Annotated in this window: 60 protein-coding genes and 1 riboswitch (2 of these 61 cut by a window edge); of the genes, 37 read left to right on the top strand and 23 right to left on the bottom strand. The window is 38.3% G+C overall.

Annotated elements, in window-relative coordinates:
* The 8 genes in view from ACZ5R4_RS11470 to gvpU are tightly spaced (at most 30 nt apart) and all read left to right on the top strand, a layout consistent with a single transcriptional unit that may run on beyond the window.
* Nucleotides 1-296 carry the 3' end of a GvpL/GvpF family gas vesicle protein gene (locus tag ACZ5R4_RS11470; protein WP_464367326.1) on the top strand. The gene continues 472 nt to the left of window position 1, outside the view, so the window shows 296 of its 768 coding nt (coding positions 473-768); its start codon lies off the left edge, out of view; its stop codon occupies nt 294-296.
* 4 nt (nt 297-300) lie between these two features.
* A complete protein-coding gene (locus tag ACZ5R4_RS11465) occupies nt 301-558 on the top strand; it encodes a gas vesicle protein GvpG (RefSeq protein ID WP_054860104.1) in 258 nt (85 codons plus the stop codon).
* Nucleotides 559-569: 11 nt separating this feature from the next.
* Complete coding sequence (locus ACZ5R4_RS11460) at nt 570-1373, top strand: GvpL/GvpF family gas vesicle protein (protein WP_109983192.1); 804 nt, start codon at nt 570-572, stop codon at nt 1371-1373.
* Nucleotides 1374-1388: 15 nt separating this feature from the next.
* Nucleotides 1389-1643: a gas vesicle protein gene (locus tag ACZ5R4_RS11455; RefSeq protein WP_054788112.1), complete on the top strand. Its 255-nt coding sequence runs from the start codon at nt 1389-1391 to the stop codon at nt 1641-1643.
* Nucleotides 1630-1914 carry a gas vesicle protein GvpK gene (locus ACZ5R4_RS11450; protein WP_054860106.1) on the top strand — a complete coding sequence of 95 codons (285 nt, stop codon included), beginning with the start codon at nt 1630-1632 and terminating at the stop codon, nt 1912-1914. Before ACZ5R4_RS11455 ends, ACZ5R4_RS11450 begins: the two co-directional genes overlap by 14 nt.
* Nucleotides 1915-1931: 17 nt before the next feature.
* Nucleotides 1932-2228 (top strand): gas vesicle protein, encoded by a 297-nt coding sequence (locus ACZ5R4_RS11445; RefSeq protein ID WP_054788111.1) that lies wholly within the window; start codon nt 1932-1934, stop codon nt 2226-2228.
* A gap of 30 nt (nt 2229-2258) precedes the next feature.
* Nucleotides 2259-2801 (top strand): YtxH domain-containing protein, encoded by a 543-nt coding sequence (gene gvpT, locus ACZ5R4_RS11440; RefSeq protein WP_109983190.1) that lies wholly within the window; start codon nt 2259-2261, stop codon nt 2799-2801.
* 5 nt (nt 2802-2806) lie between these two features.
* Nucleotides 2807-3217, top strand: coding sequence for a gas vesicle accessory protein GvpU (gvpU, locus tag ACZ5R4_RS11435; protein WP_109983189.1), 411 nt, complete (start codon nt 2807-2809; stop codon nt 3215-3217).
* A 41-nt stretch (nt 3218-3258) separates the two neighbouring features.
* On the opposite strand, the gene ACZ5R4_RS11430 is transcribed toward gvpU, so the two are convergent.
* Complete coding sequence (locus ACZ5R4_RS11430) at nt 3259-3690, bottom strand: MarR family winged helix-turn-helix transcriptional regulator (RefSeq protein ID WP_109983188.1); 432 nt, start codon at nt 3688-3690, stop codon at nt 3259-3261.
* Between the two features lie 140 nt (nt 3691-3830).
* On the opposite strand from ACZ5R4_RS11430, the gene ACZ5R4_RS11425 reads away from it, so the two are divergent.
* On the top strand, nt 3831-5054 hold the full coding sequence (locus ACZ5R4_RS11425) for an MFS transporter (RefSeq protein WP_464367325.1): 1224 nt from the start codon (nt 3831-3833) through the stop codon (nt 5052-5054).
* Between the two features lie 43 nt (nt 5055-5097).
* Here ACZ5R4_RS11425 and ACZ5R4_RS11420 read toward each other — a convergent pair whose 3' ends face one another.
* Nucleotides 5098-5397 carry a phospholipase gene (locus tag ACZ5R4_RS11420; protein WP_054788109.1) on the bottom strand — a complete coding sequence of 100 codons (300 nt, stop codon included), beginning with the start codon at nt 5395-5397 and terminating at the stop codon, nt 5098-5100.
* Between the two features lie 158 nt (nt 5398-5555).
* Between ACZ5R4_RS11420 and ACZ5R4_RS11415 the strand changes: the two genes are divergently transcribed.
* Both ACZ5R4_RS11415 and ACZ5R4_RS11410 read left to right on the top strand, forming a co-directional pair.
* Nucleotides 5556-7607: a catalase gene (locus ACZ5R4_RS11415; protein ID WP_464367324.1), complete on the top strand. Its 2052-nt coding sequence runs from the start codon at nt 5556-5558 to the stop codon at nt 7605-7607.
* A gap of 116 nt (nt 7608-7723) precedes the next feature.
* Complete coding sequence (locus tag ACZ5R4_RS11410; RefSeq protein ID WP_109983185.1) at nt 7724-8740, top strand: DUF3231 family protein; 1017 nt, start codon at nt 7724-7726, stop codon at nt 8738-8740.
* Between the two features lie 87 nt (nt 8741-8827).
* Here ACZ5R4_RS11410 and ACZ5R4_RS11405 read toward each other — a convergent pair whose 3' ends face one another.
* The 5 genes from ACZ5R4_RS11405 to ACZ5R4_RS11385 all read right to left on the bottom strand — a co-directional run bounded on the left by ACZ5R4_RS11405 (nt 8828) and on the right by ACZ5R4_RS11385 (nt 12600).
* On the bottom strand, nt 8828-9007 hold the full coding sequence (locus tag ACZ5R4_RS11405) for a hypothetical protein (RefSeq protein ID WP_109983184.1): 180 nt from the start codon (nt 9005-9007) through the stop codon (nt 8828-8830).
* A 192-nt stretch (nt 9008-9199) separates the two neighbouring features.
* On the bottom strand, nt 9200-10066 hold the full coding sequence (locus tag ACZ5R4_RS11400; RefSeq protein WP_464367323.1) for an SDR family oxidoreductase: 867 nt from the start codon (nt 10064-10066) through the stop codon (nt 9200-9202).
* Between the two features lie 10 nt (nt 10067-10076).
* Nucleotides 10077-10259 carry a small, acid-soluble spore protein, H family gene (locus ACZ5R4_RS11395; RefSeq protein WP_054788108.1) on the bottom strand — a complete coding sequence of 61 codons (183 nt, stop codon included), beginning with the start codon at nt 10257-10259 and terminating at the stop codon, nt 10077-10079.
* Between the two features lie 128 nt (nt 10260-10387).
* Nucleotides 10388-11035 (bottom strand): SIMPL domain-containing protein, encoded by a 648-nt coding sequence (locus tag ACZ5R4_RS11390; RefSeq protein WP_464367322.1) that lies wholly within the window; start codon nt 11033-11035, stop codon nt 10388-10390.
* A 92-nt stretch (nt 11036-11127) separates the two neighbouring features.
* Nucleotides 11128-12600, bottom strand: coding sequence for a phospholipase D family protein (locus ACZ5R4_RS11385; RefSeq protein ID WP_464367321.1), 1473 nt, complete (start codon nt 12598-12600; stop codon nt 11128-11130).
* A gap of 163 nt (nt 12601-12763) precedes the next feature.
* Between ACZ5R4_RS11385 and ACZ5R4_RS11380 the strand changes: the two genes are divergently transcribed.
* Complete coding sequence (locus ACZ5R4_RS11380) at nt 12764-13717, top strand: D-2-hydroxyacid dehydrogenase (RefSeq protein ID WP_054860113.1); 954 nt, start codon at nt 12764-12766, stop codon at nt 13715-13717.
* A gap of 38 nt (nt 13718-13755) precedes the next feature.
* Here the strand turns inward: ACZ5R4_RS11380 and ACZ5R4_RS11375 are convergent, their stop codons facing one another.
* Nucleotides 13756-14439, bottom strand: a complete 684-nt coding sequence (locus tag ACZ5R4_RS11375) for a DUF421 domain-containing protein (protein ID WP_464367320.1) — start codon at nt 14437-14439, stop codon at nt 13756-13758.
* A 125-nt stretch (nt 14440-14564) separates the two neighbouring features.
* On the opposite strand from ACZ5R4_RS11375, the gene ACZ5R4_RS11370 reads away from it, so the two are divergent.
* Nucleotides 14565-15275 (top strand): EcsC family protein, encoded by a 711-nt coding sequence (locus ACZ5R4_RS11370; RefSeq protein WP_054860114.1) that lies wholly within the window; start codon nt 14565-14567, stop codon nt 15273-15275.
* A 54-nt stretch (nt 15276-15329) separates the two neighbouring features.
* Here the strand turns inward: ACZ5R4_RS11370 and ACZ5R4_RS11365 are convergent, their stop codons facing one another.
* On the bottom strand, nt 15330-16475 hold the full coding sequence (locus ACZ5R4_RS11365) for an MFS transporter (RefSeq protein WP_464367319.1): 1146 nt from the start codon (nt 16473-16475) through the stop codon (nt 15330-15332).
* A 33-nt stretch (nt 16476-16508) separates the two neighbouring features.
* Nucleotides 16509-17207: an HAD family hydrolase gene (locus tag ACZ5R4_RS11360; RefSeq protein ID WP_109983177.1), complete on the bottom strand. Its 699-nt coding sequence runs from the start codon at nt 17205-17207 to the stop codon at nt 16509-16511.
* Between the two features lie 180 nt (nt 17208-17387).
* A riboswitch (ZMP/ZTP riboswitch) is annotated at nt 17388-17467 on the top strand.
* Between the two features lie 54 nt (nt 17468-17521).
* On the opposite strand from ACZ5R4_RS11360, the gene serC reads away from it, so the two are divergent.
* The 8 genes from serC to ACZ5R4_RS11320 all read left to right on the top strand — a co-directional run bounded on the left by serC (nt 17522) and on the right by ACZ5R4_RS11320 (nt 26371).
* Nucleotides 17522-18601, top strand: coding sequence for a 3-phosphoserine/phosphohydroxythreonine transaminase (gene serC, locus ACZ5R4_RS11355; RefSeq protein ID WP_464367318.1), 1080 nt, complete (start codon nt 17522-17524; stop codon nt 18599-18601).
* Nucleotides 18602-18748: 147 nt separating this feature from the next.
* The gene (locus ACZ5R4_RS11350) at nt 18749-18904 is read left to right on the top strand and encodes a hypothetical protein (RefSeq protein ID WP_277678406.1); all 156 of its coding nucleotides are present in this window, start codon (nt 18749-18751) and stop codon (nt 18902-18904) included.
* Nucleotides 18876-20609 carry a sensor histidine kinase gene (locus ACZ5R4_RS11345; protein WP_109983175.1) on the top strand — a complete coding sequence of 578 codons (1734 nt, stop codon included), beginning with the start codon at nt 18876-18878 and terminating at the stop codon, nt 20607-20609. Before ACZ5R4_RS11350 ends, ACZ5R4_RS11345 begins: the two co-directional genes overlap by 29 nt.
* Nucleotides 20606-22051 carry a response regulator transcription factor gene (locus tag ACZ5R4_RS11340; protein ID WP_109983174.1) on the top strand — a complete coding sequence of 482 codons (1446 nt, stop codon included), beginning with the start codon at nt 20606-20608 and terminating at the stop codon, nt 22049-22051. The genes ACZ5R4_RS11345 and ACZ5R4_RS11340 overlap by 4 nt, the downstream gene beginning before the upstream one ends.
* A gap of 105 nt (nt 22052-22156) precedes the next feature.
* Nucleotides 22157-23851 carry an extracellular solute-binding protein gene (locus ACZ5R4_RS11335; protein WP_054788313.1) on the top strand — a complete coding sequence of 565 codons (1695 nt, stop codon included), beginning with the start codon at nt 22157-22159 and terminating at the stop codon, nt 23849-23851.
* A gap of 75 nt (nt 23852-23926) precedes the next feature.
* Nucleotides 23927-24817: an ABC transporter permease gene (locus ACZ5R4_RS11330; protein ID WP_109983173.1), complete on the top strand. Its 891-nt coding sequence runs from the start codon at nt 23927-23929 to the stop codon at nt 24815-24817.
* Between the two features lie 15 nt (nt 24818-24832).
* Nucleotides 24833-25723, top strand: a complete 891-nt coding sequence (locus ACZ5R4_RS11325; RefSeq protein ID WP_109983172.1) for a carbohydrate ABC transporter permease — start codon at nt 24833-24835, stop codon at nt 25721-25723.
* Nucleotides 25724-25735: 12 nt separating this feature from the next.
* A complete protein-coding gene (locus ACZ5R4_RS11320; protein ID WP_109983171.1) occupies nt 25736-26371 on the top strand; it encodes a YesL family protein in 636 nt (211 codons plus the stop codon).
* 96 nt (nt 26372-26467) lie between these two features.
* Here the strand turns inward: ACZ5R4_RS11320 and ACZ5R4_RS11315 are convergent, their stop codons facing one another.
* On the bottom strand, nt 26468-27283 hold the full coding sequence (locus ACZ5R4_RS11315) for an SDR family NAD(P)-dependent oxidoreductase (protein WP_054860122.1): 816 nt from the start codon (nt 27281-27283) through the stop codon (nt 26468-26470).
* A 145-nt stretch (nt 27284-27428) separates the two neighbouring features.
* Between ACZ5R4_RS11315 and ACZ5R4_RS11310 the strand changes: the two genes are divergently transcribed.
* Nucleotides 27429-28064, top strand: coding sequence for a TetR family transcriptional regulator (locus ACZ5R4_RS11310; protein ID WP_054860123.1), 636 nt, complete (start codon nt 27429-27431; stop codon nt 28062-28064).
* A gap of 71 nt (nt 28065-28135) precedes the next feature.
* Here ACZ5R4_RS11310 and ACZ5R4_RS11305 read toward each other — a convergent pair whose 3' ends face one another.
* From ACZ5R4_RS11305 to ACZ5R4_RS11285, 5 genes are all read right to left on the bottom strand, one after another.
* A complete protein-coding gene (locus tag ACZ5R4_RS11305; protein ID WP_109983168.1) occupies nt 28136-29098 on the bottom strand; it encodes a sugar phosphate isomerase/epimerase family protein in 963 nt (320 codons plus the stop codon).
* 18 nt (nt 29099-29116) lie between these two features.
* Entirely contained in the window at nt 29117-29950 is an 834-nt protein-coding gene (locus ACZ5R4_RS11300; RefSeq protein WP_109983167.1) for a carbohydrate ABC transporter permease, read from the bottom strand.
* The gene (locus ACZ5R4_RS11295; protein WP_109983166.1) at nt 29947-30834 is read right to left on the bottom strand and encodes a carbohydrate ABC transporter permease; all 888 of its coding nucleotides are present in this window, start codon (nt 30832-30834) and stop codon (nt 29947-29949) included. Before ACZ5R4_RS11295 ends, ACZ5R4_RS11300 begins: the two co-directional genes overlap by 4 nt.
* 73 nt (nt 30835-30907) lie before the next feature.
* On the bottom strand, nt 30908-32167 hold the full coding sequence (locus ACZ5R4_RS11290) for an ABC transporter substrate-binding protein (protein ID WP_181397412.1): 1260 nt from the start codon (nt 32165-32167) through the stop codon (nt 30908-30910).
* The gene (locus tag ACZ5R4_RS11285) at nt 32167-33159 is read right to left on the bottom strand and encodes a Gfo/Idh/MocA family protein (RefSeq protein WP_464367317.1); all 993 of its coding nucleotides are present in this window, start codon (nt 33157-33159) and stop codon (nt 32167-32169) included. Before ACZ5R4_RS11285 ends, ACZ5R4_RS11290 begins: the two co-directional genes overlap by 1 nt.
* Nucleotides 33160-33648: 489 nt before the next feature.
* On the opposite strand from ACZ5R4_RS11285, the gene ACZ5R4_RS11280 reads away from it, so the two are divergent.
* Nucleotides 33649-34254, top strand: coding sequence for a TetR/AcrR family transcriptional regulator (locus ACZ5R4_RS11280; RefSeq protein WP_109983163.1), 606 nt, complete (start codon nt 33649-33651; stop codon nt 34252-34254).
* 68 nt (nt 34255-34322) lie between these two features.
* On the top strand, nt 34323-34919 hold the full coding sequence (locus tag ACZ5R4_RS11275; RefSeq protein WP_054860130.1) for a GNAT family N-acetyltransferase: 597 nt from the start codon (nt 34323-34325) through the stop codon (nt 34917-34919).
* Nucleotides 34920-35320: 401 nt separating this feature from the next.
* On the opposite strand, the gene ACZ5R4_RS11270 is transcribed toward ACZ5R4_RS11275, so the two are convergent.
* Both ACZ5R4_RS11270 and ACZ5R4_RS11265 read right to left on the bottom strand, forming a co-directional pair.
* A complete protein-coding gene (locus ACZ5R4_RS11270; protein WP_109983162.1) occupies nt 35321-36373 on the bottom strand; it encodes a LacI family DNA-binding transcriptional regulator in 1053 nt (350 codons plus the stop codon).
* Between the two features lie 82 nt (nt 36374-36455).
* A complete protein-coding gene (locus ACZ5R4_RS11265; protein WP_109983161.1) occupies nt 36456-37811 on the bottom strand; it encodes a hypothetical protein in 1356 nt (451 codons plus the stop codon).
* 185 nt (nt 37812-37996) lie between these two features.
* Here ACZ5R4_RS11265 and ACZ5R4_RS11260 point away from each other — a divergent pair, with 185 nt between their 5' ends.
* The 8 genes from ACZ5R4_RS11260 to ACZ5R4_RS11225 all read left to right on the top strand — a co-directional run bounded on the left by ACZ5R4_RS11260 (nt 37997) and on the right by ACZ5R4_RS11225 (nt 47415).
* Entirely contained in the window at nt 37997-39559 is a 1563-nt protein-coding gene (locus ACZ5R4_RS11260; protein WP_464367316.1) for an AraC family transcriptional regulator, read from the top strand.
* 128 nt (nt 39560-39687) lie between these two features.
* A complete protein-coding gene (locus ACZ5R4_RS11255) occupies nt 39688-40656 on the top strand; it encodes an ABC transporter substrate-binding protein (RefSeq protein WP_054860135.1) in 969 nt (322 codons plus the stop codon).
* A 15-nt stretch (nt 40657-40671) separates the two neighbouring features.
* Nucleotides 40672-41694, top strand: coding sequence for a FecCD family ABC transporter permease (locus ACZ5R4_RS11250; protein ID WP_464367315.1), 1023 nt, complete (start codon nt 40672-40674; stop codon nt 41692-41694).
* On the top strand, nt 41675-42706 hold the full coding sequence (locus tag ACZ5R4_RS11245) for a FecCD family ABC transporter permease (protein WP_109983157.1): 1032 nt from the start codon (nt 41675-41677) through the stop codon (nt 42704-42706). Before ACZ5R4_RS11250 ends, ACZ5R4_RS11245 begins: the two co-directional genes overlap by 20 nt.
* 5 nt (nt 42707-42711) lie before the next feature.
* A complete protein-coding gene (locus ACZ5R4_RS11240) occupies nt 42712-43512 on the top strand; it encodes an alpha/beta hydrolase (protein WP_464367314.1) in 801 nt (266 codons plus the stop codon).
* 328 nt (nt 43513-43840) lie between these two features.
* Nucleotides 43841-44596 carry a DeoR family transcriptional regulator gene (locus ACZ5R4_RS11235; protein ID WP_054860136.1) on the top strand — a complete coding sequence of 252 codons (756 nt, stop codon included), beginning with the start codon at nt 43841-43843 and terminating at the stop codon, nt 44594-44596.
* The gene (pfkB, locus tag ACZ5R4_RS11230; RefSeq protein ID WP_054860137.1) at nt 44593-45510 is read left to right on the top strand and encodes a 1-phosphofructokinase; all 918 of its coding nucleotides are present in this window, start codon (nt 44593-44595) and stop codon (nt 45508-45510) included. Before ACZ5R4_RS11235 ends, pfkB begins: the two co-directional genes overlap by 4 nt.
* A gap of 36 nt (nt 45511-45546) precedes the next feature.
* Nucleotides 45547-47415: a PTS fructose transporter subunit IIABC gene (locus ACZ5R4_RS11225; protein ID WP_464367313.1), complete on the top strand. Its 1869-nt coding sequence runs from the start codon at nt 45547-45549 to the stop codon at nt 47413-47415.
* Nucleotides 47416-47490: 75 nt separating this feature from the next.
* On the opposite strand, the gene ACZ5R4_RS11220 is transcribed toward ACZ5R4_RS11225, so the two are convergent.
* Nucleotides 47491-48030 carry an NAD(P)H-dependent oxidoreductase gene (locus ACZ5R4_RS11220; RefSeq protein ID WP_464367312.1) on the bottom strand — a complete coding sequence of 180 codons (540 nt, stop codon included), beginning with the start codon at nt 48028-48030 and terminating at the stop codon, nt 47491-47493.
* Between the two features lie 222 nt (nt 48031-48252).
* Here ACZ5R4_RS11220 and ACZ5R4_RS11215 point away from each other — a divergent pair, with 222 nt between their 5' ends.
* Nucleotides 48253-48633 carry a winged helix-turn-helix transcriptional regulator gene (locus ACZ5R4_RS11215; RefSeq protein WP_109983152.1) on the top strand — a complete coding sequence of 127 codons (381 nt, stop codon included), beginning with the start codon at nt 48253-48255 and terminating at the stop codon, nt 48631-48633.
* A gap of 192 nt (nt 48634-48825) precedes the next feature.
* Here the strand turns inward: ACZ5R4_RS11215 and ACZ5R4_RS11210 are convergent, their stop codons facing one another.
* From ACZ5R4_RS11210 to ACZ5R4_RS11200, 3 genes are read right to left on the bottom strand one after another with little or no spacing between them, the layout of a single operon-like run.
* Nucleotides 48826-49806, bottom strand: coding sequence for a substrate-binding domain-containing protein (locus ACZ5R4_RS11210; protein WP_464367311.1), 981 nt, complete (start codon nt 49804-49806; stop codon nt 48826-48828).
* Nucleotides 49807-49821: 15 nt separating this feature from the next.
* Nucleotides 49822-50802: an ABC transporter permease gene (locus tag ACZ5R4_RS11205; RefSeq protein ID WP_181397411.1), complete on the bottom strand. Its 981-nt coding sequence runs from the start codon at nt 50800-50802 to the stop codon at nt 49822-49824.
* Nucleotides 50803-50813: 11 nt separating this feature from the next.
* Nucleotides 50814-52304, bottom strand: a complete 1491-nt coding sequence (locus tag ACZ5R4_RS11200; protein WP_464367310.1) for a sugar ABC transporter ATP-binding protein — start codon at nt 52302-52304, stop codon at nt 50814-50816.
* A 395-nt stretch (nt 52305-52699) separates the two neighbouring features.
* On the opposite strand from ACZ5R4_RS11200, the gene ACZ5R4_RS11195 reads away from it, so the two are divergent.
* A complete protein-coding gene (locus tag ACZ5R4_RS11195; protein ID WP_109983148.1) occupies nt 52700-53278 on the top strand; it encodes a Maf family protein in 579 nt (192 codons plus the stop codon).
* A 229-nt stretch (nt 53279-53507) separates the two neighbouring features.
* Here the strand turns inward: ACZ5R4_RS11195 and ACZ5R4_RS11190 are convergent, their stop codons facing one another.
* Nucleotides 53508-54416, bottom strand: coding sequence for a LysR family transcriptional regulator (locus ACZ5R4_RS11190; RefSeq protein ID WP_054860139.1), 909 nt, complete (start codon nt 54414-54416; stop codon nt 53508-53510).
* A gap of 147 nt (nt 54417-54563) precedes the next feature.
* Between ACZ5R4_RS11190 and ACZ5R4_RS11185 the strand changes: the two genes are divergently transcribed.
* The 3 genes from ACZ5R4_RS11185 to ACZ5R4_RS11175 all read left to right on the top strand — a co-directional run.
* Nucleotides 54564-55583 carry an alpha/beta fold hydrolase gene (locus ACZ5R4_RS11185; RefSeq protein ID WP_464367309.1) on the top strand — a complete coding sequence of 340 codons (1020 nt, stop codon included), beginning with the start codon at nt 54564-54566 and terminating at the stop codon, nt 55581-55583.
* Nucleotides 55584-55850: 267 nt separating this feature from the next.
* Nucleotides 55851-57251: a PTS mannitol transporter subunit IICB gene (locus ACZ5R4_RS11180; RefSeq protein ID WP_109983146.1), complete on the top strand. Its 1401-nt coding sequence runs from the start codon at nt 55851-55853 to the stop codon at nt 57249-57251.
* Nucleotides 57252-57561: 310 nt separating this feature from the next.
* Nucleotides 57562-57671, top strand: partial view of a PadR family transcriptional regulator gene (locus ACZ5R4_RS11175; RefSeq protein ID WP_054788294.1) — the 5' end (the start) only. 235 nt of this gene lie beyond the right edge of the window; only the first 110 of its 345 coding nucleotides appear in the window; its start codon is at nt 57562-57564; the stop codon falls past the right edge of the window.

The following is a 57671-nucleotide window of genomic DNA, read 5'->3' as shown; positions in this document are numbered from 1 at the left end:
GAATTCAATTAGGTGGAGCAACCCAAGAAGTCGTCTCCTCTCTTATTCGAGACATAGAAGCCGACATTTATGCCCCATTAAAAACAAAGGCAGAGGCAGCGAAGCTCAATGACCCGATCGGTGATAGGATGCTATTAAATGCTTCCTTCTTAGTAGATCGGGATAAGGAAGAGACCTTCGATCAGTTAGTGAATGAAGCCCATGAAAAATGGCAGGATAAAGTTGAATTTAAGTACAGTGGTCCGTGGCCTGCTTATAATTTTGTCCAAATTCACCTAGCAGTTGAGGAAAGTTGAGATCATGCTACACAAATTAGTAACAGCCCCTATGCGTCTTGTCCAAACAATCGGTGAAAAGGTACAGGAAGAGGTAGATCAAGAATTATATGACCTTCCAACCATTCAACAAAAACTCATTCATTTACAAGCCATATATGAGCAAGGAGATCTTCCAGAAGTAGAATTTAAGGTAAGAGAGGCTGACTTGCTAACAAAATATGAGAATGCGAAACAAAGAGAGTTAGAGCAATGGGAAGAGATGACAAAGAGAAGAGATTAAGGAGAAATACGATGGAACCATTCATTTATTTATATGCTTTTATTCCAGAGGAGGAAGTTGAGAGCAAACCATTAGCTAACATGGAAGGTTTTGATAGGCAGAACAACATTTATACGGTCACTATTGATGGGATTAAGGCAGTAGTATGTCGCCTCCATAGTGAGGAATATTCTGAAGAAGTCATCCAAGAAAAAATAGAAAATGATATGGAATGGCTTCAACAAAAGGCCTATTATCATCACCAAACTTTGATGAAGCTATACGAGGAGTACACGTTAATTCCATTAAAATTTTGTACGATTTACCAAAATGAGGAGAGCTTGCGTCAGAAAGTAGAAGAGAAATTAGACGATATGAGAGAAATCCTCACCCAATTGAAGGAAAAGGAAGAATGGAATCTAAAAATCTACTGTAATGAGGAGAGCTTAAAGAAGATAGTAAGCCAGGATAATCCCACGATTGCGGCAAAAAAGGAAGAAATAAATCAATTGCCGCCAGGAAGGCAGTTTTTTGAAAGGAAAAAAATCGACCAACTAATCATGGACGAACTAGATTTGGAAAAGGATCGGATATGTGAGGTGGCTCATGAGCAGTTAAATCAATACGCCGAGGATGCCGTCATTAAAAAGAATTGGAGCAAAGAAATGACAGGGCGAAAGGAAAATATGGCTTGGAATAGTGTTTTTTTATTAAAAAAGGATCAAGTGGAGCCATGCTTAGAAGAGTTAGAGCAAGCCGAAAAGGAATTAGAAACAAAAGGCTTCACTCTGGAGATAACTGGTCCATGGCCAGCCTACCACTTTGCAAGCTTTTAAGAGAGGGATGCCAACATGCCAAGAAAAGAATCCATAGAGAACAAGGAGATTGCCCTAATTGATATTTTGGATGTGATCTTAGACAAGGGGATAGCGATTAAAGGGGATTTAATCATTTCGATCGCAGGCGTCGATCTTGTTTATCTAGATTTACGTGTCTTGATTTCGTCCGTAGAGAAGCTTGTACAGTCCTATGAGGGAAATGGCGCAGTCGTTTCCTCACAGCAATTGGATAAGCAAAGGAGGGAACTAACCGATGCAACCGAGTAATCAAGCAAATGGCCGTATTAATTTAGACCCAGACAATGCAGAAGAAGGTCTTGCACAGCTTGTGATGACGGTCATTGAATTGCTTAGGCAAATAGTTGAGCGACATGCCATTAGAAGAGTTGAGGGTGGTCACTTAACAGAGGAACAGATCGAAAATCTAGGTGTTGCGCTCATGAATCTAGAGGAAAAAATGAAAGAATTAAAAGATATTTTCGGATTAGATGCAGAGGATTTAAATATTGATCTTGGGCCATTAGGAAGATTGATGTGATAAGGAGGTGCTAATCTATGCCAGTAGAGAACCCAGTACAATCGAACACGATCGTCGATGTATTAGACAAAATCTTAGATAAAGGTGTCGTTATTGCTGGGGATATATCTGTTGGAATTGCAGATGTAGAGCTATTAACGATCAAGATTCGGTTAATTGTTGCCTCAGTAGATAAAGCCAAGGAAATAGGAATGGATTGGTGGGAGACAGATTCTTATCTCACTTCACAAGCGAATGATTCCAGTAAAGTATTGAGGGAAGAAAATAAAAGGCTTCAAGAGAGATTAGATCAGCTCGAGGAAAAGATAAAGTAAGTCTTAACAACCATCAAGGAGGGAAAATGAATGACTAAACTATCGACAAAAAAGCTACCAATTAAACGTACGATCACAGGTGGTGTAGTGGGAGCGACGATAGGCTATCTTGCGACACCAGAGAATGGCAAGAAGCTGTTAACACGGATAAAGGATACAGAATGGAAGGACAAAGGCAGACAAATAGGAAAAGCAACAAAAGGAAAGGTAGTCGATTTAAAGGAAGCAGGGATGCAGAAATCCAAAGAAACAATCCAAAAGGTGAAGGACGCCAATGTTTTTACAAATAGCCATGAGAATCAAGAAGAAGAAACAGAATTAGTGAATGAGGATAGCTTTATCGAACTAAAGGAAGAGAATAAAAGACTTCAAGAACGATTAAAGGGACTGGAAGAAAAAATAAATAATCTCACAGTGACAGAAGAGGACGAGACCAACACAAAGGAGCAAGCGAATAAAAATAATAAAACAACCAAAAAAACAACCTCCACAAAAAGAAAATCCACAAGCAATAAAAAGGCGAATACTTCCGTTACCAATAATGATGATACTAAATCCGAGTCAGGGGAGTGAAAGAAATGAGTGCAAAAGAAATAGATAGTATTCTAGCCTTTTTGGTTGAGGCTACGAATAAGCATCGCTTTTCTTTAGACATTACCTTAAATGTGAATGGATCTATCGTATCTGGAACGACAGTATCTGCAAAAGGATATTTTGAGGGTTTAAGTGATGCCTTTGAGGATGGAAATGATATTTCTAAAAAAATTAGTGAACAGCTCTCGCAAGCAAGTGAAGCAGTAGATGATGGTGGGAGTGAGATGGCTCAATTTATCCATTTGAAAAATGCCAAGGTCTATTGTGGAGATAGTAAACCAACCCCGTCAAGCGGTAAAATTCTTTGGCGAGGAAAATTACAGGAAATTGATGGTTTTTTTCTAGGTAAAATATCAGAGGCTAGGTCAAGCACTTCTTCTAAAACAAAATCATGACCAAAAGGAGATGGTTCCTTAAAGGAGGCATCTCCTTTAGATTATGGTTTCAAACGTTCCACCACATGTTGATTATATTTTTGAAGAAGCTTCCCAAATGCTAGTTGTTCTTCTTCCGACCAATCCTCTAATATCTTACCTAATCTTTCAAAACGTCTTTGTTTATTTTTATCAAGCTCCTCTTCTCCTAATGTGGTGATTTGATAAAAATAGGCTCTTTTATCCTGTGGATTAGGTATTCGTTGAACATAGCTTTTCGATTCAAGTGCTGCTGCTTGTCTACTAATGGTAGAGATATCTAATTGCAAGGCTTCTGCCAAGCTCTTCACCCCTGATGGTCCATTGGATGATAAGATTCGTAAGATAATATAAGCAGAGCGCTCAAGCTGATCATTTCTTTTCTCAGAAATAACGATCCTTCGAATAAAATCGGTAATTTCCTTTTCAATTAATTCAAGTGATGGTTGACTCACAGACCGATGCCTCCTTTCATTTATTAGGAGCTTATTTCTATTATATCAAACTTGACAAAAAATGATATTTAGTTGTATTATACAATAATATTAGTTGTAATGCGCAACTAAAATGGAAAGTTTAGATGAGGAGTTTTTAGATGTCCATTCATACCGCAACAGAGTCTTCCTTGGAAACAAAACCTAGTATTCTTACTCAGCCTAAAGCAGTGTGGGCTGTTTTTTTCGCTTGTATTATTGCTTTCATGGGCTTAGGACTTGTTGACCCCATTTTACCAGCCATTGCGAGTCAACTCCACGCATCACCAAGTGAGGTAACCTTATTATTTACGAGCTATAATGCGATTATGGCGATTGCTATGCTCGTTACAGGTACGATTACTTCGCGAATCGGGATGAAAGGTAGCTTGCTTGCCGGGATTATTATTATTGCTTTATTTTCTGCCTTGGGTGGCTTATCTAATGGAATTTGGGAACTAGTTCTACTACGAGGGGGATGGGGCTTAGGAAATGCGCTCTTTGTCGCAACGGCATTAAGTGCTATCGTCACACTTTCTCCAAGTGGGAATGCGAAAGCAATTATTTTATACGAAGCAGCGATTGGTCTTGGGATTTCCGTCGGGCCACTGATTGGCGGAGCATTAGGGGCGATTTCTTGGCGTGGCCCATTTTTAGGTGTAGCGTCCTTAATGATTATCGCCTTTTTAGCGTTGAGTCTGCTGATGCCAAGCACAAAACCTCGACAATCTTTAGCACGAAAAAAAGTCTCTCTATTGGATCCCTTTCGTGCATTGAAGCACCGCTCACTCTTTGTACTTGGCATGACGGCCGCATTATATAATTTTGGCTTTTTTACATTACTGGCTTATGCTCCATTTGTTTTACATTTAGATGAGCATGGCTTAGGTTATGTATTTTTAGGTTGGGGGCTATTACTAGCGATTACCTCCGTATTTATGGCACCTAAACTACAAAAAAGGTTTGGCACGATAAGGTCTATGTGTATGATGTTAATTTTATTCGCTATGGTGCTTTTATCGATGGGTATATGGAACTCTACCCAGTCACTACTTATTGTGGCAGTGATACTTGCAGGCGGTCTACTAGGAAATAACAATACATTGATTACAACAGCGGTCATGAATGCAAGTCCTGTAGAACGTCCAACTGCATCGGCCGCGTATAGCTTCTTGCGTTTTCTAGGTGGCGCCATTGCTCCATTTACGGCTGGGAAATTAGCAGAGATCTACAATTCAAGTGTTCCTTTTTATGTAGGTGCAGGCTTTGTATTTTTATCGGTCCTATTTATATGGATGAATCGAAGCCATGTCCAACATGTAGATGAGGTAGAAAGTTCTCATTAAGAAGCAGGCTGTCCTTCAGAGGACAGCCTTTTATGTTTACAGATTAACTCTGCCTATCCTTGCCCATTCCACAACGGAAAAAGGTTTGTAGCTGCATATAGCGATAAAGTAGGTGGGCGTGTCTCCCCTTTTCTGTACGATGGTTCACCATGGAACGAATTTGATGTAGAAAAGCTTTGTCACAAGCACATCGATTGGGATTTCGCTGATAGCATTCATCATGCCGCTTACAAGCTGCATCTACCTCATTAATAGGTGCACCAGGACCACTACAGCCGGGCCCACACCAATTGTACCCTTTTGGTATACATAGACGAGGCTTACTTTTTCTTTCGGAAAACAAAGGAATCACTTCCTTTCTGTTCTTAATGTAGTTTATTACATTGGATAATTGCTTGTATATGCTCCTATCTCCATCAAAATTATATTGGTCATGTTTGCTTCTGCTATCGTCAGGGAATAGGATTTATGGCAATATTTTAAGGAGGAGGAAGAAACAACATGAGTAATGAACGAAATGTGAATGGGGCAGACAATAAGAAGGAACAATTAGAACAGTTTACAACCGATGACCGTCATAAGAAAATGACAACAAATCAAGGGTTGAAGGTTTCTGAAGATGAGTTTTCCTTAAAAGCAGGGGAACGTGGTCCAACGATCATGGAGGATTTTCATTTCCGCGAAAAAATGACACACTTTGACCATGAAAGAATTCCTGAAAGAATCGTACATGCTCGTGGTTATGCTGCTCATGGTGAATTTCAAGTATATCATTCAATGAAGGAATATACGAAAGCAGGTTTCCTCCAAGATCCAGATAAGACAACACCAGTTTTTGTACGTTTTTCTACCGTTGCGGGTAGTAAAGGTTCTGGTGAATTAGCTAGAGACGCAAGAGGTTTTGCAACAAAATTTTATACTGAGGAAGGCAATTACGATTTAGTCGGTAATAATATACCAGTATTTTTTATTCAGGATGCAATCAAATTTCCAGACTTAGTGCATGCGTTAAAGCCTGAGCCACATAATGAAATGCCGCAAGCTGCCACGGCCCATGATACATTTTGGGATTTCGTTGCTAATAATCAGGAATCGGCGCACATGGTGATGTGGGCAATGTCTGATCGAGCCATTCCTAGAAGCTTTCGAATGATGGAAGGCTTCGGAGTTCATACCTTTCGTTTTGTGAATGAAGAAGGAAAGTCCCATTTTGTTAAATTCCATTGGAAGCCCATTCTAGGTACGCATTCGGTTGTATGGGACGAGGCCCAAAAGCTCAATGGTAAGGATCCGGACTTTCATCGAAGAGATTTATGGGAAGCGATTGAAGCAGGAGATTATCCTGAATATGAATTAGGGGTACAGATGATTCCAGAGGAAGATGAATTTACATTTGATTTCGATATTTTAGATCCAACCAAGCTCTGGCCAGAGGAGGATGTTCCTGTTCAATTGATTGGGAAAATGACATTGAATCGCAATGTGGATAATGTCTTTGCAGAAACAGAACAGGTCGCCTTTCATCCTGGACATGTCGTCCCTGGGATTGACTTTACCAACGATCCATTGTTACAAGGTCGATTATTTTCTTATACAGATACACAGCTGATCCGTTTAGGAGGACCGAATTTCCATGAGCTTCCGATAAATCGTCCGGTATGCCCATTTCATAATAATCAGCGGGATGGTTATGGCAGACAAACGATTAATCGTGGACCAGTAAGCTATCATAACAATTCACTGGCACAGAACACGCCAGAAACATCGACAGAAGAAGAAGGTGGCTATAAGCATTATGATGAGAAAGTCGATGGTCATAAGATCAGGGCAAGAAGTGGAAGTTTTAAAGATCATTTTTCTCAAGCTACCCTATTCTGGAATAGTATGAGCAAGGCGGAGAAGGAGCATATGATCAACGCCTTCAGTTTTGAGCTTGGGAAGGTAGAGAATACCTCTGTAAGGGAGCAGGTTGTGGAGATGTTTTCCCATGTAAGTACTGAGCTCGCACATGGATTTGCGAAGGCAATAGGGGTAGAACCACCTAAGGAAAAAGAGATCACCGTGACAAAGTCCTCCCCAGCTCTAAGCCAGGAGAATACAGCAAAAAGACCAGAAACACGGAAAGTTGCTGTGATAGTCGGAAAAGGCTTTAATGGTGTAGAGCTTCAAACGGTTGTTAACACATTAAAGCGAGAGGGGATTCATGCTGAAATTCTAAGTAATACTTTAGGTACAGTCAAAGGTTCAGATGGCGTGGAATTAGCAGTAGATCAAACCTTTTTAACAGCAGACTCTGTCCTGTTTGACGCAGTCTATGCAGTGACTGGAAGTGAGGAGGATAAAAGCTTTTATAAGAAGGCTGTCTTATTTGTTTATGAGGCATTCTCGCACTTTAAACCAATTGGGGCAACACAAGAAGGCCAAAAGCTTTTAGAGGTAGATGAAATGAAGCATAGTCCTGGTGTGATCATTGAAGATGAGCCACAGGAATTTGCGAATCAATTTATCGATGCAATAGCATCACATAGGTTTTGGAATCGAAAGGTTTTGTAATAAATGAGGAAGCCAGGGGGTTTAAAGCCTCTGGTTTTTTTTGTGATTATTTCTCATATTTTTTCTGCTAATGGGAAAAGCTATTCCTTGACGTATTTCATTTGGGGGGTAGTGTAATGAGCAATAATCATCATAATACGAATAGATTAACTTCAGCAGAAATGGGGAAGCTTTGGGTGGCTTATACAGGGAATACGATGGCGACATGTGTGCTTAGTTACTATCTTCAGCATGTCGAAGATCGAGATATTAAAAAGGTTGTGGCAAAAGCATTAAAGCTAAGCGAAAAGCTGGTAAATAATATTAGAGATATATTCATGCAAGAAAAATTCCCTGTACCAATTGGTTTTACTAGTGAAGATGTGAACTTAGGCGCACCTCGGTTATTTGCGGATGAGTTTTATCTCCATTACTTGAAGTATACAAGTAAGGCTGGTATGAGTATTTATGCTATTGCTATCCCCATTATGACGAGAAAAGATACGAGAAACTTGTTTATTGAAACGTTTCATGAAACAGAAAAATTGATCAATGAGGTAAATGATACATTAATGAAGAAAGGCTTCTATACACCGCCGCCTCAAATCCCAATACCAGAAAAGGTGGACTTTATCAGCAAGCAAAATTATTTAAATGGGTTTTTTGGAGATATTCGATCCCTTCATGCACTAGAAATTGCCCATCTGTATGATGATAATGAAAATAACACAGCTAGTAAGGCTTTATTAATTGGTTTCAGCCAAGTAGCAAAAAATGAAAAAGTGAAAAAATTTATGTTAAAAGGAAAGGAAATAACGGCTAACCATATTGAGGCGTGTTCACAAATGCTGAATAAGGAACATTTGCCAACCCAACCTTTACTAGATGACTTAGTAACGACTTCTAATTTTGCTCCTTTTTCCGATAAGCTAATGCTTTGGCATAAAATAGACATGTTCTCCATGAAGATTCGATCCTACGCTAATGCTGCATCACTCAATGGAAGGCGTGACCTGGGTGTGATGCACGGTCGGTTTATGGTGGATATAGGGAAATATGTGCAGTCTGGTGCCAATATTATGATTGACCATGGTTGGATGGAACAGCCACCAAAAGCAACGAATCGTAAAGAACTAACAGATAATAAGGAATAGTTTTGGTGTTCCATCAAAATGCGGACATCTAAAGACAAAGGAACACATTCGCGAGAGAAGCGAATGTGTTCCTTTGGAAAACAATGTTTAGACTTTTGATTTAATCTTATCCAATAATCGTACTTTCCCAGTGCCTTCACATGTAGAGCAAGCAAGCTCCCCTTCGCCTCCACAATTCTCACATTTGTGAATGCCATAATCAATACCTTCTCCTGAGCATTTGCGGCAGCGGACTAACCCTTCACCATTACAACTGTTACATCTCATTGTCAATTCCTCCTTTTGAATTTTAAAACAAATGAGACAACGACTTGTTGTATAACAGGTATTGCTAGTTAATAAATACCCCGTTTATCTCTTGTTAATCCTAAAAATTGGATCTGTTTATAAAATGTAACATTGTTGTAATAATAACGAAAAAGCTAAAATGAAAATTCCATTCTGGCTTCCTTCTTTCGCTTAAGAGGAAGTCCATGATCCTCCATTAATATGAATAGCCTGTCCTGTCATATAAGAGGACTCGTCGGAAGCTAGCATCACATACGGCCATGCATGCTCTGATGGTTGACCAGGTCGTCCCATTAAACCATCCTGACCAAATTCCTCTACCGCATCTCCATCAAACGATGCAGGGATAAGTGGTGTCCATACAGGTCCTGGTGCAACGGAATTTGCTCGGATCCCTTTTTTGGCTAAGCTCTGAGCAATACTACGGGTAAATGCTGTGATGGCTCCTTTTGTTGCGGAATAATCCATGAGTATTCCATTCCCTTTATAGGCATTTATTGACGAAGTACTAATGATGGAATCACCAGCTCTCATATGTTTTACTGCAGCTTTCGTTAAATAGAACTGTGAGAAGAAATTTGTACGGAATACCTCTTCCATTTGTTCATTCGAAATGTCTAATACATCTTCTTTGATATATTGAATGGCGGCATTATTCACAAGAATATTTAGTTGTCCAAATTCGTCTACCGTCTTCTCGACAAGATGTACACAGTGTTCGGGATCTTTAATATCCCCAGGCAAGAGTAAGCACTTCACACCCTCTCTTTCGACTAGCTTTTTGGTCTCTTCGGCATCATTATCTTCATCAAAATAAGAGATGGCAAGATTGGCTCCTTCCTTTGCATAAACAATCGCAACTGCACGACCAATTCCACTGTCCCCACCAGTAATGAGAGCCGTTTTGCCCTTCAATCTACCGACACCTTTATAATCCAATGGCTTATGAGGCAATGGATTCATCTGTGATTCGATTCCTGGCTGTCTCTCTTGCTTCTGTCTCGGTGTAGATCCGTTTTGCATATCTCTTGGATTCATTGTTTACCTCCTATTCTTCTTCGTATAGCTCTGTCACGTCTACTTCAAATACTTCATCCGATTGTTTCGTATATCTTACTAAGACATTTTGGGTATCGTCATCTACATCGATAATATAAACATATTGCCCATTATGAAGAACATCCTTCATCACTGGATCGTCCTTAATCTCTTTTGCGCGCATTACATTCATGTTCATTACCTCCTTTGATCGGTTTGTTCTTCCTGTTCATCTCATTACCGTGATTGGAAGAATTTAAACATTTCCTCGGTAATTGCAATATAAATGTAAAAAAGCTCGTCAAAGAGACGAGCTGAATGCTAGTAATAGTAGGTGAATTTCATTTCTATATTTGCTTCTATTTCTATTTGTCCAGGCTCGATTGGGGCAGCAGCATTGCTTGCTTTCAAACTATAGGCTTGAAAGGGCTGTGGTCTACTAGGCATGAGCTCGGTAATGTGGAAGGGGACAGGAAAGAGTTGCACACGAATAGTTTGGGTCATAGTTTGTGCTTTTTGATAAGCGTTTTGTATAGCGAGTTGGAGTGCTTGTCGATAGTAGCGATGATCATCACTTAATGTAAAAACGATATTAGAAATATGATTTGCGCCATTTTGAACGGCTGTGTCGATTATTAGTCCGGTCTGAGCTAAATCTGTCACTCTTATCGATAGCCTATTAGTTACCTGATAACCTTTAAGGACAGGATTCCCATCCTGATAATCGTATTGGGGATAAATCGAATACTCAATTGTTTGGATATTTTCTTGAGTAATAGGAATAGACAGCAGTGCCTGATAGAGCCGATTCATGATAATAGCATTCTCTTCCTGTGCAGTTAACGCATCTGCTGCCTCTGTTACCACTCCTAATTCCAATTCGGCTACATCTGGTCGTACTTGTAACATGCCCGTACCAAAAACCTTTAGAGAAGGTTGATTCCATTCTTTATGAAAATGATTGGACATTCTCTCCCTCCATTCTTTTTCGATAATTTAGTCTATTCGTAGAGGGGGGAAAAATATGTGAATCTGAGAAAAAGTAGCTTAGGAAATTAGCTCTAATAAGTAGTAAACATCGTAAATTTTTGCAAGGTATAGCCTATTTTTCGTACGATGTTTATCGAATCGGCATATTCCTTATACGCTAAAGTATAGACAGCATCCTCATTATTCCAAATTCTGCGAAAATATTGATCGACCTCCTGTACTACTTTCTGGTGATTAGCCGAAGAGATCGAGAGGTTACTCTCTAAATTATAATTATTGAGATTTCTCGCAGTGAAATTACTAGAGCCGACTACTATCTCACTCGTGGCCTGACCATGAACATAAAAAATCTTAGAATGATACTGCTCCTTGTTGATGTTATACCACCTAATCGTAATATTTTCTGAATGATCATTCTGTAATTCACTAGCAACAGGGATATTCGGTAATCCTACCTTTTCATGGCCAAAAGCATTTTGATTCGGATCAAGAATGATTCTAATCGATGCTCCACGGTCAGCAGCGTCTTTTAGTGAGTCAATAATCGTTCGGTCTGCTAAATAAAACATGCCAATCCAAATTTCATCTTCGGCTGTTGTGTCCTTTATCGCTTGAATCACCCTTTTCTCTGTTTGTTTCTCTGTAACAATTTGTGCTTGAATAGTATCTTTTTTTGATGGGGTAGTTGTTTCAAGCAATGGGTCTAATTCCTTTTCGGTTGGAAATAAGGAGGTATCCCCTCCAGAGAATGCGGCAACTGCCTGCTCAGACTCAATGAGGTCTTTTAGGATAGCCCCTTTTACTTTAAAGCCAACATTAGAATGAAAGCCACTCGCATCATGAGGATTACCTGATAATATCAATCCATTGTCCTCCGAAATAACGACTTTACGATGGTTTGCTTTAATATTTAATAGCTTTAAGTAAGAACGTGCGGTAACATTTGGAGACTTATTACCAAATGGATTGGTGATCCAGCCAGTACCTTCTTGACCAAACCACTTGACAAACATTCGCCAAAAACCAGAATAAAGCGGGTTGGGATCTCTTAATCTATTTAAATCCGTATAGATGACTTCTGCACCTATTTGACTTAATGGCTCTATATGCTGAGCCTTATGAGATCCGTAGGTTGTATTAATTGGATCTGTAATAAAGATAATTTCTAGATCAGGGTATTTTTCCTTCTGTTTCATTATTTTTTGCCGAATGGTGCGACTAATAGGAGGGAAGTCTCTTCCTATAGCCGACGTTTCATTCATCATGAAAAAATCAAGGATTAAAAATTCCTCCGCATTTTCGATCGTTTGATAAACTTGTTCAAATATTTCTTGTTCGTGTATTTCCTTTCCATTCTTTTGATAGGTTAAATCATACAAAAATTCTATCTCACTATCGGTCAAATGGTGAATATTGCCTTTGTAGTTGATTCCCTTAGGTAGAGGCTTCTGTTGATGGTAGAAAATAGTACTAATATAGATAATCGATAACACAAAGAGGACCCGAAGTGATCTTTTTTGATACCATTTATGACGTTTCTTCATCGCTGCTTGCTCCTTCAAAAAAATTAAAGTCTATTATCTATACCCTCTTTTTATACTTCTATCACCTTGATTTTTCATCATGAAAAATGAATCTATTTTAATAATCATCTATAATATAAGGTGGGAAGAATATTCAAATGACTAACTAAAAATAGGAGGATCTATGACGATTCGAACGATTGCAGTAAACCTCGATTTGAAGGAGAAGGAGCTAGAATGGATACAGAATCATGCCCAAGATTGGAATGTCATAGCTGGTGCTGATTTGTCAGCAGAAGAGTTATTACAAGCAGAGATTATGTTGAATTGGAAAAAAGGAGTAAGAGATATTTTATCAGAGAGTAATAGGTTAAGGTGGGTGCAAACATGGAGTGCAGGTGTCAACCGTCTTCCGTTAGAACAATTAAAAGCAAAGGGAATCCATCTAACGAGTGCGAATGGTGTCCATGCCTATCCTATTTCTGAGACGATTTTTGCCATGTTATTAGGCTTTACTCGAAGAATAGATACCTATGTCCGTCAACAGCAGCTGAAGAAATGGGAGCATGCGAATTTAAGAAAAGAGATTCATGAAAAAACAATAGGAATTCTTGGTATTGGTGCGATTGGATTAGAGACGGCAAGAATAGCGAAGGCATTCGGAATGAAGGTGCTAGGAATGCGTTATTCTGGAAGGTCAGCAGAATATGTTGATCAAATGTATAAACCAAAGGAGTTGGATAAATTATTACCACAGTGTGACTATGTGGTGATCACCCTTCCCTTAACAGAACAAACGAAGGATATGTTTACCACTAAGGAATTCAAACTAATGAAAGAGAACGCATTCCTTGTTAATATTGGTCGAGGGCCGATTATAAAAGAAGCTGATTTAATACAAGCATTAGAAAAAAACGAAATAGCAGGAGCAGGCCTTGATGTTTTTGTCGAAGAACCATTAGCTGTCGATAGTCCACTTTGGGAAATGGAAAATGTGATTATTACACCACATACAGCAGGTTCAACAGAATATTATACGGAACGTGTGATCAGGGATATTTTTCTGCCTAATTTCAAGGCCTATCTCCAAACAGGTAAGCCGACGACCAACCTTGTAAATTACAGTAGAGGATATTAGATCCCTTCATTCTCCATCAATGGGGTGAAGGGACCCCCTTATTTAATTGGTGGTACAAATAAGGGGTCTTGATTGAATTTTGAAATATGTAAATCCTTCTGGCGGTTAATCGAAGCAAAGAATACATCCTCTAGCTGTTCAATATTAGACTCATGCAATTTCTTTATTAACCATTCCTTATCCACATGTAGTGCAGGAAGAACATCCTCCATGATTTTTCCTTCCAATACAACAGGAAAGGAAATAGGTAATGGGGAAGACTTTGCCTTTAAGACACTCAATTCACCGTTTGCTTCAATTATGGCTGTCTCCACTTCTCTTATGTCGAATATTTCATTATTTCGTAGCATTTCCAATATGTTAGAAACCGTGTAACCTATTTTCTTTAAGTTTTGATTTAAAAATATTCCATCTTGGATGACAATCGTTGCTTCAAATGTTACTACTTGATCTACCTTTTGACTTGCTATTTTTAGATGGGCAACCGTTTTTTGCAATAGGGCGATTACTATAATTGCAAAAATAGTTGGTAAATGGTTAATATTAGGATCGGCGATATCTGCTCCAACTACAGATGCTAAGGTTATAATAACTAAGAAATCGAAAACGGGTAATTCCCCTACTGCTCGTTTACCCATGAATAGTGTGATCACGAGTAATAAAGGCAAAATGGTTAGGACTCTCCATCCAACGAGTAATAGGTCTTTCAGTAAATCCTCCATCTGTTTTCACCTCAAATAATTGTGTATTGCTATTTTTTCCACCTCCTTAGGATCCATGCATAATTAGGAAACCTTTTTCAAATTCCTTCGTATAAGAAGTAAACAAAGAATGGAGCGATTGATTCATGAATAACTATGAAGAAAAAGTATATCAAGAAATGATGGAATGGGAGCTAAAAATACTTAGAAACAAAAGTATGGTCCAGAGGCTTTCTAAAAAGGCTCAGAACAAGATAAATAGTTATATACCAGAGAAAGCCCACACCGTCATAACAGAAGCTATCAAACATATGGTGAAGGCAACCCTTGTTGGATCTGACTTTACCACTTCAAAAAAGCCTAGCAGCTTATACTCATTGGAAGAAAAGGAAAAATTAGTCGAAGAAAAAATCACTTCTTATCGAAAAACAGCAGCAATTGAAGGAGCGGGTACTGGTGCAGGAGGTATCCTTCTAGGACTTGCTGATTTCCCCTTACTGCTATCGATTAAAATGAAGCTTTTGTTTGAATTAGCCTCTATCTATGGATATGATACCAAAAATTATGAAGAGCGATTATTTTTGCTACACATTTTTCAACTTGCCTTTGCAAACGATGATCGTAAAAGAGAGGTATATTATTTTATCAAACATTGGGAGGAAGAAAAGGAGAAGCTAGTCGATGTGGATTGGCGCGTTTTCCAACAGGAATATCGTGATTATATTGATTTAGTAAAATTATTTCAGATGATTCCAGGTATTGGGGCGGTCGTAGGTGCATATGCCAATTATAATCTTGTCGACCAGCTCGGAGAAACGGCAAAAAATTGCTATCGACTTCGGATTTTTGGTGAATAGCATAAATTAACCCTTCCGTCGATAGAAATTTTATTCAGAATAGACAGTTTTCTTTTAAAGCTTCACATAATAGTAGTAAATACCTAATGCTAATATCGATAGGATAATTCCAGAAACATAAGGCAAATAAATAGCTAGTCCGTATAGCATTCCGCCCAGGGAGGGCCCGATAATTCGACCTAATGAATCAAAGGAAGACAGCATACCTGTTACCTGTCCATAGCCTGATTTTGCCTTTTTCGTTAGTAAGGAAGAAACGGCAGGGCGAATCAAGCCATTTCCAATTCCGAAAATCGTTAAAAAGATAGCAGCCGTTAAGAAGCTGTTCACTAACAGAATTGTCGCAAAGCCAATGGTGGAAACGATAATACCGATTTGAATAACATTGCCTTCCCCGAATTTTTTCGTCATTTTACCGACAAGTCCGCCTTGTACAACGGCTCCAGCTAAGCCCATGATCATAAAAATATAGCCAAGCTCCGTTGTTCCTAATCCTGCTTTGTCATCGGCAAAATAGGCAAAAGTAGCCTCAAGACCAGCAAGAGAAATCGACACAAACCATTGTAGTATAAATAACGGTGCTGTTGGATCCTTGATTGCCTTTAAGAAGGAAGGTCGATTTCTTTGTTGCTCGACTGCTTGATCTTTATCCAGTGACTCCTTCAACACAAGCATAACGAGTATTAAGGTAATAAGGGAAGAGCCTCCCGCTAACAAAAATGGGGTCGAAAGATTATTTTCTGAAAAAATACCACCAATCGCTGGTCCAAAAATAAACCCTAATCCAACAGAGGCCCCGATAATCCCCATCCCTTTACTGCGGTTCTCTTCTGTTGTGATATCTGCCACATATGCCATGACAGTAGGCATATTCGCAGCCGAAAGAAATCCACCGATAATTCTAGCAGCAAATAGCATCCATAAATGGGAAGCAAAGGCCATTAGAAAAAAGGATAAAGCAAGACCTGAGATCCCTAATAATAAAACAGGCTTTCTCCCTATGCGATCAGAGATTCTCCCCCACATTGGTGAGAATAGAAATTGCATTAAAGAATAAACAGACATCAATAAGCCTAATTCCAGCGGAGATGCCCCTAACTCCTCTGCATAAAAAGGTAGAACCGGAATAATAATCCCAAATCCGACCATAACTAGAAACATTACAGCAAATAATATCGCTAAAACTTTTTTAGATTTCACAGATGTTCACTCCAACTGAATAGAATATACCTCTCACTTAAGAAACCATGATACTAATTCTTTTGGATGATAAGCCGTGTAATTAGGCTGCCACTTAGGAAGATCGATCGTCCGCTTTCGGTGGTTCATCCAAATTGCCTGCCATCCCATTTGCTTCGCCCCGACAATATCATTTTCATAGGAATCCCCAATATACACTGTTTTTTCTTTATTGAGCTTTAATTGGTCTTCCATATATCGAAAGACTTCCCTACTAGGCTTTGAATGACCAATTGCACCTGAGACAAAAATATGGGTTGCTGGAATCCAATGAGATAAGCCTAGCTGTTTTACCTTCATCATTTGATGGGCTTCTTCTCCATTTGTGAGAATCGCTAGCTGTTTTTTTTGTGAAAGAAGGTGATCTAATAATTGTTTTAATTCCTCAAATAAAGTAATTTGTTTTTGCTCTTGCAAGTATTTTTGTTGAAAACTGACAGCGTCTTGATAGCTTATAGCTAATCCAAACTCTTCACATGCCTTTGTTATACGATAGGTTTGTAGCTCTAAAGCAGTGATTTCCCCATTCATGTGTTTTTCAAAGACTTCATCACTATATTTTCTACTAGTGATATAAAGAGCCTCCAACTCTGCATCAATGAAATCCTGCTGGAATTGTTGTTTTACTGTATTCTTAAATGGTAGTAATTGATCATATAATGTATCATCTACATCGAAAATAATCGTATCCATTTGCGTCATCCTCATGATAAAAATGTCCTCATAAATTTTATCATAGTTTGATGGGTGGAAGGAATGTATTTACATGAAACGAGTCAATATTTCGTCAAAATATCTCGAAATTGTTAACAAACTTTGCGAATTTAGGATTGAAAAGTTATCAAAATATTGTTAAAATTATCACAAAGTATGAAGGCTATGTGTAACTGGCGAGATGCGGAAAACCGTAAGGGAGCACATAGTATCGATAGCCGCTCGCCTGGGCAAGGGTAAGGAGTTATTCCTTACCTCTTTCTATTTATAATCATTTCAAGGAGTGTGGTTAGATGAAAAGAGTATATAACTTCTCTGCTGGTCCATCAATGCTACCATTAGAAGTATTAGAAAAGGCACAAGCGGAATTACCAAGCTATAACGATTCAGGTATGTCTGTGATGGAGCTTAGCCATCGTTCTGGTTTGTTCACAGAAATCATAACAGAGGCAGAAGCACTACTACGTGAATTATTGAATATTCCAAGCCATTATAAAGTATTATTTATTCAAGGTGGTGCGTCACAGCAATTCGCCATGGTGCCACTTAACCTGATGAAAAATGGCAAAGCGGATTTCGTGCATACAGGATCCTGGTCCAAAAAGGCGATGAAGGAAGCAGAAAAATACGGTAAAGTGAATGTCATTGCTTCTTCTGAAGATGATAACTTTACCTATATTCCAAATATAGATCCAACAACATTAGACCCAGATGCGGATTATGTTCACATTACAACGAACAATACGATTGAAGGAACAGCCTTCCAAGAGATTCCTGATACAGGAAAAGTCCCACTCGTTGCGGATATGTCTTCAAATATATTATCAGAAGAAATCGATGTATCGCAATTTGGTATAATTTACGCTGGGGCACAAAAAAATATTGGTCCAGCGGGATTAACGGTGGTTATAATCCGAGAAGATCTAATAGGAAATGCGAAGGACATTTGCCCAACAATGCTAGACTATAAAACACATAGTGAAAGTGGTTCTTTATATAATACACCACCAACATTTGCTATTTATATGGCAAAGCTAGTTTTCGAATGGGTGAAGGAGCTTGGTGGACTGAAAGCAATGCAAGAGCGAAATGAGAAAAAGGCAGCTATACTCTATGACTATATTAGTCAATCCGATTTTTATCAATCTCCAGTAGCAGAGGATAGTCGTTCTATTATGAACATTCCTTTTGTTATTCCGAATCACGATTTAGATGCTAAGTTTATCAAAGAGGCACAAGCAGAAGGACTAGAAACATTAAAGGGTCACCGCTCTGTTGGTGGAATGCGTGCAAGTATCTATAACGCAATGCCAGTGGAAGGTGTAGAAGCATTCGTTGCATTTATGAAAAAATTCGAAGCAGAAAATAAATGATGAACCAGTAATCCCAGAGGTAACTATCTACTTCTGGGATTCTTAATTATGGAGGGAAAAGGCCAAGATAAAAGGATAAGCCAACCACCACGTTAAGATTCATCCACGAAACAAAAATTCAGAGGGCTAGCCCGCACTTTTTCTATATTGAAAAGAACCATGTTCCGTGCTAAAGTAACAATAGCTTTTTTTATCACAGTTACTAGTGGGGAAGAAGAAACCCCACAGCTTGGTGTCTTCTTTAATGAAAACGCTTTCCTAAGAGGTGGAATAAATGAAGAGATTAAACAAATTACGCAATGATTTACAATCCTTAAGCTTGAAAAGTAGAATTGCCATTCTATTTGCCATTAGTACATTTATACCCTTAATGTTTACAGTGCTATTTTCTTATCACACGATGTCAACCATTTTAACGAATAAACTTCATACAAACTTCAACAGTAACTTACACCAAATTAGTCTTACTATCGAAAATACGATCAATGATATGAACTATGTATCGCAACAGATTGATTTCTCTGAAAATATCCAATTTCGATTAAAAACCTACCTCAAAATGGAGGATTCTCTTGAGAAAACAAGACTCTATGAAGATATTAAAAATGAGTTGAATTTGATCACCTTTAGTAATCCAAATATTGGACTTTCCCTTATTTATGTAGAGAAAGAGAACAAGTACTTATTTAATAGTCACGGGGTCAAGGATGAATTTCATTTGCGCAATCAACCTTTATTTATTAAAGGATATAAAATTGATAATTTCGGTCCACATGTAAGCATGGAAAGATACAATGACAAGTATGTATTATCGACAGTAAGGCAGTTAGATATGGATTATGAAAATCATGTTTATTTATATATGGAGTCAAATTTAGATTTAACGAGAAATATAGTAGAAAAAGACAATGTCCTCAATCATACAAGCTATTTACTTCTCAACAAGCAAAATGAAGTCATTTACAGTGAGGAGCAAGAGGAATTTCCACTACAAACACCATTTTTCCGTGAAGAGCATTTGGACGAGGATGGGACACGAAACGGCTATTATTGGTTCAAACAAACAACCGATCGTGGCTGGAGTGTGGTATCCCTTATTTCTATTGCTCAGTATAAACAGGAGATTAACGAGTGGATGATCCTAATGCTCTATATGGCTATTCTATTCGTATTGGTTAGCTTAATTGTTGGGTTGTTGCTATGGAAGACTTTTTACCGACCACTTCATCAACTAAACAGTGAGATCAAGCTGATGAGTAACCATAATTTTGCCTCAGAAGTAGTTAGCACAAAAATCCCCGAATTTGTCGATTTGCTCAGTCATTTTCGTAAAATGAAAAAACAAATAACGAATTTGATCCAAGCGATTGAACAAAAGGAAAGAAACCGTGCTGATTTAGAAGTCGAGAAGCTATTGCATCAAATAAATCCACATTTTCTCATGAACACATTAGACACAGCAAGATGGTTGGCTGTAGCCGGTAACAAAGAAGAGGTGACCCATTTATTAACAGCATTAAATAAATTACTTTATTATAACATGGGGAAGCTAGGGAACTCCTCCACCTTAAATCAAGAGATTGATTCAGTGAAGCAATACCTAGAGCTCCAACAAATTAGATATGATTTTGATTATAAAATAGAGCTATTCATAGCTGATAGCTTGCTAGAATCATCCGTTCCTAGATTTATCCTACAGCCAATTGTCGAAAATTCTATCTATCATGGGTTAGAGGATGATGGTTCTATTCGAATTGCCATAACGAATGACCCTCATAATATGATGATAAAGGTGAGTGATAATGGTCGAGGAATGAGTGAGGAGGATATTCAAAGGATTTGGCAGAAGGACCAGCAGAAAGAAAAGGGAATGGGCATTGGACTACATTATGTTAAACAAATATTGGACCGGACATATGAAGGGCGTGCAAGTATCGATATTTTCAGTAGTACTAACAATGGGACAGATGTTGTGCTGACTATACCAATAGGGGAGGAATTTTCATGATCAAGGTGCTTTTAGTAGAAGATGATAAATTGGTTAGAAAAAGTCTGATCACAGCGTTCGACTGGGCTAAGTTTGATATGGAGATTGTTGGAGATAGCAAAAATGGGGAGAAGGCATTGGAATTTTTACGCGAACAAAAGGTAGATCTAATCATTACTGATTTAGCGATGCCGATAATGTCAGGTATTGAACTAATTCGTAAGGTAAAGCAATGGTATCCCTCTGTTTTTATTGTCGTATTGTCCCTCCATCAGGATTTTGAATATATTCAAGAAGCGATGCGATTAGGTGCGATTGACTATATTGCGAAGGTGGAGCTCGATACGAATAGTATGGATGAAACATTGGAAAGAATTCATAATCGTATACAGAGTGAGCAATCAAATAAAACGATACCCCCAGAATCATCAATAGGAAATGGCTGGATACTGATCAGCGAAAGTGATCTAGAAGGCTATGTCAATATGATCAAGGATACATGCAAGCAAAAGGAATTCTTCTATCTTGAAACAGATGCCTTATTTGTTCCGTCTAAGGATGAACGGTTTCTAGATAGACTGTATTCAATGAATAGGAAGGATTATTTATTAATCATTGAGCTGGATGAACAAAAAAAGTATAAGTTAGATGATTTAAGGCAATGGCTACAACGACATAAGGATCGTTTGCTTTTCTATGAAACTATATCAGACCAGTCAATTACATGTATACCGTTGGAAAAAGTGAGGATGCAGGAGTACAACAAAGAAGAAAAGCAACGACAAATAGAGCAACTAATTCATGATACTAAAGCAATGCAATGGGTGTTTCACGAGGAAGTGCTAGCTAGCATTCTATCAAGACTTCAACATTTACGACTTACAAGTCACAAGTTGAATGAATTGCTCATGATCGGATTAGGGGAATGCCGAAAAATATATTCTCTTCTGACGATGAAGCCATTAGAATTACCAGAGTACTTCTCTTACTGGGTAGAGGTGGAAGAATGGTTTAATGAAGCACAGGATAGTATGTTTCGTGCAATGTATAGGCCATCCGTCTCAAAGGAAACAACCGCAAGTATATTAGAGGCTGTTTCGATCATTCATGAGCAACTTTCTACTAATCTAACGGCAGCAGATGTCGCAGAAAAGGTTCATATGAGCAGAAGTTATTTTAGTGTCTGTTTTAAGCAAGTGATGGGGGAAACTTTTCATGAATATGTAAGATTAGCACGGACGAAGCAGGCAATGGATTATTTCATGCATACTAATGAGAAGGTTGCCACAGTCGCTGAAAAAGTAGGCTATACCGATGTCAAATATTTTAGCAAAGTATTCAAAAAATCAACCGGTTTCCTACCAAGTGCTTATCGAAAAAAATACGCAGGAGGAAATTTGTTTGATAAACAGGAGACGATTGTTTCGGAATTAAACACAAAAAAGGACATCGATGAAGAATAGAACAATTACCCCCTATAATCTCGGAACATTTCACTGATTGAATACGCTTACAAAAATGCTACGATATAGATGTGAAAATAAAAAGGTTAGAAAGGGGATGGCAAGATGAGGAGAAAGTTCTTAGGTGTTTTCATTATTTTTCTTTCATTATTCTTAGTAGCATGCACCGGTGACTCCAAGGAAAGTAGCAGTGAAGAAGGGTCTGGAGAGCAGCCAGGAACAACTGGAGATATGGATCCATTTGGTAAATATGAAGAGCCGATTACCATAGCGATTGGACAGGAGGTAGATCCAACAGACACCAGCTTACAGGATGGGGACACACCATTAGATAATCAGTATACACGTCATGTAAAGGAGCATTTAAATATTGATGTGGAACATGCCTTTACAGCATCTCCTGCCAATTACGATCAAAAGGTAAGCTTGGCCATTGCAAGTAATGATTTGCCTGATGCGATGGTAGTTGGGCCAGTAGAGCTTAGGCAAATGGTAGAGGCTGATCAGATAGCAGATTTAACAAAGGTTTATGAAAATTATGCTTCACCTGCAATTAAGGAAATCATTGATAGCTCGGAAGGGGTAGCATTGGAGAATGCCACTTTTGATGGGAAAATCATGGCAATACCAAATTCACAGGCTGGTGCAGATGGTGTTCATAACCTGTGGATAAGAAAGGATTGGTTGGATAAGCTCGGATTAGAACCGCCAAAGACCGTCGAGGATCTTAAGGCAGTGGCCAAAGCTTTTGTCGAACAAGATCCAGATGGGAATGGAAGTGATGACACGATTGGGTTAGCGGGACCGGATACGAGCAATAAGCTCTATGCCAATTTTCTAGAATCAACGAACAATTTATACGGTTTTGACGGCATCTTCTCTGCATTACACGCCTATCCAGGTTACTGGATAGAAGGAGATGATGGGCAACCTGTTTATGGTTCGATATTACCGGAAACAAAGGAAGCTCTTGCTGTTCTACGGGATATGTATAGTGAAGGATTGATTGACCCGGAAATGGGCGTGCGTGAGGATTCAGGTGAATCGATTATTAGTGGGAATACTGGAATGTTTTTCGGTCCGTTTTGGATGCCATATGGTCCACTTACGGATGCTATTACCAATAATCCAGACGCTAATTGGCAGTCCTATGCCCTACCATTGGATGCAAATGGGGAATATACTCCTCACTTAAGCACAACAACAACACAATATGTCGTCGTGCGAAAAGGATATGAGCATCCAGAAGCAGCGATGAAAATATTAAATAATTTGTTGGCACATGAATCAGAATTTGACCCAAGTATTGGAGGGCCAGGCTATTATCCACTACGGCTAGTTTATGCACCAGCAGATGAAATGGAGGTTACTACCATTGCGCTAAGAGAAGTGTTGGCCGGAACGAAGGAACCTGAGGATTATTACAATATGCCGGCATATAAACTATTAAAATCAGATGTGGATCAGATCCATGAGGTGAAGCTAGAGCCGTACGATAATACGGATATTCAATATTGGGATCCTGATGCGAATTTGGGGTATTGGACTAGAGCCTATTCGGCTTTAGTAGGGACAGCACCACTAGTGGACACAGAAATAAAAGGAGTAAAGAGCTTAATTTATTCCCAAACAAAAACAATGGAAGATCGTTGGGTGAACCTGAAAAAGCTCGAAGAAGAAACCTTTATGAAAATTATTATTGGTACAGAACCGCTAGATGCGTTTGATCAGTTTGTGGAAAATTGGAAGAGTCAAGGCGGTGAGCAAATTACCGACGAAGTAGCCGAAATTGCGCAGTAAATAATAGAGAAGGCGTCGAAGCTAATCGACGCCTTAACTGATATCTATATCTAAAAGTTTTTAGGAGTGTGGGTGATGAAGACAAAAGGATTTGCGAAGCATTACTATATGATGATGGCTCCTGGGCTCTTATGGTTAGTGTTATTTAGTATTGTTCCGATGTTTGGAATTGTGATTGCCTTCCAGGATTTTAACCCGGGCAAGGGGATTCTTGGATCAGAATTTATTGGACTCGAAACCTTTAAATACATGTTCACACTTAGTGATACACTAAATGTTTTTTATAATACGATAATCATTGCCATCATGAAAATTATTGGAAACTTAATTGTGCCATTAGTGTTTGCGTTAATGCTTAATGAGATACGCTATATCGGCTTAAAGCGGTCGATTCAGACAATTGTCTATCTACCGCATTTTCTCTCCTGGGTTATTTTAGGTGGTGTGCTGCTAGATATATTTGCCTATCAGGGGCCGATTAACCAGCTCCTTGGTATATTTGGTGTCGAACCAATTCTGTTTTTTGCCCAAGCAGATCTCTTTCCTTTTCTAGTAGTAGGAAGTGATGTGTGGAAGGAATTCGGCTTTAATACAATAATTTATCTAGCTGCACTAACTGGAATTAATCCTGCCCTGTATGAGGCAGCAGGAATTGATGGGGCTTCTAGATTTAGAATGCTCTGGCATGTCACCTTACCTGGCATACGAACCACTGCTGTTTTACTAGCTGTATTAAGTCTAGGAAATGTGCTAAATGCAGGATTTGATCAGATATTTAACCTTTATAATCCACTCGTCTATTCGACGGGAGATATTATTGATACATGGGTGTATCGTGCTGGATTATTAAATTTACAATATGAATTAGCGACAGCTGTAGGGCTACTAAAATCTGTGGCAGGCTTTATTTTAATCAGTCTTTCCTATTTCTTAGCCTATAAGTTTACCAATTATCGAATCTTTTAAAGGAGGGATAAGCATATGTTGCGGAGTAAATCATTATCTTCCAAAATGACAGATGCTATTTTAATAGCGATCCTAGTGATCGTTGCGATCACATGTATTTTGCCACTTTGGTATACATTATCCCTGTCACTTAGCTCAAAGACAGCTGCTGCTGCAGGAGCCGTGGCCCTGTGGCCGGTGGATTTTAATTTTGATTCCTATAAACAATTATTGCAGGATAGTCAATTTTTTAAGTCTTTTTGGATCTCGGTACAACGGGTAGTGCTTGGCGCAGGATTGAATTTCATTATTGTACCATTAATGGCTTATCCTTTATCGAAAACAGTAAAGGATTTTAGAGGTAGAAATGTGTTGATGTGGACCGTTATTTTTACGATGCTGTTTAATGGAGGGCTCATTCCACTATATATTACGATTCAGGAATATAATTTAATGAATAGTATTTGGGCATTGGTGTTAGTAGGGGGAGCACAAACGATTGTTTTTAATATTATTTTAACCATTAACTTCTTCAGAAATTTACCTAAATCATTAGAAGAAGCGGCATTAGTGGATGGGGCAGGTCCTTGGTATATTTTGTTTAAACTGTTTATCCCTTTGTCGATTCCGGTTTTGGCAACAGTTTCGCTATTTAGTATTGTGTATCACTGGAATGAATTTCTGTACGGGTTAATTTTTATGACAAGAGAGGAGTTTTACCCATTACAAACTTATATTCAACAATTAGTTGTTTCGGTTGATCCTTCTACGATGACAGAGGATCAATATAAGCGAATGAGTGAGTTATCGAATCGAACATTAGATGCTGCAAAAATATTTATTGCGATGATACCAGTACTAGTCGTCTATCCATTCTTGCAGCGTTATTTTATACATGGAATTACGTTAGGATCGGTGAAAGAGTAGGAGGGAATCTTATTGGAATCAAGTGGCATGGAAAGAATATATCGTTTAGCGGATTTTATTATGAAGCTCGCTTATTTGAATCTACTAGCCATTTTTTATACTGTCATAGGGCTATTTATCTTTGGCTTTTTTCCAGCATTAACCGCTTTATTTTATATTGTTCGAAAATGGCTAACAGGCTATAGTGACATACCCATTACAAAAAATTTCTGGTTTGCCTATAAGAAAGAGTTTGTCAGAAGTAATGTGATTGGAGCTATTCTGTTTTTATCTGGTTTGCTTCTTTTTATTAATCTTTCGATCGCAGAAGTAGTAAACGAGCCAATCATTCGTTTTAGCTATTATATCCTATTGCTTGTTACGATCTTATTTGCTTGTATGTGTCTTTACGTTTTTCCGGTATATGTACATTTTAATGGGAGTATGGTTCAAATGTTTAAAAATGCATTTTTATTCCTATTTGTTCAGCCGATCCATACGGTGTGTATGGTGGCAGGGGTTATTATTCTATATTTTATGCTTAGGTTTGTTCCAGGGTTGATTCCTTTCTTCAGTATGAGCATCTTTGCATTTATTGTGATGTTTTTTAGTTTGAGAAAGTTTGAAAGGATAGTACGAGTAGCAGATTCCGAGGTTACACAAGCTTAAGCTCACCTTATGAAAGCGCAGAATAATGGGCTCATTGTGTGAAACGTTCTTAGCACACAATGAGCCAAAAGAGAAACCTCCTATTTTAATCTTCTCTCAATATGCAAATTGTTTTCGAATAAAGTCAATAAACTCTATATCCTGTTTGCTTTTTCTTTTTTCAAGCATGAATTGTGCATCGTCTCCTAATGCATAGCGGAACTGATCTGAAGTGTCATTAGCTACACGGTATATGCCATCTGCGATATCGTCAGCTTTTGAAGCATAATTTTCGAAGCTTTCCAGCTGTTTACTTAGTACTATTTCCTGGTACTCCTGATAATCATTCTTATAATCATGTTGCAATGTTACTAAAGATCGTCCAGTAAAATCTGTATCAACATTACCGGGTTCTATCATTTTTATTTTGATATTATGTTGTGAGAGCTCATATTGTAAGGATTCTGCAAAACCTTCAAGGGACCATTTGGTAGCATGATAAAGACTTAGAAGTGGAAAACTAATTTGCCCAGCAATTGAGGAAACATTGATGATTAATCCATTGCGATTTTGTTTGAAATGAGGAAGAATCGCTTTAATGGTATTCATGACTCCGAAAACATTCACTTGAAATTGATGATAAATTTGCTTCTCTGTTGAGAATTCAAAAGGCCCAAATACAGCATATCCCGCATTGTTTAAAACTACATCGATCGAGGAAAATTCACTGATGCCTTGAGCAATTGCATGATGAATCGTTTCAGGAATGGTAACATCTAATTTTGTTACAAGGACATTTTCTTCCTGTGTCAGCTCTTTCTCCTTTTCAGGATTTCGCATTGTCGCAATCACATTCCATCCTTTTTCTGCAAAATATTTAGCAGTAGCCTTTCCTATACCAGATGAAGAACCAGTTATTAAGATTGTTTTCATTTAACTCTCCTCCTTTGTTATTTCCTATCCAGTATAAAATATATATTGAACAAAGTAAACTAAAATAGTTATATTAGTTTATTTAGTTTACATTTCTTTTTGCTAAGGTATAATGAAAATAGAACAAACGAAAGGGTTTTTCTAGATGAGAAAAAGTAGTAACTCGGATCAATTAATTGAAAAATTAAAACCAGTCATACGGAAAACTCCATATAGCCAATTAACAACAGATACCATTGCAAACTATATGGACGTTAGTAAAGCAACATTATATAAACACTTCACTTCTAGGGATGAAATTATCGAAAAAGTTGTTGTATATTATATGGACTATATTGCTGAAGAAGAGGAGAAGAATAACTCAAATGAATATGAATATATAGAAAAATTCCAAAAAATATTTGACCATTCGTTAAAAGGAGTAATTTTCGTAACAGATATATTTTTAGAGGATCTTCATGACAATTATCATCACCTCTACGAAAGGTGGCAGACAGCCATACAGAAGCGGTATACAAAACTATCGTCATTCTTCGAGAGCGGTATAGAGAAAGGAATCTTTAACAATATCAACCCTATTCTGTTCATGATTCAAGACGATAGTGTATTAAGAAAAATGTTTGAACCATCCTTTTCGGTTAGATATAATGTGACTCTGAAACAGGCAATTTTGGACTATTATCAAATGAAAAAATTTCAACTAATAGCTCCTGAATGGCTGGGTATAGCGGATGATGATCTTATTATAAAAGAGGTAGAGTTTGTTTTAAAAAAGCTATAATAAATAAAGACGATCTACAGTAACGATAAGTTCTGTAGGTCGTCTAAATCTGTTCTACTTCAGCTTGCTATTTAAGCCCACCACAATTCCTTCGCACCTTCATCAATCAGCATATCCTTAAGAAATACAACTGCCTTAGAGAAGCCCTCATCGATGCTCATCAGCCCATCCTCATGTTCAATACTAATAGCGCCATCATATCCAATAACCTGTAGGGCACTAATAATATCACGCCATACTTGCTCATCATGTCCATAACCTACGGTGCGGAAGACCCATGAACGATTGGCAATATCCTTATAGCTTTTCGTATCAAGCACTCCATTTAGTTCTGTGTTCCGTGGCTCGATCTGGGTATCCTTTGCATGAAAGTGGTAAAGCGCGTCTCCTATTTGTTTAATGCTTTGAGCAGGATTCATTCCTTGCCAGAAGTAATGACTAGGATCAAAATTCACCCCAATTTGGCCTCCACACTCTTTTCGCAACCTTATCGCTGTTTCATTATTATAGACAACAAAACCTGGATGTGGTTCAATCGCCACTCGCACATGATGTTGCTTCAATAATTCATTTTGCTCCTTCCAGTAAGGAATCACCTTTTCTCTCCATTGCCATTCCACTACATTTGAAAAATCTGTCGGCCAAGGACAGGTGATCCATACGGGATTCTTAGAATGCTCGGATTCACCAGGGCAGCCGGAAAACGTAACAACCGTATCGATATTTAATTTATTCGCCAGCTTGACTGTCGCGACAAATTTATCATGGAAGTCTTTCGCCACCTCCTTGTTAGGGTGTAAAGGATTCCCATGACAGCTTAATGCACTAATCTTTATATTCCGTTTCTCAAAAGCTTGCTTGAATGCTTCGAGCTTTTTATTATCTGCTAATAATTCGATTGGTTTGCAGTGTGCATCCCCAACAAATCCACCAGAACCAATCTCTACTGTATCAATCCCTTTTGCTTTTACATGGTCTAGCATTTCTTCTAAATTCATCTCTGAAAATAGTACGGTAAAAACACCTAGTTTCATCGTATAACCTCCATTGTGCTATTTTTCTGACCCTGCAGTGATCCCACTGACAATGTGCTTTTGGAATAATAGAAAGATAATGATAATGGGTGCTGCTGCAATAGTAGAAACAGCCATTAAGTTATCCCACTGTGTTCCGTATTGACCGATGAATTTCTGTATCCCCATTGTAAGTGGTCGTACCGCTTCATCTGTCGCAAGTGTTAAGGCAAAAATTAAATCTCCCCAAGCGAATAAAAAACTAAATGTACAAACTGTTAGAATAATAGGCTTTGTTAGTGGTAGGATAATTCTGACAAAGGCAGTAAATGTATTACAACCATCAATGACTGCCGCTTCCTCTAACCCCTTTGGAATCGCTAGAAAAAATGGCCGCATGATCACAATGGCGAATGGCAATGCTGTTGTCGTATTTCCGACAATTAATGCTAAATAACTGTTCACTAAATCAAATTTGCTAAACATAATGTAAAGCGGCATTGCCATCATAATACCTGGTATCATTTGTGTCACGAGTAAGATTAAGAGAAAGCCATTCGCCCAAGCTAGTCTAAATCGAGCTAATGCGTACGCACATGGTAATGCTAATATAAGGGTAAAGATTGCTGTTCCGGCAGCAATGATAAAAGAATTTCGAATATATGGTAATAGACTTTGATCTTTAATTAGATTATCGATGTAGGCATCGAATTTGATTGTTTCAGGAAGAATCATCGGTGGTGATGCGAATACATCTTGGATCGGTTTTATTGAAGTGGTGATCATCCAATAAATAGGGAAAAGGAAAGCTGCTGTAATAACAATTGCACAAACAAGTAATAAATATTGCTTTACACTGTACTTATTTTTCATTGTGCTTCCTCCTTTTTAATCAAGTAAAGATAAATGGAAGCAATCAATAATAAAATGATCAGAATGACTGTTGCTATAACGCCACTTTCACCAAAGCTAAAGTTTACAAATGCTAGTTCATAGCCATAGAATGGTAAAACAGTAGTAGCGTTAACCGGCCCACCACCAGTCATAATTAAAATCAGATCAAACACTTTAAATGTATAAATAATCCCCAAAACTAAAATGACTAATAATTGTGGTCTTAGCAATGGTAGTGTGATATGCCAAAATGTTTGGATTCGTTTCGCTCCATCAACCTTTGCCGCTTCATACACATCCTTTGGTAAGGATTGCATGGCAGCTAAGATTAGAATCATATTAAAAGGAATTCCTATCCAAATATTGGTAATAATGACGGCGACTAAGGCTGTATTTTTTTGCCCTAGCCAGTTAATCGGGTTATCAACAATATTTAAAGAAGTAAGGATATAGTTAAATACCCCGTAGTCGACGTCGAATAGCCATGTAAAAAGAGAGCCTGTAATTACTAATGGGGTCATCCATGCCAACAGCATAATCGAACGGAAAAAGTTCCGAAAAGGAAAATCTTGATTAAGAAAAACAGCAAGTAAATAACCGATCACTACTTGGAACACAATACAGGTGAAGGTATAAATCAACGTGTTTTTTAATGCGATTCCAAATTTGTCTGTTTGCAGGATGTTGACATAATTGTCCAGTCCAACAAACTCTGCTCCTGTTTGTAAATTCATCAGTGTTAGATTTTGGAAGCTGACAAAAATGTTATATATAATAGGATAGATCATAAAGGTTAACACAAAGACTAGGGCTGGTAGTAGGAACAGGTATTTAGGTGCCTTATTACGTAAGTGCCCGTACATGTCTAAAACCTCCTATATTCAAAAGAGGGAGCTTCACCCCTCTCTTATTACAAGTTAGAAATGAATAATGTTATCATTCTGGAAGTAATGCCTTGATCTCCTCTGCTGTACTTTCCATGATGGTATCCACCTCTTCACCAGTCATTGCACGTTGGATAGCTTCTTGTATATGGGTAGAAATCTCAGGATAATTGGTACCATAGGCTCTTGGCTTTGCCGTTTCTAATTGCTCCATAAACACTTTGACATGCTCATCCTTTGCCCACACATATTGCTCGTCTTTGGCAACATCTGCTCGACTAGGAAGTCTTCCCCCTAATTCATGCATCGGACCTAGTATCTCAGGCTTTTGTGTCCATTTAATAAACTCCCAAGCTTCATCCTGTACTTCAGAATTAGCGGTAATCGCCCAATTTTCTCCTCCAAGGATAGATGCAGTCCCAGCTTCTCCAGCAGGCATGAGGAAAACCCCCCATTCTAAGTCTGGTGAATCCTCCTCGAGCATTGGAATTTGCCAGGGTCCATTTTCCATCATGGCAGCTTTTTCTGTTTGGAATTGAACGAGTACATCGGATTGATCCCAGTTGATCATATTAGAGGAGATGATGCCATCCTCAACCATCCCTTGTATATAACTCAGCGCACTTTTAGCCTCTTCACTTCCAAAACTGTCTAAATCCGCACCAGATTGCCATAAATAAGGTAAAAATTGAAAGGTTCCTTCTTCACTTTTTACACCAGACATCGCAAATCCTTTTATATCTCCATTTGTTAGTTTGTCGGCTGTAGCTCGAAATTCTTCCCAGGTTGTCGGAACCTCTTCAATCCCGGCCTCTTCAAACATGGTTTTGTTATAATAAATTGCCAGTGCGTTACTATTGTTTGGAATGCCATAATATTTATCATCTAACATGGCAGAAGCCATTGGACCTTCAAAGTATTGATCTGCTTCACCCCATTCTTCTACTTTACTCGTTATATCTGCGAAGACACCTGCTTGAGCAAATGATTGGTGATCAGGGTTGTCAATCACAACGATATCTGGTAAATCTCCAGCTCCTAATCCTTGTAGTAATTTTGTTTTTAAATCGGCAAATGGCATGTACGTTCTTTCGAAGGTGATATTTGGATTTTCTTCTTCATATTTCTCGATCAATGCTTCTTGTTCTCTTGCACTAGATGAACCAGGCTCTAAGTAATCCCAGATTTTTATCGTTACTTGTTCCCCATTTCCTGTTCCTTCCTCATTTCCGGTTTCATTTGAATCACCGGAGCAAGCTACTAAGACAAACATCATCAGACCGACAAGTGAAAAGAATACCCAATTTTTCATCATACTTCCTCCTTAAGATTTACTTCTCTCCCGTTTTTAATGGATTCAAGTGAAGCACTTACTATTTGAAAGCTATGAATATTATCGGTTATGTCTGTAAGTGGTTTTCTGTTTTCGTCTAATGCATTGACCATTTCCGTAATGGAATAAGCCCTGTCGACAACGGGCATGTTTGGAATTGGCAATTCTTTCATGTTATCTTTTTGTATTCGTACTGGTTTGTCATCGATAAGGGCAATAATTCCTTTCTCTCCGTACAGCTTAAAATCCCCATTCCAAGACGTTTCTGGTCCACTTGTTACCCAACTAGCAAAATAATTAATAAGCACATCTTCAAACGTCATAGTGATACTAACGGTTGGTTTCCCATGGAACCAACTCCATGTTGGACGAATGCTTTTGGCATAAACCGTTGTGGCATTTTTTTCTAATAGGTAACGCATTAAGTCAAAATGATGAATGCTCATATCCTCTACGATGATTTCTTCGTAATGATCACGCCAACCACCGAATTTTGTAGCCCTTTGGAAGTTCCATTCCACGTATTCAATTTTTCCTACAAGATCCTCGGTTACTGCCTTCTTGATTGCTTGTATTTCTGGTCGGTAACGATAGTTTTGGCTGATCATGACAGAGGTGTCATACTTTTCTGCCATCTTTGTCAGCGCGATAGCATCTTCCTTTGTATGTGCGATTGGTTTTTCCATAAATACATGAAGGCCGTTTTCTAAAGCGGAGATCGCAATCTTTTTGTGTGTCTGTGGAGGTGTTATAATGACAGCTATGTCTGCATCTACTTCTTTAAAAGCTTGCTCATAATCGGAAAAAAGTTGAATAGAAGAATCCTTTAATAGCTCTTTTGCTTTTTGTTGATTGGTCTCATCGACATCTACTACTGCGACAACCTGAACTTGCTCGTGTTGATCTAAGATTTCTAACCAAGATAATCCAAACCCTCCTGTCCCAATTTGAATGATTTTCTTTTGTCCCATACGAACCACCTACTTTTGTCGGAATTTTCACATAATTGATGAACGTCAATCATTATGTCGATAAATAGAAAGAAGTGTTAGTCACTTCTTTGTCTAAAACGCAATTTGTAAGCGTTTTATTTTGTTAGTTCATATCATAAGACATAAAGTGATGAACGTCAATCATTTTTTTGCTCATAAAAATAAATTGTTAGCTTAGAAGTGGATCGAGTAGCGTAGAAAGAGGGTTGAAAAGCCCCCCCTCCATTGCGTATTCCTCTTTCCTTCTTTTGTCCACTTTATACCTAATTAACTCTATATGTCTTTTATTATGGTTCTACACTCAATAAAAGGCATCTGCAATTATTCTAGTTCCTTGATCTTTAGTATGGAAATTTGAAAGCATTTAAGTAAATAAGAAGGGCTTGAATTTTTAGTTATCTTATTCTATAATAATAAAATGAACGGTCAGTTTAAAAAATATCATTATTAGATAAAGGAGAAAAATTTATGGCTCGACCAAGAGGGCAAGGGGAAAAAACTAAGGAACTGATTGCTGAAAAGGCAAAAATTATATTTGAACAAAAAGGTTATGCTGGAACTTCAATGGAAGATATTCGGGAGTTTAGTGAGATAAGCAAAGGCAGTATCTACTATCACTTTAAAAGCAAAGAAGAGTTGTTCCTATATACAGTAGAAAAAACTTCAGAGGTTTGGAGAACAAAATGGGAAGATCATGCGAATAAGGTGGAAACGGCAACAGAAAAACTTTACCTTCTTGCAAAATACTATGCTTCGGATATGCAAAATCCTTTATCACATGCAGTTCCAGAATACATGGCCACTGAAAATATAGACAAAGTGCTCAAAAATAAGTTATTTGATTTGATAAAACCGGAATATGAAGTTTTTTATCAAATTATTGACGAGGGAATGTGCCGTAAAGAATTTAAAAGTAACCAATCCCCTGATGATTTAGCTTATATTTTATACAGTACACTTACAGGTTTAAGTATTACACAATTCGTTGGTTATAGTGATAAACAATTTCTCATGCTTTATCAGAGTGCAATAGATGTCTTCCTAAAAGGAATATTAAAAGATAGTACCCCTTAAAATAGAAGGGGTTTTAAAATAAACATTAATAAACCGAATGGTCAGTTAATTATTGGGGAGGAAATTAAATGAAAAATTATGATATTAAAGTAATACCAATGAGAGAGGCTAAAAGAGACGTATCCAGGGAGGTAGCAGCTGTTTTTGTTGATGGATATGAGAAAGACTTAACGTTTCTTTCAAACAATCGAGAGAAGTTAATAGAAGCGTTTCAGAAAATGATCTGTCAGGATGTTTTTTACTTTGCTACTCTAGAAGGAGAAATCGTTGGAATTCTTGCTTGTTCCAATAACCAGAAACGAGCAGTGACAATTGATAAAGCACTATTGAGAAAATCATTTGGCCTTATTACAGGTAGTATCGCCTATCATTTTATGAAAGATGAATTTAATAAAAAATTGCCTTATCAAGATGATACAGGTTATATTGAATGTGTTGCTACCTCAATTAAAGCTAGAGGTAAAGGTGTTTCAACTGCTTTAATGAGTTACGTATTAGAGAATGAGGATTATCATCGTTATATTCTAGAAGTGGTGGATACAAATAAGGTTGCTTATCGATTATATAAAAAATTGGGTTTTACAGAGTTTAAGCGAAAAAAAGAAAGTTTTTCAAAGATGAAAGGGTTTAAGCATAGAATTTATATGGAATTGTGTGTCACTTAAGAAAACAGAAAGAATTAAAATATCGCTTTTAACAAAATTAATTGGCGCAATTATGAAAGAGAGCAACAAGGCATTTATTGTTACACTCTTGATATACTGTACTCTGATTTATACCAATCAAAGGTGGAAAGTGTTTTTAATTGAGATAAATGAATAAGTTTATAAGGCTGTCCGTTAAAAAAGACAGCCTTTTTTATACGTTAGGAAAGTATAAAATTTCTACACAGTAGCTTTTCGACGTAGCTGGAATTTTAAGGTACCAAGTATAAGCAAAACTAGGCATTCGCCAAAGGACGAGCGAATGCGAGTTTTTCTAAAAAGCTAACCAGCTAATAGTAGCTCGTTATCTTGTTCCACTTTTGGGGCGAATGTTTAACAAGGGTATTCGTCTTTCCTTAATATTATTTGTTAGCTGTATCGAGATAATATTTTGCATTTGCTTTTGTTGCGATTTCAAGCTTCACAATATGATCGTCTACTTGACCACTTTGCTCTTCCAGCATATAATCTGTAACCTTCTGTAAGGTAATAGTAGCTTGTGCCATTGGATCCTGACAAATCGTTGCTGTCACCACACCTTTTTTCATCGAATCATAAATGGCTTGATTAATATCATGGCCGATTATGATATGCTTTGTAGACCATGACCAATAGTTCTTGATTTCACCTAGAATACCACTCGCAACATAAATGGCATCCGTCCTTTTTAACGTATCCGCTTCCTTTTCCATTACCTCTTTTATATGCTGACTATTCGTGTACGCACTTTGGCTAAAATATAGTGTTTGGATCTCAACATCTAGATCATGATCCTGAAAAAAGGCGAGAAAGCCCCTTTCCTTATGTTTCATTTGAAACGTATCTTCTAGATCTCTAATTAGAATGACACTTGTTAGATTTTCCTTGAAAAGATAAATAAGCTCCGCTGCTAAATAGCCTGCATCGAAATAATTACTCCCAACATAGGCAATTCGTTTACTGTTAGGAACGTCTGTATTGACAGTAAAGACTGGTATATTTGCTTCAATAGCTTGGTTTATTAGCTCTTCAAATGGACCAGCATCATGAGGAGCAATTGCAAATGCATCATACTTTCCCTTTTCGATCAGCTTTTCTAAATATTGAACTTGTTCATTGTTAGGAATTGTATGAATACGATGCACTTCAATATTAAAGCCAAAATCCTCATACATATAAGCGGCTTTTTTGATTTCTTTGTCTAATTCTCCCCAGAAATAATCTGGAACGACTGGTAATATAAAAGCAATATGAATCAATCGCTGTGTTGACAAAAACTTCGCTGCTCGGTTTGGTCGATAGCCTAATTCTTTTGCTTTTGCACGGACTTTGCGAACCGTTTTTTCACTAACACCTTTTCGGTTATTCAAAACACGGTCCACAGTTGCTGTTGACATACCTAATTGTTCTGCAATCATTTTTGCTGTGACTTTCATTTGAGTTCACCTGCTTTTTACTGTTTGTCTTAGCATATTATACTCCATACAAGAATGACTATTGCAAGTAAAATCAGTATCGTTAACCTAAAACGAAGTAAGCAACTAAAATCCCAACAGTACCAAAAATCAAGGAATAGATTAAGTTATAGTAGGTGATCAAGTAAGGACTTTGCCTTAGACTCATAGATGTAATCGTAACAACAAGTCCATAAGTTCCAATTGGTACGGTAGAAACCCCTGCTGTCACCAAAATAATCGCAAGACTGAGCGGATTTAGAATATCAATAAGCATTGTGCTAATACCACCTATAACCCCCATTGTAGCGACAGGATGTACACCGAACATGCTCATCAACATAAATAATACTTGAATCATGATTAATAGAACAATTGGATAGTCAGCTACTAGAATAATAGGTCTTTGAATCAAGTTTAATGCAGGTGAATCATTTAAACTACCAGTAAAAAAAGCGAGAGTAACGAATAGGACAATGAAATTATGCATGTTGTTCATACTATATTTCCACTTATTCCACCCAATTGTCCAAAAGCTTTTGCTCCTTCTGATAGCAAATGCCCAGCATGCTGCAAACGGTAAAACCAGTATCGTAACAATAAAAATAAATTCCAAATGAAACCAGTTGCCTAATAGAATAACAAGTGCTAAGAAGCTTCCCAATGCAATGATTAATTGGATTATTTTTGGTCGAATTTCACTGTTTTGCTTTTCTTTTATTGTTTGATTATCTTTAGGGTAGTCTATTTTACCAAAATATAACCTTCCCCAAACATTATCAAGAATGAACATAAAAACCGTGATCATAATCATCCACGGTAGAAGCTCCGCATATTTAACCCCTGTAATAAAAATAGATAAAGCTAGTAAGACTTCCAATGGACTCCACGGCAATGCAAGGGAATAACCACGCATTGTTGTCATCATAATAAATTTATCTGCTACTTTTTTATGGATTGGCTTCAAGTTTTCTACTAAAACATCTTGTGCAATCGTAGCAGATGAGACGTTTAAAAAGGCTGTTAGAGACATCATTGCTGTAGTGCTCCGCTGATAGAGAGCACCAAGATTCTGAACGTTTCCCCGTAATAAATTTTGTATCAGTTTATCAAATCTACCAGCTGTTACAACACTATTCATCCATGGAAGAACCGCTAATAGTGTTAGGATCGAGAGGTTTGCTTCTAGCATTGGTGGTATATCTAATAAGGCTAGGTCAGTTGTCGCAAAAAAGATTGCCCCTACGATTACAAAGGAAATACCAAGGATTTTAAAGAGTCTGGAAGCAGATCCAAAGCTTAACATAAGCATAGTAAAAGCAAGAATTCCTAGCATATAAGAAAATGTTTCACTCGGAAAAAAGACAGAAATAATATGTAAAATAAATACGAATGAAAAATAGATATAGCTATATCTCAAGTTAGATACCTTCCTTCTAGTCTGCTTCCTCTTATCATAGCAGAATAACAAGGAAGATAGCATTTAACTTGATTATCGATTCTAGTTTTATATGAAAAACATCCTAATAGATTCCGCTAACTGCCCCCTGAAGGTTTATGGTATATTGTAAATGAGAATCATTTTCAATAAAGGGAGGGTTTAGTGTGTATGAAATAAAACAGCTTGATCTGTTACCGGTGTTCGTAACACTAAAACGAGTGGAATCTATGAACTCTAACAAGCACTATCAGCTTACGCATACATGGAATCGGGATTATCTACTACTTTATTTTCCAAAGGGGAGTGGCTGGATTTCGATAAATGGGGAAAAAACAAAGATAAGCAAAAGGGAAGCATATCTTTGTAAGCCTGAAGAGACATATGCACTAACGCTAAAACCGGATATACATGCCTTTTTGTTTCATTTCAACATGAATGGGGAATTACCGCTAGAAGCCGAGAGGAAAATGGTTGTCCAGCCTGAGCAAGTCCAGAGATATTGCTATCAGTTGAACAGTATGGACCCAAACGATAATCCAATATTAGCATTACAATTACAAATACAATTTCAAAAAATGATCTATTCTATTTTAACGATGAAAAGAAAACTATCTATTTCTTTAGAGGATAGATTGATAGAAGCAAAAAAATATATTGACGAACATTTTTCAAAAAATATTCAGATTGAACATTTAGCTAGAATGGCTCAGGTGAGTGAGCATTATTTTGTTGATCGTTTCAAAAGGCAGTTTGGCCTGAGTCCTATCAAATACTTACATCATCAGAGACTAAAAAAGGCAAAAGAACTACTGATAACATTAGATTTTAAGCTGCGAGACATTGCCTCACATGTAGGGATTCAGGACGAATATTATTTCAGTAGATGGTTTAAGAAGAAGACAGGCTACGCCCCTAGTGAGTATAGACTTCGATATAAAAGAAAAATAGCAGTGAGTCAGCGGAATTATATCGGACAATTACTAGCCTTAGATATTATTCCTTATGCGGCACCATTACATCCAAAGTGGACACCTTACTATTACGAAAATTATCGAGTCGATATCCCTGTCCATTTAAGTGCTTATAAAATCAATGAAAGAAAGGATTCGAATCTCGATACACTGATTGATCTCTCTCCAGACATCATTATTTCAGATCGAAGGGATCAATTAGAAATTAGTGAAAAGCTTTCTGATCAAACGAAGGTGTTAAGCATGTATTATGGAAAGCAAACTTGGCGGGAACAACTAATGTTCATCGCAAAATATTTAGACGAGGAAAAGAAGGCAGTTGATTGGCTCAATCAATTTAATAGAAAAGTGGCCAATGTAAGAGAACAACTGCAAACTAAATACAAATCGACAACTTTTTTGTTCATTAGAAAGTTTAAACAGTCTCTTTATGTGAATTGCAATCGAACGATGTCAGAATTATTCTATGGCGAATTAGGTTTACTATCAGCGCTCGGGACAACGATCTGTGATCATGAGATATCATTAGAGGAAATTGATCAAGCAAATCCTGATCATATTCTGTTCATGATTTGCCATGAGCAAGAAACCCTACAGGACTGGCAGGAGGTAAAGATATCAGCTGAGTGGAATAGATTGAAAGCAGTCAAACATCAACATGTACACCTGATACCAACAGACCCTTGGTTTGAATATTCAGCGATTGCACATGACCGTATTCTCGATCAGTTAACAGAATGGTTATCATCGTACTAAGCGTCCTTTTACCTTAGAGGAATTTTGTCCAAATAGGAACAGGTAGATTGTCCATGGATTGGATTTCTTTTTTGTATTACCATTGAGAATGATTATTAATATCGTTATTCGAAGGGGGAAATAGATAGATGTTAAAAAAATGGATCAGTCTCATGCTACTAACACTACTTTTCACAATATTAGTGGCCTGTGGACAAGAAGAGACGCAAGAAGCAAATTCTAGTAGCGGAAAAGAAGAAGCAGAGGATACTAGTCAATCAACTGAAATAAATTATTTAGGAGAGACCTATGAAGTGCCAAAAGACCCTTCCATTGTTATTACAGGAAGTTTAGAAGCAATGGAGGATGCCTTAATGTTAGGGATAGAGCCAATCGGTGCCATTTCCGTTGGTGGTGAGTTTCCAGAATTATATCAAGAGATTGTTGGTTCAGCTGAATCGATCGGAGAAAAGCAACAGCCAAACCTAGAGAAGATTTTGGAGTTAAACCCTGACGTTATACTAAGCACAACCAAATTCCCTGAGGATGTAAGTTCAAAGCTTAATGAAATAGCAACCGTCATACCAGTATCCCACCTATCTACTGATTGGAAGGACAACCTCTTGTTAATGGGCGAGCTATCTGGAGACAAGGAAAAAGCAGAGCAAATTCTAGCTGACTATGACGAACAATTAGAAGAGATTCAAGCAAAAGCATCCGAGCAGCTACAGGATAAGACAGCGGTAGTTGTTCGAATTAGGAGTGGGAATATTATGATTTATTCTCAGAATACATTCTTTAATCCTTCCTTGTATGAGGATTTTGGTCTGGCGGTTCCATCTGTAGTCGAAGCAGCGGAAGCACAAGAAGCTATTTCGCTAGAAAAGTTTAGTGAAGTAAACCCAGACTATATTTTTGTTCAATATGCCGAGTCAGAAAATGCAGATAATCCAGAAGCACTGTCTGACTTAGAGGTCAATCCAATTTGGCAAAGCCTACAAGCAGTACAGAACGATCAAGTCTATGTGAATGTGGTAGATCCGCTTGCACAGGGCGGCACAGCTTGGAGTAAAATCGAATTTTTAAAAGCATTCAAAGAGAATGTGTTAGCAGAGTAAAAAGGGGTAGGAGCTATGCGAAAAATCAAAACCTTCATACCATTCGTCATTTTCATCATAGCTCCAGTCGTCATCATAGGCACGATGTTTTGCTCCATATTACTTGGTGCAAAAGCCATTCCAGTGGATGTGATTTGGGAGGCGATTTTCCAATTTGATGAAAAAAATGTCGATCATCAAATTATCCGTTTCTCTCGCATTCCACGAGCATTAGGTGCACTTCTTATTGGTTGTTTTTTGGCGATATCTGGTTCGATCATGCAGGGGATGACAAGAAATTATCTTGCGTCTCCTTCTATTATGGGGGTGTCTGATGGCTCCATTCTTATGATCACCTGTTGTATGATCTTTTTTCCGAATCAATCCAATATAACAATGGTGCTGTTTTCTTTCCTTGGTTCGGCAATAGCAGCAGGGGTGGTTTTTTTACTTGCATCCTCTTTGCCTGATGGCCTTAAGCCAGTGAAAATGGCCATCATCGGTACGATTATTGGAACATTTTTAAGTAGTGTAGCTACAGCGTTGGCCACCTATTTTCAAACCTCACAAAATATTAGCTTTTGGTATAATGCAAGACTCCACCAATTGGAGCCTACTTTATTAAAGGTCGTCTTGCCTTTTGCTTGTATTGGACTTTTCCTTGCGATTGCCATTTCAAAGCAAATGACGGTGTTATCCTTAGGGACAGATGTGGCCAAAGGTTTAGGACAAAGAGATCGACTGATCAAACTATTGGCAGGTTTAGCTGTAGTAATTTTGACAGGGTGTTCAGTATCACTTGCAGGAAATATCGGATTTGTCGGTTTGATCATTCCACATATTAGCCGGTTTCTTGTTGGCGTAGATTTCAAATGGACTATTCCGTTTGCCGGGTTGTTAGGCAGCGTTTTTCTTGCTTTTGCGGATATAGGAAGTCGGTTCTTAAATTATCCATTTGAGACACCAATAAGTGTAGTTACTGCCACAATAGGTGTTCCATTCTTTCTCTATCTAATTAAAAGTAGAGGAGGGGGCTCATATGCAGCAAAATCAAGCTAAAGGCCGGAAGTTTATTCGAATAAGCACCATTTTGATTCTAGGCTTTTTACTTGTTTTTTATTTTAGCTTAACCTACGGAGAGTTTTCGATGACCTTAACAGATGTAGTTCGCACTTTATTAAGGATGGATGAAAGTGATGACAATCAACTAGTCATTTTCACCTTTCGCTTGCCTCGTATTGTCATCGGTATATTAGTTGGTTTGGGACTAGGGATAGCTGGTGCCATCCTTCAAGCATTAACCCGTAATGAATTAGCAGATCCAGGAATACTAGGGATCAATGCTGGTGCGGGTGCTTCGATTGTTCTGTATATGTATACGATAAGCAAGCTCGGTATGGAAGCAGGATTCATGGCAACTTTTGCGATGCCTATATTTGGCCTGATTGGTGGGATTTTCACCGCAATATTTATTTATAGTTTTTCATGGACAAACGGGAGATTAGATTCAAATCGATTATTATTAGTTGGAATTGCAGCAGGTTCGGGATTAGGTGCCTTAACCTTATACCTTTCCTTAAAAATGGATCCACAAGATTTTGAAGCTGCAACAATGTGGATGACAGGGACAATTTGGAATGCAGACTGGCAAAAAATAATAGCCATATTGCCATGGTTTTGTCTTCTTTTACCTATTATTTTTATTCGATCAGCTAACCTAGACTTATTCTATTTAGGGGAGGATTCTGCCAAGAACGTAGGACTTGCTACAGAATGGGAGAAAAGTATTTGGCTATTCTGTAGTATTGGTTTGATCAGTGCATGTGTGGCTGTTTCTGGTAGTATCGGCTTTATCGGTCTTCTCGCACCACATATGGCAAGACGTTTGATCGGGTTACATCATAACTATGTATTAGTCATCTCTGGCTTAATTGGTATTGTCTTAGTTACCTTGGCCGATTTCATCGCAAAGACGATTTTTTCACCAGTTGAATTACCTGTAGGGGTTGTCATTGCTATTATAGGAATCCCTTATTTCATCTATTTATTAAAAAGAAGAACAGTGAGGTGAGCAAAATGAAGCAAGTCATGCTACAGGATACAGAACAATTTTGCTTAATTGCAACCAATCGTGACCAACAGACATATCAAATCTCGGTCTATGTGCCGAAGCAAATTGCGCCAGATGAAGGTTTTCCTGTTCTCTATTTATTGGATGGGAACGCTGTTTTTGGGACAGCTGTTGAAGCGGTAAGAATTCAATCACAGCGAACAGAAAAAACAAATGTGCAACCAGCAATCGTTGTCGGAATCGGTTATGAAATAGCGGATGCCTTCTCTTCGCGTCGATTTTATGATTATACAATGAACCCACCAGAGATAGATATAAGCTCACGCTGGAAAAAACACCCCCCGCCTCAGCATGGTGGTGCAGACCATTTCCTAGCTTTTATCGAAGAAGATTTAAAGCCATTTTTGTTCCGTCGTTACAATATCAATCAACAAAGGCAAACCATCTTTGGTCATTCCTTAGGAGGATTATTTGTATTACATACGTTGTTTACGAAGAATCATGCCTTTCAAAACTATATTGCTGGTAGTCCGTCCATTCACTGGAATAAAACACGTCTCAGTAAGGAGAAGAAGGCATTTTTAAAAAATGACCAACAACGATCGCTTTCCTTATTGATAGCTGTTGGTGAGCTTGAGGCGAATCATTCCACCAATATGTCAGAAAATGCACGGCAATTAGCCGAGGAATTATCGAAGGTGCCTCTTCTAGAGGTACAGTTTGAGGAGCTAGAAGAGGAGAATCATATATCTGTATTGCCTGTTTTATTGAATAAAGCGATAAAGCTAGGATTAAAAGCAAAATAGAGTAGAAAACGAGCTGTCTTATGACAGCTTCTTTTTTGTGCGTTAGGAAAGCATAAAAATTTTTACACAATAGGGTTTCAATATACTGAAAAATTTTAAAGTACCAAGGTGCCTAGTTTTCCTAAACGAATAGAGTGTCTATGATGAATAGCAGATGATTTATTTGAAATAATATCCTTGATTGTCGCAATTTGTAGCAGTAACCAAATCATAGTGCAAAAGAATCAGAACGATTTTGGTTGTTTGTGATCGTTATTGATTGACTATGATTGAAAATGATTGTATAATCTCTGTAAGCGATTAATTCATGAATTGAGGGATACCTATAATGTTAACGATCGAGCGTCAGGAGTTCATCATAGGACTATTGAAAGAGAAGGAAATCGTTTCTGTTCGTCAAATATGCGAATCAACAGGAGCATCTGAATCAACTATACGTCGCGACTTAACCGAATTAGAAAATAGACAATTAATCAAAAGGGTGCACGGCGGTGCTTCTTTATTAAAGAAAAAACGAGCAGAACCCACACTTCTAGAAAAAACCGCACAATATCAAGCGGAAAAAGAGGCGATTGCGAAAAAGGCAGTTACTTTTGTAGAGGATGGGGATTCGATTTATTTAGATGCAGGTACCTCTACCATGCAAATGATCCCGCTACTAAAAGAAAAATCCGTTGTCGTAGTTACAAATGGCATTCCACATGTTCAGCTCCTTATGGAGTATGGGATTGAGACATATGTCATTGCAGGAAAAGCAAAAAAGGGGACTGCTGCTCTGATTGGAACGAAGGCAGTTGATGCTATTAAGGAATTTCGTTTCGACAAATGCTTTCTAGGCATAAATGGCATTCATGCAAGTCAAGGGTTCACCACACCAGATCCTGAAGAAGCCAATGTTAAACAAGCTGCAATCGAGCAATCACAAGCAAGTTATATATTAGCAGATCCAACAAAATTCGGAGAAGTATCCTTTGCAAGTGTAGCAAATATTGAAATGGCCACGATCATCACAACAGATGAGATATCGACAGAACAACAAGAAAAGATAGCAAAATTAACAACTTTAGAGGTGGTGTCACTATGATTTATACTATAACCTTAAATCCTGCCATTGACTATGTCGTCAAGCTTGATGTATTAGAGCAAGGAACGATTAACAGAAGTCAAGGCGATTATAAAGAAGCAGGTGGAAAAGGTATTAACGTATCCCGCGTATTAGATCGCTTAGGCACAACAAGCACGGCTTTAGGTTTTATTGGCGGTTTTACTGGAAAATTTATCACAAATTATTTAGAAAAGGTGGGCATTGCACATGACTTTGTCTCCTTACAAGAGGACACCAGAATTAATGTAAAGCTCAAAGCTGGAAATGAAGAAACAGAAGTGAATGGAAAATCACCAGCCATTACAGAAGAAAACTATGAATCTTTTGTCAATAAGCTCAGAGGATTAACGAGTGAAGACATGGTTGTACTAGCAGGAAGTTTACCGGCCTCTCTTCCTGAGGATACTTACCATTCCATTGTAACTATGTTGAATGCCCAAGGTGTTTCCGTCATTTTAGATACAAGTGGATCGGCATTAGAGCAAGCAATCAAAGCAAGTCCGGCCTTTATAAAACCGAACAATCATGAACTAGCCGACCTATTTTCAGAAAAAATAAAAACTGATTTGGACGTTGTAAGGCTTGCTAAGAGATTACATGTGGAGAATCGAATAGATCATGTCTTAGTATCCATGGCAAAAGAAGGAGCTATTTACGTAGGAGAAGCAGGAACCTTTAAGCTAAGTGCCCCAACAGGACGAGCTGTACACTCCGTAGGTGCAGGAGACTCGTCTGTCGCAGGCTTCCTTTATAAATGGCAGAAATCTAACCATGCTGAAGAAGCTGCAAAATATGCGGTAGCTTCAGGAAGTGCCACAGCATTTTCTAAAACATTGTGTACAAAAGATGAGGTCGAGAAGTTATTAGAAGAAGTGCAAGTAACAAAGCTTTAGTTTTTAAACAGACATCTTAAGAAAGGATGAGGGGCTATGAATATCACAGAATTATTAAAAAAAGATATTATGATTTTGGATGTAGACGCAAGCTCAAAAGAAGATGTTATTCAAGCAATGGCTAATCGCTTAGACCAAGCTGGGAGATTGAATGACAAAAAATCGTTTATCCAAGCAATTTGGGAGAGAGAAAGTGGGAGTAGTACAGGGATTGGGGAAGGTGTTGCCATTCCTCATGCCAAAACAAGTGCAGTAAAAACACCTGTCATTGCCTTCGCTCGTTCGAAGGCTGGAGTAGATTTTGATTCATTAGATGCGCAGCCTGCCCATTTATTTTTTATGATTGCGGCAAGCGAAGGGGCAAATAATGATCATCTTCAAACATTGTCGAGATTATCCACTTTATTAATGGATGAAGATTTCCGCCAAAGATTGATGGAGGTAGAAACAGAGGAGCAAATCATCGAGATCATTGATGAGAAGGAAAAAGAGAAGCTAGGAAAAGAAGAAGTGTCTACTTCCACAAGTGGTCCTGAAATACTAGCTGTCACTGGTTGTCCAACAGGAATTGCTCATACGTATATGGCAGCAGATGCCTTAAAGGATAAAGCGAAAGAGCTTGGTGTAACGATCAAGGTAGAAACAAATGGCTCGGATGGAGTGAAAAATCGTTTAACAGAAGAGGATATAGCGAATGCGAAGGCGATTATCGTTGCCGCCGATACTAAGGTAGAGCTGGAACGTTTTAGTGGGAAGCAAGTGTTACAACGAGGAGTAACGGACGGTATTCGCAAGCCCGAGGAATTAATTAACACAGCAATAAACGGCGAGGCTCCTGTTTACCAAGGAGATGGAGACAGCTCCCAAGCTAGCTCAAGTGGAGCAGGAAAAGGCTTCTACAAGCACTTAATGAATGGTGTATCAAATATGCTACCATTCGTTGTCGGAGGTGGGGTATTAATCGCGATTTCCTTCTTCTTTGGTATCCACTCCGCTGAACCAGACCATGCTTCGTATAATGAATTTGCTGCTGCATTAAAAGCAATCGGTGGCGATTATGCCTTTGGTTTAATGGTAGCAGTACTAGCAGGTTTTATTGGAATGAGTATCGCAGACAGACCAGGCTTTGCTCCAGCGATGATTGGTGGTTTTATGGCCTCCATGGGTGGTGCCGGCTTTCTTGGTGGTTTAATTGCCGGTTTCTTAGGTGGTTATGTCGTGGTTCTCGTGAAAAAGCTACTAGCAGGCTTACCGAAATCATTTGATGGAATAAAGACGATTCTCTTCTATCCTGTAATCAGTGTTTTTGTTACAGGCTTACTCATGTATTTCGTTATTATTGAGCCAATTGCTTGGATTATGTCTGGGTTAGAAGGCTGGTTAGGTAGTATGACTGGTGTGAATGCCATGCTATTAGGTCTTATTCTCGGTGGGATGATGGCTGTTGATATGGGAGGCCCAATAAACAAAACAGCCTTCACATTTGGTATAGCTATGATTGAAGCAGGAAACTTTGGCCCACATGCAGCCGTAATGGCTGGTGGTATGGTGCCGCCTCTAGCATTAGCGCTAGCGACAACCTTTTTCCGCAATAAATTTACGCGAGAGGAAAGAGATGCAGGGAAGACAAACTATGCGCTAGGTGCTTTCTTTATTACAGAAGGTGCGATCCCATTCGCGGCAGCCGATCCTGGAAGAGTGATTCCTTCTCTAGTAGTTGGGTCCTCGATTGCAGGTGGATTGGCTTTATTGTTTGGAGTTGGGCTTCCAGCACCTCATGGTGGTATATTCGTTATCCCGACAGTAGAAGGTAGTTGGTTATTGTATCTTGTAGCCATTGCCATTGGAGCAATCGTATCAGCTCTAATGATCGGGTTTTGGAAAAAACCATTGAATAAAAAGTAAGGAAATAAGAGCCTATGCTGGTAGGCTCTTATTTTTGTAAGATTAAAAGTTCTACTCAAACAGATGTCCCTAAATTTAATTGGCTAACAGACTCAAAGAAGTTTTTATATGTTTCTCATATCGTTTAGCTTCTTGCTCAAAGTAGTCCTCTGTGCCTTCGTTTGCATTATAGGAGATAAAGGCAGGGAGATAAGTACCGTTACACTTAGTAAGGGTCCTTTGTATCGGTCTTAGTAATTCACTGACTGTAAACCAATTGCTTCCCCCTGATCGATATTGCTTCTCCGTACCTCCCGTCGTTGTTGCCACGATAAACTCTTTTCCTTTTAAGTTATCGCCATTAGGACCATAAGCCCAGCCGAATGTTAGGACTTCGTCAAACCACTTTTTTAGTAGAGGGGGGCAACTGTACCAATAAAAAGGGAACTGAAACACTATTCGATCGTATTGAAGCAACAGTTGTTGTTCTTTTTCTACATTAATATTCCAATTTGGATACTCTTGATAGAGATCATGAAGATAGATATCTGCATTACTTCTTAGCTGTAACAACAATGCTTGATTGGCTCGAGAATTATTTAAGTTAGGGTGTGCAGCAATTACCATAGTCTTCATCACTTTCATCCTTTCGGTTTTCGTAATAATAATGAACTATACCCATTATTGGTCAAAAATTTTATTTTGCAAAGTAGGATTTTTTTAAAAACTAAGTCTTAAAAAAAGTACTAATAACGACGACTTAATAGTACGATAAAACGTACTTAGTATGATCAATAATCGTACTTTTTTCCTTTCCTATCCTTTGTTAAACTTATAATAAAGAATGGAGTGATAGTCATGAAAGAAGAGGTTCAAGATTCGAAAATAACTCAAGGGATAATGACGACTTTGCAGGCCATAGGGGGCAAATGGAAGCCACTTATTTTGTTTATTTTACTGCAAAAAGGTACAAAGCGGTTCGGGGAATTAAGGCGTTTGCTACCAAATATTACTCAAGGAATGCTCACCAATCAGCTTCGTGAGTTGGAACGGGATGGACTTGTCAACAGACATGTGTATTATGAGATGCCACCGAAGGTTGAATATTCTTTGTCCGATCAAGGGAAGACTCTTCGCCCAGTTTTAAACGATATGTGTGGGTGGGGGTTTAAGCATGAAGAATTTCTGGAGAATAGGAAAAGTAGTGAGGAAGTATTTTTAGAGAAGAAAAACCATTAAGTTAAATTAAATTCTCAGTGGTGGTATAACTAGCAGGGATTTTTGCTTAAACATCAGTGGGGAGGAATGCAGACTTAAAGTCATAAGGTATAACGTCTGCATAATAACCTCCTATAGCTCTAACCCCACTAATGGAAATATTCTAACATGCACTGGTGTTTAAAAAATCAGCATGAAATTTATCTAATAGTATTATTCATAAATAGCTGCTTGGATTTCTTCATCCTCTAAATTGCTTTGGTCATACCAGAAGAAGCCAGTATCAATGCTTTCAGGCACTTCTTTCCCATCTAAGGCTTCCACTGCGGCTTTTACGGTTTCATAGCCAATTCCCTCTGGGTTTTGCGTAATAGCACCTGCCATGACACCATCTTTAATGGCATCGATTTGTTGTTTGCCAGAGTCAAATCCGATAATGGTCACTTCTCCTTCTTTTCCTAATTCCTTTACCGCATTAACCACCCCAATTGCAGACCCTTCATTGGAGCCATAGATGCCTGCAATATCAGGATTAGCCTGCAAGATAGCTTTAGCAAGATTAGTAGATTCTAAATGATCTCCGCCACCATATTGAATATCAACTATTTCCATGTTTGGATAATTTTCTTCGATCGTTTCTACAAAACCATCGCGACGCTGTGTTCCAGTTAGAGAGACTTGATCATGCACAACTAAAGCAACCTTTCCTTCTTCATCCATTAATTCAGCCATTTTTTCTGCAGCGAGTGAAGCAGCGGCATAATTATCGGTTGAGGCTGTAGTAATAGGGATGTCACTATCCACACCAGAATCAAAGGCAATAATCGGAATATCTTGCTCACTTGCTTCTTCTAGTAATGGGGTAGCAGCTTGTGAATCTAGTGCTGCAAAACCAATTGCATCAGGTTTTTTGTCCAGAGCCGTGCGTAACATTTCCATTTGCTTATCCACCTGTGATTCACTTTCTGGTCCTTCGAAGGTAATCTCGACCTGGAATTCCTCTGCTGCTTTCTCTGCTCCACTTTGAACCGCTTGCCAGAATTGATGCTGGAAACCTTTAGAGATGATGGCGATATATGGCTGTTCCTCTGATGAACCTGAATTAGGCTCTTCTTTTTGCTCCGTTGTGTTATTCGCACAAGCAGCTAATATCAGTACCAAAGAAATAATGGCTAATACGCTTTTCATTTTCATCGTTAACTCCCCTTTTTATACATTCTTTTTTCTTAACATATCGATATAAACAGCGAGTAAAATAACAAACCCAATGACAACTGTCTGCCATTCCTGTGGGATCGACATGATCCGTAGACCATTTGTAAGTACGCTCATAATGAGTGCTCCAATCATCGTCCCGACTAAAGAGCCCTTACCACCACTTAATGATGTACCACCAATCACGACAGCAGCAATTGCTTCTAGCTCATATCCCATCCCAAGTGCTGGTTGTGCAGAATCTAGCCTTGATGCCATAATCACACCAGCAACACCGGTGAAGCATCCAGCAATGGTATAAATAATGATTTTCCATTTCGTAACATTGATCCCCGATAAACGAGTGGCTTCCTCATTACTACCAATCGAGAAGGTATAGCGCCCGACGATGGTTTTGGATAATAATATCCAGCCGATCAGCACCATAAGAAAAAATATTAATATAGCATTTGGAAGGTTGACTCCAGGAATAATAGATCCGAGTGCAATTTGATGAAAGCCCTCTATATCACTAAAATAAATAGGTGAAGCCCCAGAGATTATGAGAGACAATCCCTCTGCGATCATCATCATTGCAAGCGTAGCAATAAATGGCGGTATTTTTAATATCGAAACAGAGAATCCCGAGATTAGTCCAATAAGTGCTCCCATTACAATTCCACCAAGGATACCTATTAGGATAGGTAAGCCTAAATAAACAATAAATACTCCCGTCATGACAGAGGTGAGCGTCATCCCAGTACCTATCGATAAGTCGATACCACCTGTAATGATGACAAAGGTAGTGCCTAATGCCAGTATCCCAATGACTGTCGTTGATAGTAAGATACCTTCAATATTTGACCATTGCATGAAATTATCAGAGGCTAGAGAAAAGAAAATAATTAAAAGAACCAAACTAGCAAATGCCAAAATTTGCTGAAGGGCTGCAGAACCTCTCATTTTTTGCTTTATCACTGCGGTAGACATGAACATCACTCCTTATTTCAAGCTTGTTTCGTCGCTAGCTCCATTATTGATTCCTGGTTCGCATCATGCCGGGGCAACTCCCCAGTTGTTCGTCCTTCATTCATGACTATAATCCGGTCACTAAGCCGTAATACTTCCGGTAATTCAGAGGAAATCATGATAATGGATTTTCCTTCCTTTGCGAGACTTTCTAATAGATCATAAATTTCTTGTTTTGCTCCGACATCTATTCCTCTTGTTGGTTCATCAAAAATTAATATGTCACAATTCTTTAATAGCCATTTTGCTATAACGACTTTTTGTTGATTACCACCAGATAAGTATTTCACCAATTGGTTCATGCTTGGTGTCTTCACCTTTAGTTGATTGGAATAGCTTTGTGTCTCTTTTTTTATCTTCTTCGTATGCATAAAGGTAAATTTCGTATAATGAGCTAATGAGGAAGCGGCAATGTTTTCTTGGACTGTTTGTTCTAATAGAAGCCCAAAACGTTTGCGATCCTCTGATAAATAGCCTATTCCATGCCTCACCGCATCATATGGCTGTTTAATGGACACAGTTTTCCCATGTATTTTGATTATCCCTGTGGAAGGATCTGCACCAAAAATAGCTCGAGCTACCTCTGTCCTGCCAGCCCCTACTAAACCAGCAAAGCCTAAAATTTCTCCCTTTTTGAGCTGAAAAGAAACATCTTTTAAATAACGATTGTTTAGCTGGTTCACTTCAAGGGCAATTTCCTTCCATCTACTTGGATTAGTAGCTTTTTGTTCGATATGGAGTTTTCTTCCTACCATTAAGGAAACAACTTGTTTGATGTTCGCACTAGCTGTTTCGAGTGTATCGATATACTCCCCATCTCTCATCACCACAATCCGATCCGAAATTTGTTTTAATTCTTCCATCCGATGTGAGATATAGATGATTCCTACACCTTCCCTTTTCAGCCAATGGATAATTTTAAATAATGTACTTATTTCCGTGTCAGTTAAAGCTGCAGTAGGCTCATCCATAATAAGGATTTTGGCATGAAAGGACAGAGCCTTCGCTATTTCGACCATCTGCTGTTTAGCAACGGTTAGTTCCGCTATTTTTGTTTTTGGATCTAAATGAATGTTTAGCTGCTGAAACAATTCCTCTGCTTTTTTGTTCAATTCTTTATCCTTTAAAAAGAATTGCAGCTTATCCCGTGGCTCTCTTCCGATAAATATATTTTCTGCAACAGTAAGGTCTTGCATTAAGTTTAGTTCTTGGTGAATGATACTAATACCCAACTCCTGTGCTTCCTTCGTGTTTTTTGGTGCCACCTCTTTCCCCTTATAAACAATCGAACCACGATCCTTTTGATAAATACCTGTAAGGATTTTCATTAAGGTGGACTTACCAGCCCCGTTCTCGCCGATAAGTGCTAACACTTCACCTCTATACAAATCAAGCTGAACATCCGTTAATGCCTTGACTCCAGGGAATGATTTATGGATATTTTTCATTTCTAAGATTTTGTCTGTCATTCTATGTCTCCTTCCTTTGTTGACAGCGTTGTCAAAGTTAGTAGCGATTTTCATAGTTTTACTATCATATGCCTCTAGCACCCCCCTATCACTGTTATCGTTAACATTTAATTAGAAAGTCTGCTTTTGTAAAAAAGTATATGCATGGTAAGATAAATTTAGGTTGATTTTTTAGAATCAGTGGGGTGAAATCTTATTCCAAGTTTTTTTATTAGGAATCACCCGCATTTTAATGCGTGTTTGTCTAATGAGAAAAAGAATATAGTGAAAAAAATTACACAAACTTCTATTATCCTCTTCGTTCCATATATTCCAGTTACCGGTAACATATAAAAGTTTAGTAGATATAGTAGTTAGTGCTTTTTAATTGATAAAAAATTTGCAGGAGGAATATCATGAAAAATAAACTTGTATTAGCATCGTCATCACCTAGAAGACAAGAGCTTTTAAAACAGGTGGAAATTCCGTATACACTAAGAGCACCAAATGTTGATGAATCTCAAATAGCTAGCAAGGATCCAGCTGAAAAGGTGCGGAAGCTTGCTTTGCTAAAAGGGCGACATGTGACCTTGCAGGAGGATGGAGAAGTGATCTTAGCTGCTGATACGGTAGTGTCCTACAATAATCAAATTCTCGAAAAACCAAAAAATAAAGAGGAAGCTTATCGTATGATTGCGACCTTGAGTGGAAATGTACATGAAGTATTTACAGGGGTTATGATTCGTTCCTTCGATAATGAAGTCGCATTTGTAGAAAGAACAGAGGTTGAATTCTGGACTTTATCGGAGGAAGAGATAAATTGGTACCTCTCAACCAATGATCCTTATGATAAAGCAGGGGCTTATGGGATCCAAAGCATTGGTGCGATATTTGTGAAACAGATTATAGGTGACTACTATACAGTTGTTGGATTGCCGCTTTCTCGAGTGGTGAAGGAGCTGAGCAGCTTTTCGATAAAGCCTTGTGAATGCTGAGACAGTAACGTAATCTGTAAGGCAACGAAATTACTAAACATAGACACTTTAGACTAGTGAAAAATGATTGTACTTTCATAAAAGAGAAGATATATTAGTGTGTGGAAACGTTTGCACATAATAGGTAAATAGACAAGAAGGGAGGGAATCTGTGCCCTTCCTTCTCTATTGTTTTCTTCATTAGTTACGTGTGGAGGTGCAATTAGGTATTAGGAGAATAAGGGGTTTCCTATCGCTGTTTATTCTCCTCCCCAATAGCGATAACCTCTCTTACTACTTCTAGGAAAGATGACATCATCGGTGAAAGCCACTTGTCTTTATGCCACAGCATTTGTGTGTAGACGTGCAAGTCGGGAATTTGCCATGGAAGAGCAACAAGTTCGCCCCGTTCGATTTCGGCTTGTGCTGTTATTTCAGGAAGAAAGGCAATACCGATTCCCGTAATGGCACATTGTTTAATCGCTTCGGCATTGTGAAACTCTAAATAAGTAATATTATCAATGCCCTTTTTCTCAAATGACCGGTCAAACATGGTTCGATAGGTACAACCCTTTTCATTAACCAGAAACACCTCTTCATGGAAATCTTCTAGTTTTAGTGCGGATCGTTTTGCAAGGGGATGGTCTGGATTGACGAGAAGGCGGAAAGTTTCTTCCAGTAACGGTTCTACTGCAAGTCCGCTCGAACGAATTGGTTCGTCCAGCATAAAGACGGCATCCGCGGTTCCTTCAAAAAGTGTTTCCTTAAGTCGCTGATTTGGAACAGAGCGAAAAATGAGACGAACACCAGGATGACGCGAACGATATAGCTGAAAGACAACTGGAAGACGGTAGGCACAAAGAACCTCGTTGGCACTTATCGTTAGAGTACCGCTTAACTCTTCATTGTCATGAACGACACTGCGGGCTTCGTCCAATTTGTTTAGAACCTCTTCGATATGTGTTAAAAAACGTTTACCAGCTGTTGTAAGAACGAGCTTCTTGCCCAATCGGTCAAAGAGTCGCACACCAAGTTCTTCTTCCAATGCTTTTATTTGCATGGTGATGTTAGAAGGGACATAATTGAGCACTTCCGCAGCACGACTAAAATTTAGAGTGGATGCAACCGTACGAAACGTATTTAGTTGACGCAATTCCATCCTATTTTCCTCCTAGCACTTTCAATTTTATTGAATACTATTTTTAATTTTATTCACTTTTATTGAGAGTAACACAGGTTTATACTTACAACAAAGAAATAGATTCTAAAAAGTTTTGTTTTAAAAATAGAAGGGAGCAACAATAGAATGGATTATGAAATTTTTGATTTAGGTGACGTAACCTTGCAATCAGGAGTGACGTTACCGAAAGCTTTTCTTGCTTATAAGACTTACGGGAAATTAAATGAAAAGAAAGATAATGTGATCATCTATCCAACTGCTTTTGGTGACCAACATGTTCAGAATGAATGGTTGATTGGAAATGGAATGGCACTGGATCCACAAAAATATTTTATTATTGTTCCTAATTTGCTAGGTAACGGATTATCCTCATCTCCTAGTAACACGCCACCTCCATTCGATCGAGCTAAATTTCCTCAAGTTACGATCTATGACAATGTGAAATTACAGCATCGACTAGTGACCGAAAAATTTGGGATTCACAAGATCGCTCTCGTCGTTGGATGGTCAATGGGAGGTGTTCAAGCATTCCAATGGGGGGCAAGTTATCCAGACATGGTAGAACGTATTGCACCCTTCTGTGGGGGTGCAAAGACTTGGCCACAAACATATATAGTCCTAGATGGAATGAAGGCTTCACTCATGGCTTCAGTAGGTTTTGATTCCAATAAAATAAGTCAGTTGACTTCTACAGACATGCGTGCCGTTGCCCGTGTTTATGCGGGGTGGGGCTTATCTCAGACATTTTACAAAGAGGAACTTTATCGTGTGCTAGGATATGATTCATTAGAGAGTTTTGTAGCTGGTGTCTGGGAAAAGAGTTTTATGAAGATGGATCCCCACAATGTTCTGGCAATGCTATGGACTGGACAAAACGCAGATCTAAGTGCAAATTCCACCTATAACGGTGATTTCGATGCGGCACTCAGAGGCATTCAAGCACTTACCTGCATCATGCCAGGGAGCACAGATCTTTTCTGCACAGCAGATGATAATGAATACGAGGCTAATCTTATACCGAACGCTGATTTTCAACCTATCGAGTCAATTTGGGGCCATTTCGCGGGACGCGGGATCAACAGTGCCGATAATCAATTTATTGATGACAACCTAAGACGCTTGTTGGCACTCCACATAGACAGATAGATTACCATTTATTGAAGTTGTTCTTTAGCTTACATCTATAGGAGTTATTTCGAGAACTAAAAAAGTGTTGTTTCGGTCACTGGCGCTACGCATCCTAATAAGTTTCGTTAACCATCCCTACTGATGGAAGTCTTACTTTATTAAATCCTGACAACATCCTCTTTGCCAAAATAATGATTAGATTAGTTTGAATATGAGATGTTATCGCTATATTCTTAAGATAAGCAATTATTCTTATCTAAAAAAAGAGGGAAAGGGGTAAAGTCAATGGAAAATAAAGGATTTCGAGCGAAAGTTCAACGTTTTGGTAGTTATTTAAGTGGTATGATTATGCCAAACATTGCTGCGTTTATCGCATGGGGTCTTATTACCGCACTATTTATACCAGATGGTTGGATGCCAAACGAAGATTTTGCGGCACTAGTAGATCCAATGATTAACTATTTATTGCCATTATTAATTGGTTTTACTGGTGGGAAAATCGTATATGACATTCGTGGTGGTGTAGTGGGTGCGACGGCGACAATGGGGGTTATTGTTGGTGCCGATATACCGATGTTTTTAGGAGCGATGCTAGTAGGGCCGCTCAGTGGGTATTTAATCAAAAAAATAGATGGATTATTCCAACATCGAATTCGTTCTGGATTTGAAATGCTCTATAATAACTTCTCAGCAGGTATACTTGCTGCAATTCTAGCAGGAATTGCCTTGAAGGTTATTGGACCAATTGTGACAGTGTTAAGTGAAGTTTTAGCATCTGGAGTAGAAGCCTTAATCAATGCAGGCCTATTACCGCTTGCGAACATCATCATAGAACCAGCTAAGGTGCTTTTCTTAAATAATGCCATCAATCATGGGATTTTAAGTCCTCTAGGGGTAGACCAAGCCTCTGAAGCAGGGAAATCGATTCTGTTCTTGTTAGAAACAAATCCAGGACCAGGTCTAGGAATTTTATTAGCCTTTATGCTATTCGGTAAAGGAATGGCGAAAAATTCGGCATCTGGTGCAGCAGTTATTCATTTTTTAGGTGGGATTCATGAGATCTACTTCCCATATATTTTAATGAAGCCAGCACTATTATTAGCAGCTATCGGTGGTGGTGTGAGTGGTGTGTTCACATTCAGTTTATTTAATGCAGGCTTATCAGCACCTCCATCACCTGGAAGTATATTTGCGTTAGTAGCAATGACGGCGAGAGGAGATCATCTTGCTGTTATTCTAGGAGTTATTGTGGCAACCATTGTTTCCTTCTTAATTGCTGCAGTGATATTAAGAACGAGCAAGGAGAGGGAAGAAGATCTTACCGATGCTACAAGTAAGATGCAAGAGATGAAAGGGAAGAAAAGCTCTGTGGCAGATAATTTAACGGAGAATAAAGTGATGGGTGAAGTAAATAAAGTGGTTTTTGCTTGTGATGCAGGGATGGGTTCGAGCGCAATGGGAGCTTCATTGCTTCGTGATAAATTCAAAAAGGCAAACATTGATATTGAAGTGACGAATAAAGCGATAAATGATCTTCAAGAAGATGCAGATCTTATTATTACCCATAAAGACTTAACGGACCGGGCTAAGGCAAAAATACCAAATGCCCAGCATATCTCAGTAGACAATTTCTTAAGTAGTCCAAAGTACGATGAATTAGTTAACGAACTGAAAAATAAAAAATAAAATAATCCGTCAAAGGATAGTTAGCCTATTTAAGGCTAATTATCCTTTTTAATTTATACATGAAAACTTTAAGACGATTGTAGAGTGATTAATCTATAGAGAAACTTCTATAATAACAGACTAAGTATAGCTCTCAGATGACTTGAGTTAGTTTCGAATCCTTAAAAAAATGGACTTTTTATTCTTGACAAGTGATGCTATTATGTATTACTATATACTAGTAATCAGTAACACTTAATATCTGTATTGCAAAATACCTGTGATACAGAATACTGAAAAAATATAGGGAAATACAAATGGAGTGGGAAACTTGGAAAATAACACAGAAATGCTGAAAGGGGTGCTTGAGGGTTGTGTGCTTGAGATCATCAGCCGTGGCGAAACTTATGGCTATGAAATCACGCAACATCTTCGAGAGCT

It is taken from the genome of Gracilibacillus sp. JCM 18860 (assembly GCF_055395245.1).
Note: the sequence above shows the minus strand (reverse complement) of the source record. Positions and strands in the feature narration are given on the sequence as shown.

Coding starts and splice junctions, on each gene's coding strand:
- ACZ5R4_RS11465 (WP_054860104.1), top strand. CDS start 301: ATGCTACACAAATTAGTAACAGCCCCTATGCGTCTTGTCCAAACAATC.
- ACZ5R4_RS11460 (WP_109983192.1), top strand. CDS start 570: ATGGAACCATTCATTTATTTATATGCTTTTATTCCAGAGGAGGAAGTT.
- ACZ5R4_RS11455 (WP_054788112.1), top strand. CDS start 1,389: ATGCCAAGAAAAGAATCCATAGAGAACAAGGAGATTGCCCTAATTGAT.
- ACZ5R4_RS11450 (WP_054860106.1), top strand. CDS start 1,630: ATGCAACCGAGTAATCAAGCAAATGGCCGTATTAATTTAGACCCAGAC.
- ACZ5R4_RS11445 (WP_054788111.1), top strand. CDS start 1,932: ATGCCAGTAGAGAACCCAGTACAATCGAACACGATCGTCGATGTATTA.
- gvpT (WP_109983190.1), top strand. CDS start 2,259: ATGACTAAACTATCGACAAAAAAGCTACCAATTAAACGTACGATCACA.
- gvpU (WP_109983189.1), top strand. CDS start 2,807: ATGAGTGCAAAAGAAATAGATAGTATTCTAGCCTTTTTGGTTGAGGCT.
- ACZ5R4_RS11425 (WP_464367325.1), top strand. CDS start 3,831: ATGTCCATTCATACCGCAACAGAGTCTTCCTTGGAAACAAAACCTAGT.
- ACZ5R4_RS11415 (WP_464367324.1), top strand. CDS start 5,556: ATGAGTAATGAACGAAATGTGAATGGGGCAGACAATAAGAAGGAACAA.
- ACZ5R4_RS11410 (WP_109983185.1), top strand. CDS start 7,724: ATGAGCAATAATCATCATAATACGAATAGATTAACTTCAGCAGAAATG.
- ACZ5R4_RS11405 (WP_109983184.1), bottom strand. CDS start 9,007: ATGAGATGTAACAGTTGTAATGGTGAAGGGTTAGTCCGCTGCCGCAAA.
- ACZ5R4_RS11400 (WP_464367323.1), bottom strand. CDS start 10,066: ATGAATCCAAGAGATATGCAAAACGGATCTACACCGAGACAGAAGCAA.
- ACZ5R4_RS11395 (WP_054788108.1), bottom strand. CDS start 10,259: ATGAATGTAATGCGCGCAAAAGAGATTAAGGACGATCCAGTGATGAAG.
- ACZ5R4_RS11390 (WP_464367322.1), bottom strand. CDS start 11,035: ATGTCCAATCATTTTCATAAAGAATGGAATCAACCTTCTCTAAAGGTT.
- ACZ5R4_RS11385 (WP_464367321.1), bottom strand. CDS start 12,600: ATGAAGAAACGTCATAAATGGTATCAAAAAAGATCACTTCGGGTCCTC.
- ACZ5R4_RS11380 (WP_054860113.1), top strand. CDS start 12,764: ATGACGATTCGAACGATTGCAGTAAACCTCGATTTGAAGGAGAAGGAG.
- ACZ5R4_RS11375 (WP_464367320.1), bottom strand. CDS start 14,439: ATGGAGGATTTACTGAAAGACCTATTACTCGTTGGATGGAGAGTCCTA.
- ACZ5R4_RS11370 (WP_054860114.1), top strand. CDS start 14,565: ATGAATAACTATGAAGAAAAAGTATATCAAGAAATGATGGAATGGGAG.
- ACZ5R4_RS11360 (WP_109983177.1), bottom strand. CDS start 17,207: ATGGATACGATTATTTTCGATGTAGATGATACATTATATGATCAATTA.
- serC (WP_464367318.1), top strand. CDS start 17,522: ATGAAAAGAGTATATAACTTCTCTGCTGGTCCATCAATGCTACCATTA.
- ACZ5R4_RS11345 (WP_109983175.1), top strand. CDS start 18,876: ATGAAGAGATTAAACAAATTACGCAATGATTTACAATCCTTAAGCTTG.
- ACZ5R4_RS11340 (WP_109983174.1), top strand. CDS start 20,606: ATGATCAAGGTGCTTTTAGTAGAAGATGATAAATTGGTTAGAAAAAGT.
- ACZ5R4_RS11335 (WP_054788313.1), top strand. CDS start 22,157: ATGAGGAGAAAGTTCTTAGGTGTTTTCATTATTTTTCTTTCATTATTC.
- ACZ5R4_RS11330 (WP_109983173.1), top strand. CDS start 23,927: ATGAAGACAAAAGGATTTGCGAAGCATTACTATATGATGATGGCTCCT.
- ACZ5R4_RS11325 (WP_109983172.1), top strand. CDS start 24,833: ATGTTGCGGAGTAAATCATTATCTTCCAAAATGACAGATGCTATTTTA.
- ACZ5R4_RS11315 (WP_054860122.1), bottom strand. CDS start 27,283: ATGAAAACAATCTTAATAACTGGTTCTTCATCTGGTATAGGAAAGGCT.
- ACZ5R4_RS11310 (WP_054860123.1), top strand. CDS start 27,429: ATGAGAAAAAGTAGTAACTCGGATCAATTAATTGAAAAATTAAAACCA.
- ACZ5R4_RS11305 (WP_109983168.1), bottom strand. CDS start 29,098: ATGAAACTAGGTGTTTTTACCGTACTATTTTCAGAGATGAATTTAGAA.
- ACZ5R4_RS11300 (WP_109983167.1), bottom strand. CDS start 29,950: ATGAAAAATAAGTACAGTGTAAAGCAATATTTATTACTTGTTTGTGCA.
- ACZ5R4_RS11295 (WP_109983166.1), bottom strand. CDS start 30,834: ATGTACGGGCACTTACGTAATAAGGCACCTAAATACCTGTTCCTACTA.
- ACZ5R4_RS11290 (WP_181397412.1), bottom strand. CDS start 32,167: ATGAAAAATTGGGTATTCTTTTCACTTGTCGGTCTGATGATGTTTGTC.
- ACZ5R4_RS11285 (WP_464367317.1), bottom strand. CDS start 33,159: ATGGGACAAAAGAAAATCATTCAAATTGGGACAGGAGGGTTTGGATTA.
- ACZ5R4_RS11280 (WP_109983163.1), top strand. CDS start 33,649: ATGGCTCGACCAAGAGGGCAAGGGGAAAAAACTAAGGAACTGATTGCT.
- ACZ5R4_RS11275 (WP_054860130.1), top strand. CDS start 34,323: ATGAAAAATTATGATATTAAAGTAATACCAATGAGAGAGGCTAAAAGA.
- ACZ5R4_RS11270 (WP_109983162.1), bottom strand. CDS start 36,373: ATGAAAGTCACAGCAAAAATGATTGCAGAACAATTAGGTATGTCAACA.
- ACZ5R4_RS11255 (WP_054860135.1), top strand. CDS start 39,688: ATGTTAAAAAAATGGATCAGTCTCATGCTACTAACACTACTTTTCACA.
- ACZ5R4_RS11250 (WP_464367315.1), top strand. CDS start 40,672: ATGCGAAAAATCAAAACCTTCATACCATTCGTCATTTTCATCATAGCT.
- ACZ5R4_RS11245 (WP_109983157.1), top strand. CDS start 41,675: ATGCAGCAAAATCAAGCTAAAGGCCGGAAGTTTATTCGAATAAGCACC.
- ACZ5R4_RS11240 (WP_464367314.1), top strand. CDS start 42,712: ATGAAGCAAGTCATGCTACAGGATACAGAACAATTTTGCTTAATTGCA.
- ACZ5R4_RS11235 (WP_054860136.1), top strand. CDS start 43,841: ATGTTAACGATCGAGCGTCAGGAGTTCATCATAGGACTATTGAAAGAG.
- pfkB (WP_054860137.1), top strand. CDS start 44,593: ATGATTTATACTATAACCTTAAATCCTGCCATTGACTATGTCGTCAAG.
- ACZ5R4_RS11225 (WP_464367313.1), top strand. CDS start 45,547: ATGAATATCACAGAATTATTAAAAAAAGATATTATGATTTTGGATGTA.
- ACZ5R4_RS11220 (WP_464367312.1), bottom strand. CDS start 48,030: ATGAAGACTATGGTAATTGCTGCACACCCTAACTTAAATAATTCTCGA.
- ACZ5R4_RS11215 (WP_109983152.1), top strand. CDS start 48,253: ATGAAAGAAGAGGTTCAAGATTCGAAAATAACTCAAGGGATAATGACG.
- ACZ5R4_RS11210 (WP_464367311.1), bottom strand. CDS start 49,806: ATGAAAATGAAAAGCGTATTAGCCATTATTTCTTTGGTACTGATATTA.
- ACZ5R4_RS11205 (WP_181397411.1), bottom strand. CDS start 50,802: ATGTTCATGTCTACCGCAGTGATAAAGCAAAAAATGAGAGGTTCTGCA.
- ACZ5R4_RS11200 (WP_464367310.1), bottom strand. CDS start 52,304: ATGACAGACAAAATCTTAGAAATGAAAAATATCCATAAATCATTCCCT.
- ACZ5R4_RS11195 (WP_109983148.1), top strand. CDS start 52,700: ATGAAAAATAAACTTGTATTAGCATCGTCATCACCTAGAAGACAAGAG.
- ACZ5R4_RS11190 (WP_054860139.1), bottom strand. CDS start 54,416: ATGGAATTGCGTCAACTAAATACGTTTCGTACGGTTGCATCCACTCTA.
- ACZ5R4_RS11185 (WP_464367309.1), top strand. CDS start 54,564: ATGGATTATGAAATTTTTGATTTAGGTGACGTAACCTTGCAATCAGGA.
- ACZ5R4_RS11180 (WP_109983146.1), top strand. CDS start 55,851: ATGGAAAATAAAGGATTTCGAGCGAAAGTTCAACGTTTTGGTAGTTAT.